This is a genomic window from Paracoccus sp. SJTW-4 (genome assembly GCF_047716885.1).
GTDB classification, from domain to species: Bacteria; Pseudomonadota; Alphaproteobacteria; order Rhodobacterales; family Rhodobacteraceae; genus Paracoccus; species Paracoccus solventivorans.
The window spans coordinates 2,005,104-2,061,646 of record NZ_CP136681.1 but is presented as its reverse complement, the minus strand read 5'-3'; the positions used below and the strand labels follow the sequence as shown (position 1 = coordinate 2,061,646).

The 56,543-nt window shown below is 69.3% G+C and carries 51 protein-coding genes (2 of these 51 cut by a window edge); 17 read left to right on the top strand and 34 right to left on the bottom strand.

Annotated features, from left to right (window positions below):
- On the top strand, positions 1-94 hold the 3' end of the coding sequence (locus tag RSP45_RS10045) for an efflux RND transporter periplasmic adaptor subunit (protein WP_415391825.1). 1,151 nt of this gene lie to the left of the window's left edge; 94 of the gene's 1,245 nt are visible here — the last part of the coding sequence; the start codon falls outside the window, past its left edge; its stop codon occupies positions 92-94.
- Entirely contained in the window at positions 94-3,222 is a 3,129-nt protein-coding gene (locus RSP45_RS10040) for an efflux RND transporter permease subunit (protein WP_415391824.1), read from the top strand. Before RSP45_RS10045 ends, RSP45_RS10040 begins: the two co-directional genes overlap by 1 nt.
- A 62-nt stretch (positions 3,223-3,284) precedes the next feature.
- Here RSP45_RS10040 and RSP45_RS10035 read toward each other — a convergent pair whose 3' ends face one another.
- Positions 3,285-4,307, bottom strand: a complete 1,023-nt coding sequence (locus tag RSP45_RS10035; protein ID WP_073065608.1) for an aspartate-semialdehyde dehydrogenase — start codon at positions 4,305-4,307, stop codon at positions 3,285-3,287.
- Between the two features lie 161 nt (positions 4,308-4,468).
- Here RSP45_RS10035 and RSP45_RS10030 point away from each other — a divergent pair, with 161 nt between their 5' ends.
- The 5 genes from RSP45_RS10030 (at position 4,469) to RSP45_RS10010 (ending at position 10,220) form a co-directional block, all read left to right on the top strand.
- On the top strand, positions 4,469-5,857 hold the full coding sequence (locus RSP45_RS10030; RefSeq protein WP_415391823.1) for a leucyl aminopeptidase family protein: 1,389 nt from the start codon (positions 4,469-4,471) through the stop codon (positions 5,855-5,857).
- Positions 5,857-6,684: a C40 family peptidase gene (locus RSP45_RS10025; protein ID WP_415391822.1), complete on the top strand. Its 828-nt coding sequence runs from the start codon at positions 5,857-5,859 to the stop codon at positions 6,682-6,684. Before RSP45_RS10030 ends, RSP45_RS10025 begins: the two co-directional genes overlap by 1 nt.
- Before the next feature lie 67 nt (positions 6,685-6,751).
- Positions 6,752-7,813 carry a saccharopine dehydrogenase gene (locus RSP45_RS10020; protein WP_415394043.1) on the top strand — a complete coding sequence of 354 codons (1,062 nt, stop codon included), beginning with the start codon at positions 6,752-6,754 and terminating at the stop codon, positions 7,811-7,813.
- Positions 7,810-8,949 carry a saccharopine dehydrogenase C-terminal domain-containing protein gene (locus RSP45_RS10015; protein WP_415391821.1) on the top strand — a complete coding sequence of 380 codons (1,140 nt, stop codon included), beginning with the start codon at positions 7,810-7,812 and terminating at the stop codon, positions 8,947-8,949. The genes RSP45_RS10020 and RSP45_RS10015 overlap by 4 nt, the downstream gene beginning before the upstream one ends.
- An 83-nt stretch (positions 8,950-9,032) precedes the next feature.
- The gene (locus RSP45_RS10010) at positions 9,033-10,220 is read left to right on the top strand and encodes a PQQ-dependent sugar dehydrogenase (protein ID WP_415391820.1); all 1,188 of its coding nucleotides are present in this window, start codon (positions 9,033-9,035) and stop codon (positions 10,218-10,220) included.
- A gap of 331 nt (positions 10,221-10,551) precedes the next feature.
- Here the strand turns inward: RSP45_RS10010 and RSP45_RS10005 are convergent, their stop codons facing one another.
- Together RSP45_RS10005 and mutL are read right to left on the bottom strand one after the other, a co-directional pair.
- Positions 10,552-10,899, bottom strand: coding sequence for a DUF3775 domain-containing protein (locus RSP45_RS10005; protein ID WP_073065394.1), 348 nt, complete (start codon positions 10,897-10,899; stop codon positions 10,552-10,554).
- Positions 10,900-10,945: 46 nt separating this feature from the next.
- A complete protein-coding gene (mutL, locus tag RSP45_RS10000; protein WP_415391819.1) occupies positions 10,946-12,778 on the bottom strand; it encodes a DNA mismatch repair endonuclease MutL in 1,833 nt (610 codons plus the stop codon).
- Positions 12,779-12,915: 137 nt separating this feature from the next.
- Between mutL and RSP45_RS09995 the strand changes: the two genes are divergently transcribed.
- Complete coding sequence (locus RSP45_RS09995; RefSeq protein WP_324327592.1) at positions 12,916-13,074, top strand: hypothetical protein; 159 nt, start codon at positions 12,916-12,918, stop codon at positions 13,072-13,074.
- A gap of 77 nt (positions 13,075-13,151) precedes the next feature.
- Here RSP45_RS09995 and RSP45_RS09990 read toward each other — a convergent pair whose 3' ends face one another.
- From RSP45_RS09990 to purH, 6 genes are all read right to left on the bottom strand, one after another.
- Positions 13,152-14,489: a M16 family metallopeptidase gene (locus tag RSP45_RS09990; RefSeq protein WP_415391818.1), complete on the bottom strand. Its 1,338-nt coding sequence runs from the start codon at positions 14,487-14,489 to the stop codon at positions 13,152-13,154.
- Positions 14,486-15,901: a M16 family metallopeptidase gene (locus tag RSP45_RS09985; RefSeq protein ID WP_415391817.1), complete on the bottom strand. Its 1,416-nt coding sequence runs from the start codon at positions 15,899-15,901 to the stop codon at positions 14,486-14,488. The genes RSP45_RS09990 and RSP45_RS09985 overlap by 4 nt, the downstream gene beginning before the upstream one ends.
- Before the next feature lie 244 nt (positions 15,902-16,145).
- Positions 16,146-16,772, bottom strand: a complete 627-nt coding sequence (locus RSP45_RS09980; RefSeq protein ID WP_415391816.1) for a YrbL family protein — start codon at positions 16,770-16,772, stop codon at positions 16,146-16,148.
- Positions 16,773-16,897: 125 nt separating this feature from the next.
- The gene (locus RSP45_RS09975) at positions 16,898-17,386 is read right to left on the bottom strand and encodes a DUF3035 domain-containing protein (protein ID WP_415391815.1); all 489 of its coding nucleotides are present in this window, start codon (positions 17,384-17,386) and stop codon (positions 16,898-16,900) included.
- Between the two features lie 57 nt (positions 17,387-17,443).
- Positions 17,444-18,211, bottom strand: coding sequence for a signal peptidase II (gene lspA, locus RSP45_RS09970; protein WP_415391814.1), 768 nt, complete (start codon positions 18,209-18,211; stop codon positions 17,444-17,446).
- Entirely contained in the window at positions 18,211-19,800 is a 1,590-nt protein-coding gene (gene purH, locus RSP45_RS09965; protein WP_415391813.1) for a bifunctional phosphoribosylaminoimidazolecarboxamide formyltransferase/IMP cyclohydrolase, read from the bottom strand. Before purH ends, lspA begins: the two co-directional genes overlap by 1 nt.
- 133 nt (positions 19,801-19,933) lie before the next feature.
- Here purH and RSP45_RS09960 point away from each other — a divergent pair, with 133 nt between their 5' ends.
- The 3 genes from RSP45_RS09960 to RSP45_RS09950 are packed head-to-tail and all read left to right on the top strand — an operon-like array spanning position 19,934 to position 21,819.
- The gene (locus RSP45_RS09960) at positions 19,934-20,557 is read left to right on the top strand and encodes a LysE family translocator (RefSeq protein ID WP_415391812.1); all 624 of its coding nucleotides are present in this window, start codon (positions 19,934-19,936) and stop codon (positions 20,555-20,557) included.
- A 10-nt stretch (positions 20,558-20,567) separates the two neighbouring features.
- On the top strand, positions 20,568-21,215 hold the full coding sequence (locus RSP45_RS09955) for a pseudouridine synthase (protein ID WP_415391811.1): 648 nt from the start codon (positions 20,568-20,570) through the stop codon (positions 21,213-21,215).
- Between the two features lie 58 nt (positions 21,216-21,273).
- The gene (locus RSP45_RS09950) at positions 21,274-21,819 is read left to right on the top strand and encodes a lipocalin family protein (protein WP_415391810.1); all 546 of its coding nucleotides are present in this window, start codon (positions 21,274-21,276) and stop codon (positions 21,817-21,819) included.
- 352 nt (positions 21,820-22,171) lie between these two features.
- Here the strand turns inward: RSP45_RS09950 and hslU are convergent, their stop codons facing one another.
- Positions 22,172-23,470, bottom strand: a complete 1,299-nt coding sequence (gene hslU / locus RSP45_RS09945) for an ATP-dependent protease ATPase subunit HslU (RefSeq protein WP_415391809.1) — start codon at positions 23,468-23,470, stop codon at positions 22,172-22,174.
- A 75-nt stretch (positions 23,471-23,545) separates the two neighbouring features.
- On the bottom strand, positions 23,546-24,106 hold the full coding sequence (gene hslV, locus RSP45_RS09940) for an ATP-dependent protease subunit HslV (protein WP_415391808.1): 561 nt from the start codon (positions 24,104-24,106) through the stop codon (positions 23,546-23,548).
- An 82-nt stretch (positions 24,107-24,188) separates the two neighbouring features.
- On the opposite strand from hslV, the gene RSP45_RS09935 reads away from it, so the two are divergent.
- The gene (locus RSP45_RS09935; protein WP_415391807.1) at positions 24,189-25,088 is read left to right on the top strand and encodes a hypothetical protein; all 900 of its coding nucleotides are present in this window, start codon (positions 24,189-24,191) and stop codon (positions 25,086-25,088) included.
- Positions 25,089-25,156: 68 nt separating this feature from the next.
- Entirely contained in the window at positions 25,157-26,374 is a 1,218-nt protein-coding gene (locus RSP45_RS09930) for an NAD(P)/FAD-dependent oxidoreductase (RefSeq protein WP_415391806.1), read from the top strand.
- Between the two features lie 27 nt (positions 26,375-26,401).
- Here the strand turns inward: RSP45_RS09930 and RSP45_RS09925 are convergent, their stop codons facing one another.
- From RSP45_RS09925 to RSP45_RS09875, 11 genes are all read right to left on the bottom strand, one after another.
- Positions 26,402-27,982, bottom strand: coding sequence for an acetolactate synthase large subunit (locus tag RSP45_RS09925; protein WP_415391805.1), 1,581 nt, complete (start codon positions 27,980-27,982; stop codon positions 26,402-26,404).
- Entirely contained in the window at positions 27,979-30,195 is a 2,217-nt protein-coding gene (locus RSP45_RS09920; protein WP_415391804.1) for an acetate--CoA ligase family protein, read from the bottom strand. The genes RSP45_RS09925 and RSP45_RS09920 overlap by 4 nt, the downstream gene beginning before the upstream one ends.
- A gap of 57 nt (positions 30,196-30,252) precedes the next feature.
- On the bottom strand, positions 30,253-30,903 hold the full coding sequence (locus RSP45_RS09915; protein WP_415391803.1) for a TetR/AcrR family transcriptional regulator: 651 nt from the start codon (positions 30,901-30,903) through the stop codon (positions 30,253-30,255).
- A gap of 65 nt (positions 30,904-30,968) precedes the next feature.
- Positions 30,969-32,129, bottom strand: a complete 1,161-nt coding sequence (locus RSP45_RS09910) for an acyl-CoA dehydrogenase family protein (protein WP_415391802.1) — start codon at positions 32,127-32,129, stop codon at positions 30,969-30,971.
- 9 nt (positions 32,130-32,138) lie between these two features.
- Entirely contained in the window at positions 32,139-32,939 is an 801-nt protein-coding gene (locus tag RSP45_RS09905; protein WP_415391801.1) for an enoyl-CoA hydratase/isomerase family protein, read from the bottom strand.
- 36 nt (positions 32,940-32,975) lie between these two features.
- Positions 32,976-33,797 carry an enoyl-CoA hydratase-related protein gene (locus RSP45_RS09900; protein ID WP_415391800.1) on the bottom strand — a complete coding sequence of 274 codons (822 nt, stop codon included), beginning with the start codon at positions 33,795-33,797 and terminating at the stop codon, positions 32,976-32,978.
- Positions 33,790-34,605, bottom strand: coding sequence for an ABC transporter permease (locus tag RSP45_RS09895; RefSeq protein WP_415391799.1), 816 nt, complete (start codon positions 34,603-34,605; stop codon positions 33,790-33,792). Before RSP45_RS09895 ends, RSP45_RS09900 begins: the two co-directional genes overlap by 8 nt.
- A 12-nt stretch (positions 34,606-34,617) precedes the next feature.
- Positions 34,618-35,526 carry an ABC transporter permease gene (locus RSP45_RS09890; RefSeq protein WP_415391798.1) on the bottom strand — a complete coding sequence of 303 codons (909 nt, stop codon included), beginning with the start codon at positions 35,524-35,526 and terminating at the stop codon, positions 34,618-34,620.
- Position 35,527: 1 nt separating this feature from the next.
- Positions 35,528-36,625, bottom strand: a complete 1,098-nt coding sequence (locus tag RSP45_RS09885) for an ABC transporter ATP-binding protein (protein WP_415391797.1) — start codon at positions 36,623-36,625, stop codon at positions 35,528-35,530.
- A 122-nt stretch (positions 36,626-36,747) separates the two neighbouring features.
- The gene (locus RSP45_RS09880; protein WP_415391796.1) at positions 36,748-37,776 is read right to left on the bottom strand and encodes an ABC transporter substrate-binding protein; all 1,029 of its coding nucleotides are present in this window, start codon (positions 37,774-37,776) and stop codon (positions 36,748-36,750) included.
- Between the two features lie 91 nt (positions 37,777-37,867).
- Positions 37,868-38,830 (bottom strand): NAD(P)H-dependent flavin oxidoreductase, encoded by a 963-nt coding sequence (locus RSP45_RS09875; RefSeq protein WP_415391795.1) that lies wholly within the window; start codon positions 38,828-38,830, stop codon positions 37,868-37,870.
- A gap of 255 nt (positions 38,831-39,085) precedes the next feature.
- Here RSP45_RS09875 and RSP45_RS09870 point away from each other — a divergent pair, with 255 nt between their 5' ends.
- Complete coding sequence (locus RSP45_RS09870; protein WP_415391794.1) at positions 39,086-40,036, top strand: DMT family transporter; 951 nt, start codon at positions 39,086-39,088, stop codon at positions 40,034-40,036.
- 228 nt (positions 40,037-40,264) lie between these two features.
- Here RSP45_RS09870 and RSP45_RS09865 read toward each other — a convergent pair whose 3' ends face one another.
- The 12 genes from RSP45_RS09865 to RSP45_RS09810 form a co-directional block, all read right to left on the bottom strand.
- Positions 40,265-43,693, bottom strand: a complete 3,429-nt coding sequence (locus RSP45_RS09865) for an AAA family ATPase (protein WP_415394042.1) — start codon at positions 43,691-43,693, stop codon at positions 40,265-40,267.
- Entirely contained in the window at positions 43,693-44,976 is a 1,284-nt protein-coding gene (locus tag RSP45_RS09860) for a metallophosphoesterase family protein (RefSeq protein ID WP_415391793.1), read from the bottom strand. Before RSP45_RS09860 ends, RSP45_RS09865 begins: the two co-directional genes overlap by 1 nt.
- A gap of 141 nt (positions 44,977-45,117) precedes the next feature.
- Positions 45,118-45,444, bottom strand: a complete 327-nt coding sequence (locus RSP45_RS09855; protein ID WP_324327605.1) for a DUF1491 family protein — start codon at positions 45,442-45,444, stop codon at positions 45,118-45,120.
- A complete protein-coding gene (gene era, locus RSP45_RS09850) occupies positions 45,444-46,385 on the bottom strand; it encodes a GTPase Era (RefSeq protein ID WP_415391792.1) in 942 nt (313 codons plus the stop codon). The genes RSP45_RS09855 and era overlap by 1 nt, the downstream gene beginning before the upstream one ends.
- On the bottom strand, positions 46,382-47,071 hold the full coding sequence (rnc, locus tag RSP45_RS09845) for a ribonuclease III (protein WP_415391791.1): 690 nt from the start codon (positions 47,069-47,071) through the stop codon (positions 46,382-46,384). The genes era and rnc overlap by 4 nt, the downstream gene beginning before the upstream one ends.
- Positions 47,072-47,080: 9 nt before the next feature.
- Positions 47,081-47,875: a signal peptidase I gene (gene lepB, locus RSP45_RS09840; RefSeq protein ID WP_415391790.1), complete on the bottom strand. Its 795-nt coding sequence runs from the start codon at positions 47,873-47,875 to the stop codon at positions 47,081-47,083.
- 55 nt (positions 47,876-47,930) lie between these two features.
- Complete coding sequence (gene acpS / locus RSP45_RS09835; protein ID WP_415391789.1) at positions 47,931-48,398, bottom strand: holo-ACP synthase; 468 nt, start codon at positions 48,396-48,398, stop codon at positions 47,931-47,933.
- The gene (locus RSP45_RS09830; RefSeq protein ID WP_415391788.1) at positions 48,395-49,168 is read right to left on the bottom strand and encodes a hypothetical protein; all 774 of its coding nucleotides are present in this window, start codon (positions 49,166-49,168) and stop codon (positions 48,395-48,397) included. The genes acpS and RSP45_RS09830 overlap by 4 nt, the downstream gene beginning before the upstream one ends.
- A 22-nt stretch (positions 49,169-49,190) precedes the next feature.
- Positions 49,191-49,934, bottom strand: coding sequence for a pyridoxine 5'-phosphate synthase (locus tag RSP45_RS09825; protein WP_415391787.1), 744 nt, complete (start codon positions 49,932-49,934; stop codon positions 49,191-49,193).
- A 34-nt stretch (positions 49,935-49,968) separates the two neighbouring features.
- Positions 49,969-50,811 (bottom strand): 4-(cytidine 5'-diphospho)-2-C-methyl-D-erythritol kinase, encoded by an 843-nt coding sequence (locus RSP45_RS09820; RefSeq protein ID WP_415391786.1) that lies wholly within the window; start codon positions 50,809-50,811, stop codon positions 49,969-49,971.
- Between the two features lie 20 nt (positions 50,812-50,831).
- A complete protein-coding gene (locus RSP45_RS09815; RefSeq protein ID WP_415391785.1) occupies positions 50,832-52,757 on the bottom strand; it encodes a tetratricopeptide repeat protein in 1,926 nt (641 codons plus the stop codon).
- Between the two features lie 102 nt (positions 52,758-52,859).
- Positions 52,860-54,515, bottom strand: a complete 1,656-nt coding sequence (locus RSP45_RS09810) for a 4Fe-4S dicluster domain-containing protein (RefSeq protein ID WP_415391784.1) — start codon at positions 54,513-54,515, stop codon at positions 52,860-52,862.
- Between the two features lie 245 nt (positions 54,516-54,760).
- On the opposite strand from RSP45_RS09810, the gene greA reads away from it, so the two are divergent.
- The 3 genes in view from greA to RSP45_RS09795 are tightly spaced (at most 53 nt apart) and all read left to right on the top strand, a layout consistent with a single transcriptional unit that may run on beyond the window.
- Entirely contained in the window at positions 54,761-55,231 is a 471-nt protein-coding gene (gene greA, locus RSP45_RS09805) for a transcription elongation factor GreA (RefSeq protein ID WP_415391783.1), read from the top strand.
- Positions 55,224-56,153 (top strand): hypothetical protein, encoded by a 930-nt coding sequence (locus tag RSP45_RS09800; RefSeq protein ID WP_415391782.1) that lies wholly within the window; start codon positions 55,224-55,226, stop codon positions 56,151-56,153. Before greA ends, RSP45_RS09800 begins: the two co-directional genes overlap by 8 nt.
- 53 nt (positions 56,154-56,206) lie before the next feature.
- On the top strand, positions 56,207-56,543 hold the beginning of the coding sequence (locus RSP45_RS09795) for an AzlC family ABC transporter permease (RefSeq protein WP_415394041.1). Its footprint extends 389 nt past the window's final position; the window shows 337 of its 726 coding nt (coding positions 1-337); it begins with the start codon at positions 56,207-56,209; its stop codon lies off the right edge, out of view.

The window sequence follows — 56,543 nt, the reverse complement described above, 5'->3', positions numbered from 1 at the left end:
CGTGACCATCGACGCCGAGGGCGTGGTGCGCGAGGTCGAGCCGGCCGAGACCGCGGCCGCCGCCGCGGCCACCCCCGCCGCCGCGGCGAACTGATGGCGCAGTTCTTCATCCATCGCCCGGTCTTCGCCTGGGTGCTGGCGATCGTGACGATGCTGGCCGGGCTGTGGGGGCTGCTGAACCTGCCGGTGTCGCAATATCCCGACATCGCGCCCACCACCGTGCGGATCAGCGCCAGCTATCCCGGCGCCACCGCCGCGGCGGTGCAGAACTCGGTCACCACCCAGATCGAGGATACGCTGACCGGGCTGGAAGGGCTGCTCTATTTCGAATCCTCGTCGTTCAACGGGCGCTCGTCGCTGACGCTGACCTTTGACGACAGCGTGGACCCGACCGACGCGCTGAACGACGTGCAGTCGCGGGTCCGCAGCGTGGAATCGCGCCTGCCCACTCCGGTGCAGACCCGCGGCGTGTCGGTGACGCGCTCGACCTCCTCGATCCTGATGGTGGGGGCGCTGGTGTCGCCCGACGGGCGCTATTCCACCGTCGAGCTGGGCAACCTGCTGGAAGAGGTGGTCGAGGGCCCGGTCAAGCGGGTGCCGGGCGTCGGCGGCATCGACATCTTCGGCTCGGGCTACGCGATGCGGATCTGGCTGGATCCGCTGCGGCTGGCGCAATACCAGCTGACGCCGGGCGACATCACCGGGGCGGTGGCGGAACAGAACTCGACCGTCTCGGTGGGCTCGCTGGGCAGCCAGCCGGTGGTCCCGGGCCAGCAGTTCACCGCCAACATGACCGCGCAAAGCCAGCTGACCTCGGTCGAGGATTTCGAGCGGATCCTGCTGCGCACCGGCGAGGATGGCGCCTCGGTCTGGCTGAACGACGTGGCCGACATCGAGATCGGGCAGGAAGCCTATGGCGCCAACAGCCGCTTCAACGGCGCTAATGCCTCGGGGTTCGGGGTGAACCTGGAAACCGGCGCCAACGCCGTGGACACCGCCGCCGCGGTGCGCGAGGTGCTGGCCTCGCTGCAGGTGGCGCTGCCCGAGGGGGTGGACCTGCGCGTCGCCTACGACACCTCGCCCTTTGTCGAGAAATCCATCGAAAAGGTCTATCACACCCTGTTCGAGGCGGTGGCGCTGGTCATCGCGGTGATCCTGATCTTCCTGCAGAAATGGCGCGCGACCATCATCCCGGTGGTGGTGGTGCCGGTGGTGCTGCTGGGCACCTTTGCGATGCTGTTCGCGCTGGGCTATTCGATCAACACGCTGACCATGTTCGCCATGGTGCTGGCGATCGGCCTGCTGGTCGACGACGCCATCGTCGTGGTCGAGAACGTCGAGCGATTGATGCACGACCAGGGGCTGGACCAGGTGCGCGCGACCGAGATCGGGATGCGCCAGATCACCGGGGCGCTGATCGGCATCGCGGTGGTGCTGTCGGCGGTGTTCCTGCCCATGGCCTTCATGGCCGGTTCGACCGGGGTGGTCTATCGGCAGTTCTCGGTCACCATCATCACCGCGATGATGCTGTCGCTGGCGGCGGCGATGATCCTGACGCCCTCGCAGACCGCCTCGCTGCTGCGCCCGCATTCGGGCGAGGCGGGGTTCGCCCCCGCCCGCTGGTTCAACCGCGGCTTCGACCGCGTCACCGACTGGTATGTCGCGGTGGTTGCGCGCAGCGTGCACCGGCCGTTCCTGGTCATCCTGTTCTTGGTGCTGATGACCGCCGGGGTCTGGCAGCTGTTCACCCGGATGAACTCGACCTTCCTGCCGACCGAGGATCAGGGCGTGCTGATGGCGCAGATCAACCTGTCCGAGGGCTCGACCACCCAGCAGACCCTGGCCGTGGTGCAGGAGATCGAGGATTACCTGCTGAACGAGGAACCGGCCGTCGCCTCGACCTTCGGGGCGCTGGGCTTCGGGTTCTCGGGGACCGGGCAGGGGCGGGCGACGCTGTTCGTGCGGCTCAAGGATTTCGCCGAGCGCCCCGACCCCGGCCAGTCCGCCGCCGCCATCGTCCAGCGCGCGACCGAGCGTTTCGGCAACCACCGCGCCGGGCGCATCAACATCGTGCAGCCGCCACCGATCCAGGGGCTGGGCAACACCGCCGGCTTTCAGATGTATCTGATCGACCAGTCGGCGCAGGGCATCGACGCGCTGCGCGCCGCCGCCACGCAGCTTGAGGAAACCGCCCAGGCCGACTCACGGCTGACCAACATCCGCAGCTCGGGCGATCAGGACGACGCGGCGCTGCGGCTGGATATCGACGCGCAGCGGGCCGAGGCGCTTGGCCTGTCGCTGGCCGATGTGAACGGGATGCTGTCCACCATCTTTGCCGGGCGCGAGGTCAACGACTTCGCCATGGGCGCGACGCTGCGCCCGGTGATCGTGCAGGCGGCGGCGCCGTTCCGGATGCAGCCCGACGACCTCAAATCCTGGTACGCCCGCAACAATCAGGGCGAGATGGTCCCGTTCAGCGCCTTCATGTCCACCCGCTGGGAACCGATCGCGCCCCGGCTGTCGCGGTTCGAGGGCACGGACGCGATCTCGATCACCGGCAGCGAGGCGCCCGGCACCACCTCGGGCCAGGCGATGGAGGCGATGGAGGAGCTGGTCGCCCAGATGCCAGGCGGCTACGGCGTCGCCTGGACCGGCATCAGCTATCAGGAAAAACAGGCCGGCAACCAGGCGCCCTATCTTTACGCGCTGTCGGCGCTGGTGGTGTTCCTGTGCCTCGCCGCGCTTTACGAAAGCTGGACGGTACCGTTCTCGGTGATGCTGGCGGTGCCGGTGGGGGTGCTGGGCGCGGTGGTGGCGGCGCTGCTGTTCGGGCAGGCGAACGACGTGTATTTCAAGGTCGGCATCCTGACCACCATCGGCCTGGCCGCCAAGAACGCCATCCTGATCGTCGAGTTCGCCCGCGACCTCGAGGTCGGTGGCCGCTCCACCACCGAGGCCGCGATCGAGGCCGCGCGCCTGCGGCTGCGCCCGATCCTGATGACCTCGCTGGCCTTCATCCTGGGGGTGACGCCGCTGGCCATCGCCACCGGCGCCGGGGCGGCGGCGCAGAACGCCATCGGCATCGGGGTGATGGGCGGGATGATCTCGGCCACCTTCCTGGGCATCTTCATGGTGCCGGGGTTCTACGTCGCGGTGCGCCGCCTGACCGGAGGCCGGCCGCTGGCCGCCACCCGCCGTAGCGGCGAGACCCCCGCCGCCTGAGAGCGCCCATGAAAAAAGCCGCCGCGAGGGGTCGCGGCGGCTGGCAGGTCATTCCGGCCGGATCAGCCCTTTTTCAGGCAGCGGTTGCCCAGCAGTTCCGCCACCTGCACCGCGTTCAGCGCCGCGCCCTTGCGCAGGTTGTCGCTGACGCACCACAGGTTCAGCCCGTTTTCCACCGTCGGGTCCTGGCGGATGCGGCTGACATAGGTCGCGTCCTCGCCCGCGGCCTCGACCGGGGTGACGTAGCCGCCCGGCTCGCGCTTGTCGACGACCAGCACCCCGGGGGATTCGCGCAGGATGTCGCGGGCCTCGTCCTCGTCCAGGAAATCCTCGAACTCGACGTTGATCGATTCGGAATGGCCGACGAACACCGGCACCCGCACGCAGGTCGCCGTCACCTTGATCGAGGGGTCGATGATCTTCTTCGTCTCGACCACCATTTTCCATTCCTCCTTGGTCTGGCCGTCTTCCATGAAGACGTCGATCTGGGGAATGGCGTTGAAGGCGATCTGGCGCTGGAACTTGGATGGCTCGACCTCTTGGCCGGGGACATACATCCCCTTGGTCTGGTTCCACAATTCGTCCATGCCGTCCTTGCCGGCGCCGGAAACCGACTGATAGGTGCTGACCACCACCCGCCTGATCCGCGCCCGGTCGTGCAGCGGCTTCAGCGCCACCACCATCTGCGCGGTCGAGCAGTTGGGGTTGGCGATGATCATCTTACGGCGATAGCCCTCGATCGCATCGGGGTTCACCTCGGGGACGATCAGCGGCACCTCGGGGTCGTAGCGGTAAAGCGAGCTGTTATCGATCACCACGCAGCCCTGGCTGGCCGCGATCGGGGCGTATTTTTTCGTGGCGTCCGAGCCGATGGCGAACAGCGCGATGTCATAGCCGGTAAAGTCGAACCCGTCGATATCCTTGGTTTTCAGGGTCTTGTCGCCATAGCTGACCTCGGTGCCAAGGCTCCGGCGCGACGCCAGAGCCACCACCTCATCGGCTGGAAACTGGCGCTCGGCCAGAATGTTCAGCATTTCGCGGCCCACGTTGCCCGTGGCGCCCGCAACGACAACCCTGTAGCCCATCGGCATCCCTTTCAAATCAAGACGGCGGGACATAGCCGAAATTGCGCACGAAGTGAAGGTGGCGCGGTCGCAATGGGTATTTGGACCAGAAAGAAGCCGCAGGGGTTTCTTTCTGGCCTAAATACCCACAAAACAGGGCCGAAAGAGCCCAGGGAGCCGCCATGACCGAACCTCAATTCGCGCCCGAAGGGATGGACAGCCGCCCGCTGTGGCTGGCGGCGCAAGGCGATACGGGGCCGGTCTGGCCCGAGGGGATCGACCCGGCGTTTCCGCTGGCCGCGGGGTTTGCGGGCAAGCCGGGGCAGCTGTGCCTGTTGCCGGGGCCGGGGGGTGTCGCGGGCGCGCTGTTCGGCATCGGTCGCCCCGCCACCCCTGCTGACCGCCCGGCGCGCGAGCGGTTCACCATGGCCCGCGCCGCCGAGGCGCTGCCCGAAGGCGCCTGGCGGCTGGAAGGCGCGCCCGCGGGCTATGACCTGACCCATGCCGCGCTGGGCTGGCTGTTCGCGCAATATCGTTTCAACCGATACAAACCGGCCGAGCCACCCAAGGCGCGGCTGGTCTGCCCCGAAGGCGTCGATGCGGGGCAGCTGCTGGCGATGGCGGCGGGCGAGTATCTGGCCCGCGACCTCATCAACACTCCGGCCTCGGACCTGGGACCGGCCGAGCTGGAGGCTGTGGCGCGCGATCTCGCCGCGCGCCACGGGGCCGAGGTGAATGTGATCACAGGCGCGGCGCTGGCCGAGGGCTTTCCGATGATCCACGCCGTCGGCCGCGCCGCTGCGCCCGGGCGCGAGCCACGGCTGATCGAGCTGCGCTTTCCGGGCGACGGCCCTGCGGTGGCGCTGGTCGGCAAGGGGGTCTGCTTCGACACCGGCGGGCTGGACATCAAGCCCTCATCCTCGATGCTGTTGATGAAAAAGGACATGGGCGGCGCCGCCAACGTGCTGGGGCTGGCCGAGACGCTGGCGCGGCTGGGCCGTGCCGGCGGGCTGCGGGTGCTGGTTCCGGCGGTGGAAAACGCCGTCGCCGGCGACAGTTTCCGCCCCGGCGACGTGCTGACCAGCCGCAAGGGCCTGACCGTCGAGGTCAACAACACCGACGCCGAGGGCCGCCTGATCCTCGCCGATGCGCTGGCCTATGCGGCCGAGGATGGCCCTGCGCTGATGATTTCCATGGCGACCCTGACCGGGGCGGCGCGGGTGGCGCTGGGCCCCGACCTGCCGCCGTTCTTCTGCGACGACGATGCGGCGGCCGAGGCGCTTTACCGCGCCGGCCGTGATCACGCCGATCCGATCTGGCGCCTGCCGTTCTGGGAGCCTTACGAGGCGATGATCGAGCCTGCCATCGCCGATCTGGACAACGCGCCCTCGGGCGGCTTTGCGGGCGCCATCACCGCCGCGCTGTTCCTGCGCCGCTTTGCCGAGGGCGCTGGCCGCTATGTGCATTTCGACATCTACGGCTGGCAGCCCACCGCCGCGCCGGGCCGCCCCAAAGGCGGGGTGGGGCAGGGGATGCGCGCGATCCTGCACGCGCTGCCCGAGTTGGTGTGATGGATCGCCGCCTGACTCCCGCCACCGATCGCGTGGCGCTGCGCGGTGCCGAGGTCGCGCGGGATGTGTTCACGGACGGAGAGCGGCGGCGGGTGGCGATGCCGTTGGTGGACCTGTGCCGTGCCCTCGACGGTCCCCGTGACCGGCAGCTGCTGTTCGGCGCCGATGTGCTGCTGATCGAGGCGCGCGACGGCTGGGGGTTCGTGCAGGCCGCTGCGGATGGGTATTGCGGCTGGGTGCCTCTGGCGGCGCTGGGGGATGCAGGTGATGTGATCACACACCGGGTCAGCGCACCGGCGACGCATGTCTATCCCGCCCCCGACTTCAAGCAGCGGGAAACCCTGTCGCTGTCGCTGGGCTCGCGGCTGGTGGTGACCGGGGTCGAGGGGCGCTTTGCCAGGCTGGCCGAGGGCGGGTTCTTACCATTGCAACATCTCTCGGACCAGCCCGGTGATGCGGCAGGAATTGCGGTTTCGTTGCTGGGCACCCCCTATCTGTGGGGTGGTAACAGCCGCTGGGGCATCGACTGTTCCGGCCTTGCGCAGGCGGCGCTGCATGGCGCGGGCATCGCTTGCCCCGGCGACAGCGACCTGCAGCGCGCCGCCTTTCCCGAAACCGACACGATCCGGCGCGGCGACCTGCTGTTCTGGCCGGGCCATGTGGCGCTGGCGCTGGATGCGACCACGATGATCCATGCCACCGCCTTTGCCATGGCTGTGATCACAGAGCCGATCCCTGACGCCATCGCCCGGATCGAGGCGGCCGGCGAGGGGCCGTTCCTGGGCGCAAGGCGGCCGCGGCTGGACGACCGCATCGGCTTTCCGTAACTGTCGGCCGGCGTTAACCCGTGCTTTACCGGGGGCTGCTAGCGTGACGCAGATGAGGGGGAATCGCATGGTGCATCTGTGGGTCCGGGCGGAGAGCCGCCCCAATGAGGACAGGGTCGGCATCACCCCCGACGGCGCGCGCGACCTGATCCGCCGCGGCTTCCGCGTCTCGGTCGAGGATAGTCCGCGCCGGGTGATCCCCACGGCGGAGTATCGCGCCGCCGGCGCCTCGATCGTGCCCGAGGGGTCCTGGCCCGAGGCGCCGCCCGATGCGATCATCTTTGGCCTCAAGGAACTGCCCGATGACAGTTCGGCCTTGCCGCATCGCCACATCATGTTCGGCCACGCCTTCAAGGGCCAGCCCGCCGGGCAGACGCTGCTGCGGCGGTTTCGCGCGGGCGGCGGGCGGCTTTACGACCTGGAATACCTGCTGGACGACCACGGGCGGCGGCTGGCGGCCTTTGGCTACTGGGCGGGCTATGCCGGCGCGGCGGTATCGCTGAAATCCTGGGCGGCGCAGCAGCGGGGCGGCATCTGCGGCCCGGTCGGCACCTACCCCGACAAGGACGCGCTGGCGGCCGAGCTGCGGGCCGAATTGGACGCCACCGGCCAGCCCCGCCCCCGCGCCATCGTCATCGGCGCCCGCGGCCGCGTCGGCTCTGGCGCCGCCGATCTTTGCGCGGAAATGGGCGTGCGGGTCACGAAATGGGACATGGAGGAGACCGCGCATGGCGGGCCTTTCCCGGAAATCCTGCTGCACGAGATCTTCCTGAACTGCATCCTGGCGCAGCCCGGCTGCCCGGTTTTCGTGCCGGAAACCGCGGTCAACCCGGGCCGCGCGCTGCGGGTGATCGGCGATATCGCCTGTGACCCGACCAGTGAATTCAACCCGGTGCGGGTCTATGACCGCACCACCAGCTGGGCGGCGCCGGCGCTGCGGGTGGCGGAAAATCCACCGCTGGACGTGATGGCCATCGACAACCTGCCCTCGATGCTGCCGCGCGAATCCAGCCTCGATTATGCCGCGCAGCTGTTGCCGGTGCTGCGCGAGCTCGACACCATCGACGCCGGTCCCTGGGGGCGGGCGGCGGCGATCTTTGACACGCATCTGAAAGGGCTTCAGCCATGACCATCCATTGGGTCGGAACCGGACTGTCCTCGATTCCCGGGCTGCGGCGGCTGCTGGGCGGCAAGACCCCGGTCACGGTCTGGAACCGCACCGTCGAAAAGGCGGAATCCGCAGTGGGCGAGCTGACCGACGACATCCGCGAGTTCTCGCCCGAGCGGCTGGCGGCCGAGGTCCGGCCCGGCGACGTGGTGGTTTCCATGCTGCCCGCCGACCGCCACCCGGCGCTGGCCCGCATGTGCATCGAGCGGCGGGCGCATTTCGTCAGCTCGTCCTATATCTCGCCCGAAATGGCCGGGCTGGAACAGGCGGCGATGGACGCCGGCGTCGCGCTGGTGAACGAGGTCGGGCTGGACCCCGGCATCGACCACCTGATGGCGCACGAGTTGGTGGCCGATTACCGCCAGATCGCGCGGCCGGGGGATGAGGTCAGCTTTACCAGCTATTGCGGCGGGATTCCGGCGCGTCCGAACCCGTTCCGCTACAAGTTTTCCTGGTCGCCGCTGGGGGTGCTGCGGGCGCTGCGCTCGCCCTCGCGCTCGCTGCGGGACGGGGCGGAACGCATCGTCCAGCGCCCCTGGCACGCGATCGAGCCATACGACGCGCCGCTGCCCCGGCCCGAGCGGTTCGAGGTCTATCCCAACCGCGATTCGGTCGAGTTCATCGGGCAATACGGTTTTGCCCCCGACTGGAAGATCCGCGATTTCGTGCGCGGCACCATCCGCCTGCAGGGCTGGGCCGACGCCTGGGCCGGGGTCTTTGCCGAGATCGAGACCCTGGACGGCCCCGCGGGCGAGGCGCGGCTGCGCGAGATGTCCGAGCAGTTCTGGGCCGAAAACGCCTATGCCGAGGGCGAGCCCGACCGGGTGGTGCTGTTCGTGCGCCTGACCGCGCGCCGCGACGGGCAGGCGGTGTTCGACCGGGAATGGGCGCTGGATGCGCGCGGCAACGCCGATGGCAGCGCCATGGCGCAGCTGGTCTCGATCCCGGTGGCGCTGGCGGTGGAAACCGTGCTGGCGGGCGGGTTTGCCCCCGGCGTCCACGCCGCCCCCGACGACGCGGCACTGGTGTCGGCGTGGCTGGCCGAAGTCGGCGGCATCGCCGACCACATGGAAAAGCTGGACCACCTGCAAGGCTGACTCCGGACTGGCGCCGCCCGGAACAATTCCGGGCGCGCGCGGTTTCCCCTGCTCGGACGAAAGAGTTTCAGGGGAAGATTGTCATGAGCCTGCTGCGTTCCGCCGCGGCCGCTGTGGCCAGCATCCTGCCGGCGCTGGCGGCCTCGGCCCAGGATTTCAACGCCACGCCGCCGAACGCGCCCGATCAGCGTCCGGCCTTCGAGGGCCAGACCCGCGCCCCGGTCCTGACCGACGAGATCGCGCTGAAAACCGATGTGATCACGGACGGGCTCGACCATCCCTGGGGGATGGAGCAGCTGCCCGACGGCGGCTGGCTGGTGACCGAACGCCCGGGAAAGATGCGGGTGATCGCGCCCGACGGCACGCTGTCCGACCCGATCTCGGGCCTGCCCGAGATCGACGTCACCGGACAGGGCGGGCTGCTGGACGTGCTGCTGGCCGAGGATTTCGAGCAATCCCGCCGGCTGTGGTTCAGTTATGCCGCCCCGGCCGAGGGCGGCAACCACACCGCCGTCGCCACCGCCACGCTGTCCGCCGACAATTCCGCGCTGGAGGGGGTCGAGCAGATCTTTGCGCAGGTGCCGGTCTATGACGGAAAGCTGCATTTCGGCAGCCGGCTGGTGCATGACGGCGAGGGCAATCTGTTCGTCACGCTGGGCGAGCGCTCGGACGTGCCGATCCGCGACACCGCGCAGCAGGACGACAACCATCTGGGCAAGCTGCTGCGCATCGACGCGATGACCGGCGCCCCGGCCGAGGGCAACCCGGGGCTGGGCCTGCCCGAGGTCTGGGCCAAGGGCTTCCGCAACGTGCAGGCCGCGGCGCGCGACGGGCAGGGGCGGCTGTGGACGGTCGAGCACGGTCCCAAGGGCGGGGACGAGCTGAACCGCCCCGAGGTCGGGCGCAATTACGGCTGGCCTGTGATCACATACGGGCTGGATTATTCCGGCGCCCCGATCAACGAAGGCATCACCGCAAAGGAGGGCATGGAGCAGCCGGTCTACTACTGGGACCCGGTGATCGCGCCCTCGGGGATGGTGTTCTACGCCGGCGAGATGTTCCCCGAATGGGAAGGCGATATCCTGATCGGCAATCTGCAGACCGACAAGGCCTTTACCCGGCTGCGGCTCGACGGCGATCTTGTGGCGGGAGAGGCGCGCTATCTGGACGGCGTGGGCCGGGTCCGCGACATTGCCGTTGCCGCCGACGGCGCGGTGATGCTGCTCACCGACGAGGATAACGGGGCCCTGCTGCGGGTCAGCCGGGAATGACCGTCTCTGCTGCGGGTGTGATCACATCCGCAGTAGCTCGTCGCCCTCGGCGCGGGGGGGCAGGCCAAACGCCTTCATCCCCAATTCCAGATGGTCGGCCGACTTCGACGCATTCAGCAGGTAAAATACTCGGTGGGATAGTATTTTTGCTTATTGGGGCGTCCGTGTGATCACATCTGCATAGCCGGCGAGGCGCGCTATCTGGACGGCGTGGGCGCGGTCCGCGACATTACATTGCCGTCGCCGTCGCCGTCGCCGTGATGCTTGCTGACCGACGAGGATAACGGCCCTGCTGCGGGTCAGCCGCGAATGACCGGTGCTGCGGGCGTGATCACATCCGCAGCAGTTCGTCCCCCTCGGCCCCGGGGGTCAGGCCAAGCGCTTCCATCCCCGATTCCAGATGGTCGGCCAGCTGCGGCTCTCCCAGCAGGTAGTCCTCGGTGGGGGTGGTCTTTTCGTTGCGGGCGGTGTCGATCGCTTCGGCCAGGTCCGAGGCGTCGAAAGTGCCGCGTCCGATCCACATCACCGCTGTCAGTTCGGCCTGTTCGTCCTCGGTCAGGCCGGCGATGAAATCACGCAGCTCATAGGCGCTGCGGCTGCCGCTGCCGTCGGTGCCGAAATCATACTCGCGCGCGCGGAGGATGACGAAGGCGATCTTGTCGGCGCTCAGTTCGAACATGGCTGTCCTCTCTTTCGGCGCATTGTTGCCCGGGGTCGCGCGCCGGTCAATCCTTGCGGCCGAACAGCCGCTCGATATCCGAGAGCTTCAGTTCCACCCAGGTCGGCCGGCCGTGGTTGCACTGGCCCGAGCGCGGCGTCCGCTCCATCTCGCGCAGAAGCGCGTTCATTTCCTGGGCATTCAGGCTGCGCCCGGACCGGACCGAGCCGTGGCAGGCCATCGAGGACAGCACCGCATCCAGCCGCCCCTGCAGGCGGTCCGAGGCGCCGGCGTCGGCCAGGTCGTCGGCGATGTCGCGCAGCAGCGCTGCGACATCAAGCCGCCCCAGCGCGGCGGGGATTTCCCGCACCACCAGGCAGCCGGGGCCGAACGCCTCGACCACCAGCCCCAGCCGGTCGAGCTCTGCCGCCATGGCCAGCAGCCGCTCGGCCCCCTCGCCAAGCTCGACGATCTCGGGGATCAGCAGCGCCTGGCTGGGGATGCGGGGGGCGGCGGCGGCCTGGGCCTTCAGCCGCTCATAGACCAGCCGCTCATGCGCGGCGTGCTGGTCGACGATCACGATGCCGTCGGCGGTCTGGGCGATGATCCAGTTTTCATGCAGCTGCGCGCGGGCAGCACCCAGCGGCGCGTCGGTCGGCGCGGCGGCGGGCTCTACCCGCGCGGCGGCGGGGAACACCGGCGCGGCCTCGGGCCAGGCCGGGGGCGCCTCGGCAAGCCCCGGCGCCGCGTCGGGCAAGGGGGCCAGCGGCGCCTGTGCCTGCCAGGCGGCCAGGCTGGCGGCGGGCGAGGGGTGCGGTTCCGGCCGGAACGCCGCCAGCGTTGCCGCGCCGCCGGTGGACGAGGATCGGTGCCCGGCCGCGGCCAGCGCATGGCGCAGGCTGGCCACCACCAGCCCGCGCGCCGCGTCGGGTTCGCGGAACCGCACCTCGGCCTTGGCGGGGTGCACGTTCACGTCGACCCCCTGCGGGTCGCAATCGACGAACAGCACCGCTGCCGGGTGCCGCCCCTGCGGCAGCACGTCGAAATACCCCGCCCGCAGCGCCCCGGTCAGCAGCTTGTCGCGCACCGGGCGCCCGTTGACGTAAAGATGCTGCGCCACCGCCGCGCCGCGCGAATAGGTGGGCAGCGCCGCCAGCCCGGTCAGGCGCAGCCCGTCGCGGCTTGCGTCGATGGGGATGGCGTTTTCGATGAACTCGCGCCCCATCACCCGGGCGATGCGGGCCGAGAGCGCGTCGAACAGCTCGCCCTGTTCGGCATCGGCGCGAAACAGGATGCGGGCGTCGTCCTCGTCGGTCAGGGTAAAGGCGACGGCGGGTTCGGCCATGGACAGCCGGCGCACCACCTCGGCGATGGCCTGGGTTTCGGCGCGGTCGCCGCGCAGGAACCGCAGCCGGGCGGGGGTGGCAAAGAACAGGTCGCGCAGCTCGACCACGGTGCCGCGGTTGCCGGCGGCCGGGCGCACCGGGCCGATCCGCCCGCCCTCGACGGTGATGCGCGCCGCATCCGTGCCCGCCGCGCGGCTGGTGATCGACAGCCGTGCCACCGCGCCGAGGCTGGGCAGCGCCTCGCCCCGGAAACCGAAGCTGCGGATGTCGAGCAGGTCCGAGCCGTCGATCTTCGAGGTCGCGTGCCGGGCCAGCGCCAGCGGCAGGTCCTCGGGCGCCATGCCGCAGCCGTCGTCGCTGACCCGGATCAGCCGCTTGCCGCCGCCCGCGATGGCGATGTCGATGCGCGTGGCCCCGGCGTCCAGCGCGTTCTCCACCAGCTCCTTGACGGCCGAGGCGGGGCGTTCGACCACCTCTCCGGCCGCGATGCGGTTGGCGGTGGCTTCGTCCAGCTGCCGGATCCGGGGCCGGATGTTGAGGTCGTGGCGGGTCATGCCCCCAGATATAGCAGGGGCACCGGGGCAGCGGAAATGATTCTGTTCATCGCGGCGGAAATGTGGAACAGGCGGCGGGGACGGGCGTTGAGCCCACAGCAAATGCAGGACTGGATCCCGCCATGAAGATCGCAAGCATGATTATCGTCGTTGCAACCCTGGCGCTGGCCGCCTGCGGTCCCAACGCCGCCACCCGCGCCACCACCGGCGCGGCGACCGGCGCGGTGGTCGCGGGCCCGGTCGGCGCGGTCGCCGGCGCCGCCATCGGCGGCAGCGGCGCGGTCAAGGTGCAATAGGACCCGTTGTCGTAACGAGTACGACCCCTAGCGGGGTTTCACGGACGCCGCCCCCGGCCGGGGCGGCGTTCTGCATTTCACTGCGCTGCTTGTGCGGTGCTGTCGATGCCAGAGGGGCGGCCGACCAGCACGAACTCCAGCGCCTTGGGGTCCAGCATCCGCTGCGCGACGCGGTGGACGTCCTCGGCGGTGACCGCGCGCACCCGGTCGTTGCGGGTGTTGATGTAATCCGGCGGCATGTCCATCAGCTGCATCCCGGTCAGGATCCCCGAAATGCGGCGGTTGCCGTCGAAGCGCAGCGGGTATTCGCCGGTCAGATAGGTCTTGGCGTCGGCCAGCTCCTGCTCGGTCACGCCGTCGCGGATCGTGCCCCAGATCTCGCGTACAAGCGCCACCGCCTCGGCGGTGCGGTCGTTGGCGGTGGCCATGCCGCCGCCCCAGCTGTCGCCCAGCACCTGGTTGGACAGGCTGGTGCCGACGCCATAGGTCAGCCCGCGCTTTTCCCGAATCTCGTCCATCAGCCGCGACGAAAACCCGCCGCCGCCGAGGATATGGTTCAGCACCACCGCCGCGAAGTAATCCGGGTCGTCCAGCGGCAGCCCGGCTTGAGCAAAGCGCACCACCGTCTGCGGGCTGTCCCAGTCGATCACCGTGGTGGCGCCGGTCAGCTGCAGCTGCGGGCGGGGCGGCAGGGGCGCGGTGGCCTGCGCCGGCAGCCCGCCCAGGATGCGGTCGAGCAGCAACCCCAGCGATTCCGCATCGATGTCGCCCGCGGCCGACACGATCACCCGGTCGCGCGCGATCACGCTGGCATGGGCTTGGGCCAGATCGTCGCGGGTCAGCGCCGAAACCGATTCGGCGGTGCCGGTCAGGGGCGAGCCATAGGGGTGGTCGCCCCACATACGCTTGGCCATCTCGATCGCGGCGATGCTGCCGGGGTCGCTGTCCTGCGAACGGATCACCGACAGCGCCTGCGCGCGCACCCGTTCCACCGCGTCGGCATCGAAACGGGGCCGGGCCAGCGCGTCGGCCAGCAGATCGGCGGCGGCATCGCGGTTTTCGGTCAGGGTGCGAAAGCCGACCATCACCGCATCGTCCGAGACGTCGAAGGCGGCCGAGGCCGCCAGCGCCTCCATCGCCTCGGCATAGGCTACGGCGTCGCGCTCGCCCGCGCCCTCTTCCAGCAGCGCGGTCATCAGGTGGACGGCGCCGCGCTTGCCCGGCGCATCAACCGAGGCACCGCCGCGGAAGGCGATCTCGATGGCGACGAAGGGAATCGAGTGGTCCTCGACCAGCCACGCCTTGATGCCCTGGGGCGAGGTGACCTGCTGGATGTCGATGGCGCGCGCGGGCAGCGCGGCCAGCAGCAGCACGGACAGCGACAGCGAAAGGGCGGCAAGGGCGCGGCGGATCATTGCAGCTGCTCCGGTTCGGCGGCGGTGTCGATCGGGTCGGCGGTGGTGGCCGGTGGGGTTTCGGCGGCGGCGGCCGCTGCGGTTTCAGAGGGTGCGGCGGGTTTCAGCAGGCTGGTCACCCCGGCGCGCTCGCCCAAGGCCAGCTCGGCGGCGGCGCGCACGTCGTCGGCGGTGACCGCGGCCAGCAGCTCGGGCCAGTCGTTCACGTCCTCGATGCCCAAGCCGATCGCCAGCCCCTGCCCGTAGTCATAGGCGCGCCCATGCGCCGAATCGCGCTGATAGATGCGGGCGGCGCGCAGCTGCGTCTTGACCCGCTCCAGCTGCGCCGGGTCCGGGCCGTCGCGCCGGAAATCTTCCAGCGCCTGCATCAGTGCGGATTCCGCCGCGGCATCGTCGCTGCCGGGGGGATAGGCCATGCTGACGCTGAAGGTGGTCGGATCCACGCTCAGCCCGTCATAGCTGGCGCCCACCCACAGCGCCTTGCCGGTCAGTACCAGCCGCTGCCCCAGGTACGAGGTCTGCGGAGAGCCCGCCAGCAGCTCGGCCAGCACGCTCAGCGCCGCGGCGGTGGTCTGGTCGCCGGGGTTTCGTTCGGGCACGATGACGCTGCGCGACAGCACCGGCTGCGGCACGCGCGGGTCGCTCATCTCCATCCGCCGCTCGGCGCGCTGGACGGGTTCCTGCGGGCGGGCGGCGCGGACTGCACCCTCCTTGGGCGGGATCGGGCCGTAATGGGTCTGCGCCAGTTGCCGCACCTGGTCGGCGGTCACGTCGCCCGCGACCACCAGCACCGCCGCATTCGGGGCGTAGTGGCGGTCATACCAGTCCAGCGCATCCTCGCGCGTCAGGTCCACCATCTCTTGCCGCCAGCCGATCACCGGGCGGCCGTAGGGGTGGTTGTAGAACTGCACGGCCGAGCGCTCCTCGCCGAACAGCGCGCGCGGGTCGCTGTCGGTGCGCTGGGCGCGTTCTTCCAGCACCACCTGCCGTTCCGCCTGCCAGTCATCCTCGCCGATGCGCAGGTTCTCCATGCGGTCGGCCTCCATCCCCATCACCAGGTCGAGCCGGTCCGAGGCGATGCGCTGGAAATAGGCGGTGTAGTCATAGCTGGTGAAGGCGTTGTCCATGCCGCCGTTGGCGGTGACGGTGCGCGACAGCTCGCCCGCGGCCAGCCTGTCGGTGCCCTTGAACATCAGATGTTCCAGATAATGCGCCAGCCCCGACTTGCCCGGCTGCTCGTCGGCCGAGCCGATGCGGTACCAGAGCATCTGCACCACCACCGGGGCGCGGTGATCCTCGATCACCACCGCCTGCATGCCGTTGTTGAGGGTGAAATGAGAGATGCCCGGCGGCATCTCGGCCAGCGCAGGACTGGCGGCGGTGGCAAGCAAAACGGCAAGGGTGCGGCGCATCGAAGGGCTCCGGTCTTTCGCGGGGTGGCGAGAGGTTGGCCGCTGGACGCCCCGGGCGCAAGCCGCCCGCGGTCAAGCCGTGGTGAGCGGACGGGGCGTCTTTGGTGCGAAAATATCCCGGGGGTGCGGGGGCAGCGCCCCCGTTGCGGCGCATCCATCCTGCGTCGCCGCCGGAACGGGGGGCTTTCCGCCCCCCGCACCCCCCGGAGGATATTTTCACACCAAAGACAGAGAGCCGGGCGCGCTATGGAAGCGGAATATCCAGCGCCTCGACAATGCGCGCCTGAACCTTGCGGACATGGCGGGCGCTGATCCTGGATGACATCGCTCGTACCGGAATCAGAAGCTTTTCGCCGATTCCGTCCACCAGGACGAATTCGGGGCGATCGTTGCGGGATTCCGTATACATCAGCCCGGCTGCATTCACTTCGCCGAACACGACATGCAGCCGAACGCAATCGTCGAAGAACCTGACAAGCGCCTGCAGATGTTTCTCCTCGAGCCCGGGGCCCGTTGCCAGATTATGCAGGGTCCAGCACTTCCCATCCGGCGCAATCACCTTTTCCGTGATCAGCCCAAGGCCTTCGGTGGTGCCGATCAAGCCCGAGGGGGTTTCGATGGGAAAGCTGAACTGCCCGGATCCGCGCGTCGATTTGCAGAGCTGGAGATATTGCAGCAGGTGACGGCGGAACTGGCGGTACGCACCCTGAAACAGGGCGCGCCGCCGTGGTCCTTGACTGGCAAAGCCTCCGTCATCTGCGACAAGCTCGGGGCGGATTGTCTTGATGACCTTATGCGGGTCATGCGGGTGCTGATAGACGTTCTTGATGGTCCCTTGACCAATGCGCACACAGCTTTCCAAAGAAAGCACTCCCGCCTCGAAACGTAATTCCGTGATAGTCTTAGTTCCTTACCAAGGCGGAAGCACAGTCGGACTTATCTGCGATAGAGGACGCTGCCACGGCACCTTCTACGCAGCCCAGGCGGCAAGCCGCGTCAGCGGGTCGAGCCGGGCGGAGGGGCGCTGGGGGTCTGGGCGCCGCTGCGGCGCCAGCGTTCGTTTTCGGCCCAGCTGTCCAGCGACTGCCGGTCGTAGACGCGGTAATAGGCGTTGGCGCCGGCGATGGCTTCCATCACGCGGCGGCGGTTGCGGCCGCGGAAGGCCTCGTCCTCGGCGGCGGTGACCTCGCGGATGTCGGGCTGGATGCCGGCGCGCCCGGCATGGGCGATCAGCGCCGCGTCGGCGGCGCCGATTCCCTGCGCGGCCAGATGGCCCGGGTTGCCGCCAAGCGCGGCGATGGCGTCGCCCTTGGGGTTGGGGTCGGTGATGTTGCTGCCGCCGGGGGTCGGCGTCGGCAGCTCGGCCAGATCGGGGGGCATTTCCAGCGATCTTGTCGGGACGATGGCGAATTCCTCGGGGCCGTCGCCGGATTTGCCCAGATGCATCAGCCGGCCGTCGCCGCCACAGGCGGCCAGTGTCAGCATGGAAAGAGTCAACAGAACAGCCCGCATCGCACCACCAGTCAGAGCGTTGCCCCGCTTCTAGCGCGTCTTGCGGGCGCCGTCACGGGTCTTGTCGTTCTTGGGTTTCGCCGCGGCGGTGCGGGGCTTTCCGGCCTTGCCGGCCGGCTTGCCCTTGCCACCCGCCGCGCCGGAGGATGGCCCGGGCTGCAGCACCAGCCCGATCGCCCCTGCGAAGATCGCGATATCGGCGATGTTGAAGCTGTAGGGGTTGCGCCAGTCGGGCAGCGACATGTTCAGGAAATCCGCGACCGCCCCATAGACCATGCGGTCGATCACGTTCCCCAGCGCGCCGCCGATCAGCAGTCCGGCGGCGATCTGCGCCAGCCGCCCCGGCCGCACCCGCACAAGCCACACCGCCACCCAGACGCAGATCACCAGCGCCACCGCGATCAGCACCAGCCGCATCACCTCGACGTCCGAGCTGAACAGCCCGAAGTTCACCCCCTGGTTCCACGCCATGCGCAGGTTCAGCCACGGGTCGAGGACGTCGATCGCCTGCACCTGCTTGAGGTTGAGCAGCTGCACCACGATCCATTTGCTCAGCTGGTCCAGCGCCAGCACCGCCACCGCGACCCAGGCCGCCCAGCCCAGCCCCGGTTTCGGCGGCGGCGGGGCAGGCTTGCGGCGGCGCTTGGGCGCCGCGGGCTTGCCGTCCGCCGGGGCCGCGGGCTTGCGCGGCGCGGGGGCAGCAGCACCGGGGGCCGGGGCCGCGGCCTTTGCCGGGGCGGGCGCCGGGTCGGACCCGGGGGTGGGCCCAGAGCTGGGGATGTCGTCGCTGTGGCTCATCAGTGGCGGAAGTGGCGCTGTCCGGTAAACACCATGGCAAGGCCCAGCCGGTCGGCCGCCGCGATCACCTCGTCATCGCGCATCGAGCCTCCGGGCTGGATCACCGCACGGGCACCGGCGGCGGCCAGCGCCTCGATCCCGTCGGCAAAGGGGAAGAATGCGTCCGAGGCCACTGCCGCGCCCTCGGTCAGCGGTGCCGAAAGGCCAAGCGCCTCGGCCATGTCCTCGGACTTGCGCCGGCCGATGCGGGTGGAATCGACCCGGCTCATCTGCCCGGCGCCGATGCCGACGGTGGCAAGGTCGCGGGCATAGACGATGGCGTTGGATTTCACATGCTTGGCGACGGTCCAGGCGAACATCAGGTCGGCCAGTTCCGCCTCGGTCGGCTGGCGCTGGGTCACCACCCGCAGGTCGGCGCGGGCCACATGGCCGTTGTCGCGGTTCTGCACCAGAAAACCGCCGGCCACCTGCCGGAAGGTCAGCCCGCCGGCGCGCGCATCGGGCAGGCCGCCGGTGGTCAGCAGGCGCAGGTTCTTCTTGGCGGCAAAGACGGCGCGGGCGGCGTCGTCCGCGTCGGGGGCGATCACCACCTCGGTGAAGATCTCGGTGATGGCGCGGGCGGTGGCTTCGTCCAGGTTCCGGTTCAGCGCGATGATCCCGCCAAAGGCCGAGGTCCGGTCGCAGTCGAAGGCGCGGCGATAGGCCGATTCGAGCGTTTCGGCGCGGGCCACGCCGCAGGGGTTGGCGTGCTTGATGATCGCGACCGCCGGGCCCTCGGCCGGGTCGAACTCGGCCACCAGTTCGAAGGCGGCGTCGGTGTCGTTGATGTTGTTGTAGGACAGCTCCTTGCCCTGCCACTGCCGGGCGGTTGCGACGCCGGGGCGGTTCGAGCCGTCGGTATAGAAGGCCGCCGACTGGTGCGGGTTCTCGCCATAGCGCAGCGGTTGCGCCAGTGTGCCGGCAAAGGCGCGGCGGCGGGGCGTGGTCTCGCCGATGGCGCCGGCCATCCAGCTGCTGACCGCGGCGTCATAGGCGGCGGTGCGGGCATAGGCCGCCTGCGCCATGCGCTGGCGGAATTGCAGCGAGGTGGCGCCGTCGTTTGCGTCCAGTTCCGCCAGCAGCGCGGCGTAGTCCTGCACGTCGACGATGGTGGTCACATAGGCGTGGTTCTTGGCAGCGGCGCGGATCATCGCCGGGCCGCCGATGTCGATATTCTCGATGCAGTCGTCATAGGCGGCGCCCTTGGCCACCGTTGCCTCGAACGGATAGAGGTTCACCGCCAGCAGGTCGATGGCGCCGATGCCGTGCGTCTCCATCGCGGCGCGGTGCTCGGGGTTGTCGCGCAGCGCCAGCAGACCGCCGTGCACCGCCGGGTGCAGGGTCTTGACGCGGCCGTCCATCATCTCGGGGAAACCGGTGACCTCGGCCACGTCGCGCACCGCCAACCCGGCCTCGCGCAGGGCCTTGGCGGTCCCGCCGGTGGACAGAAGCTCGACCCCGCGGGCGGCCAGGGCGCGGGCGAAATCGACCAGCCCTTCCTTGTCCGAAACGGAAATCAATGCGCGGCGCAGCGGGATGCGGTCGGTCATGGCGGGCCTTCGGATGGCAACGGGGTTGCGCCGTTTCCTAGCCGCTGCACCGCCGACAGTCCAGCGCGCGCACTTTCCCTTGCGCGCCGGGCAGGTCAGATTGCGCGGGCAACCGCAGCCAAAGGATGCGCGCATGATCTGGGACACGCTGGCCAATATTCCCGCGCCGCAGCTGGCGGCCTTTGTCACCGGCGGGCTGGTGCTGAATGCCGCGCCGGGGCAGGATGTGATGTTCGCCACCGCTGCCGGGATCCAGGGCGGGCCGCGCGACGGGGCGCTGGCGGGCTTGGGCGTGGGGCTGGGGGTACTGGTCCATGTCGGGCTGAGCGTGCTGGGACTGGGCGCACTGATCGCCGCCCATCCCGAGGCGCTGGCGGCGATCCGCTGGGCGGGGGCGGGGTATCTGCTGCTGCTGGCCTGGCGGGCCTGGAATGCGCCGCCGCCCGACCCGGGGCGCAAGCCCCTCCGCCGCGGCGACGTGGTGCGGCGGGGGTTCCTGTCCAACCTGCTCAACCCCAAGCCGGTGCTGTTCCTGCTGGCCTTCCTGCCGCAGTTCACCAGCCCGGCCTATGGCCCGGTCTGGCAGCAGCTGGCCGGGCTGGGCGCGATCTTTGCCGCCACCGGCACGCTGGTCACCATGGGCTATGGCGCGGCGGCGGGCTGGCTGGGGCTGCGGCTGGCCGGGCGGCTGGGGCTGCTCAACCGCATCGCGGCGGTGATGTTCGCGGGGCTGGCGGTGCGGCTGGTGGCCCGGTAATCCGGCTGGCATGAGCTTTGTCTATCAGCCCACCCCGGAACAGCCGCGCCTGATCCACCACGATGACCAGATCCTGGTGGTGGAGAAACCCGCCGGCCTGCTGTCGGTGCCGGGGCGCGGAGAGGACCGCGCCGACTGCCTGATCGCGCGGCTGCGGGTGGCGTTCCCGACCGTGCTGCTGGTGCATCGGCTGGACCTGGACACCTCGGGGGTGATGGTGTTCGCGCTGACGCCCCACGCGCAGAAGCACCTGGGCCAGCAGTTCGAGCGGCGGCAGGTCAAGAAGGCCTATGTCGCCCGGGTCTGGGGGCGGCTGCAGCCCGCGACCGGGCGGGTGGACCTGCCGCTGATCGTGGACTGGCCGAACCGCCCGCGGCAAAAGGTCGATCACGAACAAGGCCGCCCGGCGCAGACCGACTGGCGGGTGATCCGCGCCGGTGACGATGAAACCCGTGTGCGGCTGTTCCCGCTGACCGGGCGCAGCCACCAGCTGCGGGTGCATATGGCCAGCCTCGGCCACCCGATCCTGGGCGATCCGCTGTATGCGACCGGCGCTGCCGCCGATCACCCGCGGCTGATGCTGCACGCTGAATCGCTGCGCCTGCGCCACCCCGACAGCAATGTGACGCACAGCTTTACCGCCAGGCCGCCGTTCTAGGCACCTGCAGGGATCGTTTCGGCGCCGCGCACGTTGGGCCGGCGTCAAGGAGATCACCATGCGTATCCGCCATCTTGCGGCCGGTCTGGCCGCTGTTGCCGCGCTGTCCGCCTGCGCCCGCGCCGTCATGACCCGCGTTCCCCGCGGCATCACCCCGGTCGAGGGCTTCGAGGTCGAGCGCTACATGGGCCGCTGGTACGAGATCGCCCGGCTGGACCACCGTTTCGAGCGCGGCATGACCGACGTCACCGCCGATTACCGGCTGCAGCAGGACGGCACCGTGCAGGTGGTCAACAGCGGGATGCGCGCGGGCCAGCGCCGCTCTGCCCGCGCCACGGCGCGGTTCCGGGGCGATCCCTCGGTCGCCAGCCTCGCGGTTACGTTCTTCCCCGGATTTCCCGGTGGCTACCACGTCTTTGCGCTGGACGAGGATTACCGCTGGGCGCTGGTGTCGGGGCCGGACCGCGGCTATCTGTGGATCCTCGCCCGCCGCCCGAGGATCGAGCCCGGGCTTTACCGGCAACTGGTCGGGATCGCCCGGGACCGCGGCTTTCCGGTGGACCGGCTGATCCGGGTCCGGCACGGCGACGCGCTGGCACCCTGAGCGGCCCCCTAAACCTGGACAGGGGGCGGGGCAGGAGCTCCCCCTGAATCCGGAAAAGATTCCTCTGAAATGCGGCGTTTCAGGCCGGCGTGTCGCGGATTTCTCCAGCTCTGCCTCGGGATCGAGCCGGGGCTTTACCGGCAGTTGGTCGGGATCGCGCGGAATCGCGGCTTCCCGGCTGATCCGGGTCAGGGGCGCCCCGTCGCCTGAGCGCCGCTAAACCTGGACAGCGGTCGGGGGCAGGAAACGTCCTGAATCCGGCAAGGCCCCTTGAATATGCGGCGTTTCAAGCCGGTACGCGGCAACCTTCCCGGCTCCCCCACCCCACCATCCCGCGCCGCTTTCCAGCCCCCTAAAGCACGTAGCGCGACAGGTCGGCCGAGCGCGCCAGGTCGCCCAGCTGCGATTCGACGAAAGCGGCGTCCACCAGCACCCGCTCGCCCCGGCGGTCGGGGGCGGTGAAGGACAGGTCCTCGAATACCCGCTCGATCACCGTGTAAAGCCGGCGCGCGCCGATGTTTTCCACGCTGCCGTTCACCTCGGCGGCAATGCGGGCCAGGGCGGCGATGCCGTCTTCGGTAAAGCTGACCTCGACGCCCTCGGTTCGCATCAGCTCGGCATATTGCAGGGTCAGGGCGTTGTCGGTCTCGGTCAGGATGCGGATGAAATCTGCCTCGGTCAGCGCCCGCAGCTCGACCCGGATCGGCAGCCGCCCCTGCAGTTCCGGCAGCAGGTCGCTGGGTTTGGCGATGTGGAACGCGCCCGAGGCGATGAACAGGATGTGGTCGGTACGCACCGGCCCGTATTTCGTGGACACGGTGGTGCCCTCGATCAGCGGCAGCAGGTCGCGCTGCACGCCCTCGCGCGAGATCTCGCCGCCGCGGGCGTCGCTGCGGGCGCAGACCTTGTCGATCTCGTCGATGAAGACGATGCCGGATTGCTGCACCGAGTCCAGCGCCGCGGCCTTGATCTGCTCGTCGTCCAGCAGCTTGTCGGCCTCTTCCGCGATCAGCAGCTCGTAGGATTGCGCGACGGTGACCTTGCGCCGCACCCGGCGGCCGCCGAACGCCTTCATCAGCGCCGACAGGTCCATCATCTGGCCCATGCCGGGCTGGCCCGGAATCTCCATCCCCAGGGGGGAGGAGGTGTCGTTCAGCTCCAGCTCGATCACCGTGTCGTCCAGCTCGCCGCGCTTGAGCTTGCCGCGGAACAGCTCGCGCGTCTGCTCGCGCGCGCCCTCGCCTGCCAAAGCGGCGATCACCCGGTCCTCGGCGGCGGCGCGGGCGCGCGCGGTCACCTCCTCGCGCATCCGCTGGCGGGTCTCGACCATGGCGGCGTCGGCCAGGTCGCGGATGATCTGTTCCACGTCGCGGCCGACATAGCCGACCTCGGTGAACTTGGTGGCCTCGACCTTGACAAAGGGGGCGTGCGCCAGTTTCGCCAGCCGCCGGCTGATCTCGGTCTTGCCGACGCCGGTGGGGCCGATCATCAGGATGTTCTTGGGATACACCTCGTCGCGCAGGTCGGCGGACAGCTGCTGGCGCCGCCAGCGGTTGCGCATCGCCACCGCGACGGCGCGCTTGGCGTCAGCCTGCCCGATGATGAAGCGGTCAAGCTCGGCGGTGATCTGGCGGGGGGTCAGGTCGGTCATGGCCGCAGGCTCCGTTCGTTCTTCATCATGAAAATATCCCGGGGTCCGGGGCAGCGCCCCGGTCCGGCGGCGCCATCACGAGGCGCTGATCCGTTCCACGGTCAGGTTGCCGTTGGTATAGACACAGATCTCGGCGGCGATCGCCATGGCGCGGCGGGCGATCGCCTCGGCGTCGATGTCGCCGTCGCTCAGCGCCCGCGCCGCCGCCAGCGCGTAATTTCCGCCCGAGCCGATCGCGGCGACGTCATGTTCGGGTTCCAGCACGTCGCCGGCGCCGGTGACCACATAAAGCTGGGCGCCGTCGGTGACGATCAGCATCGCCTCCAGGTTGCGCAGGTATTTGTCGGTGCGCCAGTCCTTGGCCAGCTCGACACAGGCACGCTGCAACTGCCCGGGCGCGGATTCCAGTTTTTTTTCAAGCCGTTCCAGCAGGGTAAAGGCGTCGGCGGTCGATCCGGCAAAGCCCACCACCACGTCGCGCCCGCCGGGGGACAGGCGGCGGACCTTGCGGGCGGTCCCCTTCATCACGGTCTGGCCGACACTGACCTGCCCGTCGCCGGCCATCACCACCTCGGCCCCGCGGCGCACCGCCAGGATCGTGGTGCCGTGCCAGCCGGGGAAACGCTCGTCGCTCATCTCGTCCTCGTCCGTTGCCGCGGCATCAGATATGGGCGCGGTGCCGCTTTCGCAACGCGGCTGCGCGGATTATGGCTGGGGCATGGAAACCGCCCCGACCCTGCGCGTCCACCTGCATGGGCAGATGCTGGCCTCGGCCCGCGCCGGCAGTTTTCCGGCGATGGCGGTGCTGGCGGATACGGTGCGCGCGCAGGGCTGGCGGGTGGCGTTCGAGCCCGCCTCGGCCGCCCCCGACCCCGAGCCGCCCCTCGGCGATTATGCGCTGCTCTACATGAAGCGGCCGCTGCACCCGCGCTGCCTGACGCTGCGCCGCGCCTATCACTATCCGTTCTGGTGGATCGAGCCGGTGGCCGAGCGCTGGCGCTTTGCCGTCGCCCGCACCGCGTTCGACCCGGAGACCGTGGACCCGGCCCGCGCTGCCGCCTTTGTCCAGCGCCTGCGCCAGCGGGTGCTGCCCGGGCCGCCGCCGCAGCGGGGCGACCACGTGCTGGTGCCGCTGCAAGGCCAGATCCGCCGCACCCGCTCGTTCCAGACCGCCAGCCCCGTCGAGATGGTCGAGGCCGCCTGCCGCAGCGGCCGCCCGGTGGTGGCGACGCTGCATCCCTCCGAACTCTACGACGAGGCCGATCACCGGGCCCTGGCGCAGCTGCAGCGCCATTACCCCAAGCTGACCATCGGCGGCGACACCATGGCGCTGCTGCGCGACTGCGCCTTCGTGGTGGCGCAGAACAGCGCGGTGGCCTTTGACGGGCTGATTCTGGACAAGCCGGTGGTGCTGTTCGCGCAGATCGACTTTCACCACCCCTGCCTGAACGTGGCGGAACTGGGCGCCCAGACCGCGATCGCGGCCGCCGCCACCGCCCGGCCGGACCACGCCCCCTATCTGTGGTGGTTCCTCAAGCACCGCGCCATCGACGCGCGGGCGCCGGATGCGGGGGCGCGGATGCTGGCGGCGATGCGGCGCGGCGGCTGGCCGATCTGAGCCGCCGGGGGTTGCGCCCGCCCGCCCGCTTGCCGCAGTTTCGGCCGGAATCGGGCAAGGGGCGGGTCATGTCGGAACATGTGGTCATCATCGGCGCGGGGCAGGGCGGCTTGCAGGTCGCGGCCAGCCTGCGCCAGGACGGGTTTAAAGGACGCATCACCCTGATCGGGGACGAGCCCGGCCTGCCCTATCAGCGCCCACCGCTGAGCAAGGGCTACATGGCCGACGGCGACGCCAGCCGGCTGGCGCTCAAGCCGCAGGGGTTCTTCGATACCGAGGGCGTGGACTACCGCCCCGAGACCCCGGTCGCCCGGATCGACCTTGCCGCCGGCCGGGTGCAGCTGGCGGGGAGCGAGGCGCTGCCCTTCGACCGGCTGGTGCTGGCCACCGGCGCGCGCAACATCCTGCCGCCGCTGCCGGGGATCGAGCTGCCGGGGGTGCATCTGCTGCGCGGGCTGGCGGACGCGGCGGCGCTGCGCGCGGCCATGGCGGGCGCGCGGCGGGCGGTGGTGATCGGCGGCGGCTTCATCGGGCTGGAGTTCGCGGCCGTGGCCGCCGCGGCCGGCGTCGAGGTCACGGTGATCGAGGCCGCCGACCGGCTGATGTCGCGCGCGGTGACCCCGCCGACCTCGGCGCGCTTCCTCGATTTCCACCGCGGCGCCGGGGTCGAGGTGCGGCTGGGCGCGCTGGGTGCTGCAATTCTTGGTGACGAAAGTGCGACGGGCGTGGCGCTGGCCGACGGCAGCACCATCCCCGCCGATCTGGTGCTGGTCGCCGTGGGGGTGCGCCCGAATGTCGAGCTTGCGCAGGACGCCGGGCTTGCGGTCGCCGACGGCATCACCGTGGACGGGCATCTGCGCAGCAGCGATCCGCGGGTCTTCGCCATCGGCGACTGCGCGAATTTCCCGCTCGACGGCAGGCACGTGCGGCTGGAATCCGTACAGGCCGCGGCCGACCACGCCCGCCATGTCGCGCGCAGCATCGCCGGGCAGGAACAGCCCCCCTATGACGCGCTGCCGTGGTTCTGGTCCGACCAGGGGCCGCTGAAACTGCAGATCGCCGGGCTGTCCGCCGGCTGGGACGCGACCCACGCGCTGCAGGACGCCACCGGCGCCACCGACACGGTGCTGGCTTTCCGCGAGGACCGGCTGATCGCCGTCGAGACCATCAACCAGGCCGGCCGCCACATGGCCGCACGCCGCCTGCTGGCGCAGCCGGCCGGCATCAGCCGCGACACGCTGGCCGCCCACGACTACGACCTGCGCGCGGCGCTGTCGGCGCGTTAGAGCGGCAGCCTGCCGGGCGCGCGCGCCTTAATCGAAGCGCAGGTCAAGCAGCGTCGGACCGCTTGCGGAAAGCGAGCGGCTAAAGGCAGCGGAAAGCTCTTCCGCCGTGGTCACCCCCTCGGCGCGGACCCCGAAACCCTGCGCGATGGAAACCCAGTCCAGAGCAGGGCGGTCCAGGCTCATCATGTCGCGGGCGGTGGGGCCGGGCTGCGCGCCGACCTTGGCATATTCGTCCAGCAGGATCGCATAAGAGCGGTTGTTGAGCAGCAGTGTGGTGACCGGCAGCCCCTCGCGTGCCTGCGTCCACAGCGCCTGCACGGTATAGGCCGCAGATCCGTCCGCCTGCAGCGTGACGACGCGCCGGTCCGGGCGGCCGATCGCTTGCGCGCCGATTGCCGCCCCGGTGGCCAGAGGCATACCGCCTCCGATCGCGCCGCCGGTCACGGTCAGCCAGTCGCAGGGCGCCGCAAAAGGCATTGCCGCCTCGAACCCGCCGCCCAAGGTTAGGGCTTCGTTCACCACGATTGCATCGTCAGGCAGCAGCCGCGCTACCGTCGCAGCCAGGGTTTCGGGGGTGATCGGCCCTGTCGCCGGGGGAATATCAACGCTTTGAACAGGAATGCCGGCGGGGCTGGCGTCCAGCGCGGCGGCCAGCGCCTGCAGGGCGGCTGCGGCGTCCTGATCCTCGCGCGACAGGGTGACGATTTCGGCATCGGAGCGCTGCATGTAGCTGGGCCGGCCGGGATACAGGAAAAACCCCACCGGCGGCGGGCAGTTCACCAGTATCAGCACGTCATATGGCGCGAGTTCCCGGATCGCCTGATCGACCGAGTAGGGAACCGGGGGCAGCGCCAGCCGGCCCCGGCCGCGCGGCAGGGCGGAAATCGTGGGACTGGCCATCAGCGTCGCATCCGTGGCCCGCGCGATGCCGGCAAGCAGCGGATGCAGATCTACCTGCACGGCCGGCGTGCCCAACAGGATCAGCGCCTTGCGCCCGGACCGCAGCGCATGCGCCGCCTTGGCGATCGCACTCGGGTCGGGGCGGCCGGGGGCGGCGGGGTCCAGAGGTTCGGCGGCGACGCCGCCCCTGTTCCATGACACGTCGGCCGGCAGGACCAGGCTTGCGACCCGCCCGTGGGCCGATGCCGCCTGCGCAAGGCCGCGCGCGGCATCCGCGCCGATCCGCGCCGGATCGGTGCCGAATGCATGCCATTCAGAGGTGGCGCGCACCAGCGCATCGACGTCAGAGGTCAGTGGGCTGTCGCAAGACACATGCGCAATCGCATGGTCGCCCACGATGTTCAGCATGCCGCTGCCGGCCCGGCGTGCGTTGTGCAGGTTGGCGATGCCGTTGGCATAGCCCGGGCCGCAATGCAGCAAGGTAGCGGCCGGCCGCCGCGCGATGCGGAAATATCCGTCCGCCATTCCGGTGACGGTGTTCTCCTGCAACCCGAGAACGCAGCGGATGCCCGGAATGCGGTCCAGGGCGGCGACGAAATGCATCTCGCTGGTGCCTGGATTGGCGAAACAGGTGTCCACGCCGCCCGCGATCAAGGTGCGTACCAGGGCTTCGGCCCCGGTCTGGCTGGAAAGGGCTTCGTCCTTCATCTCGCCTCCTCACAAGCAAGGTCGCACGGGGCGTTGCCCATCTGCGCGGCCGCCGCCGTGCCGGGCGCTGCCTCGACGATCAGCGCATCCACGGCGACCGCGGCATCTTCGAAAACCATCAGCGGGTTGACGTCCAGTTCGGACAGGGTGTCGAGATGTGTGCAGGCGTAGTCCGCGACCGCCATGATTGCGTCGATGACGGGGTCCAGCTGCGCGGCGGAACGGCCGCGGAACCCGTCGAGCAGCGGGAACACCTTCAGCCCGCGTAGCGCCGTCTCGACATCCGAGCGGGTGACCGGCAACAGCAGCGGGGTCGCCTCTTTCAGCAGTTCGACGAAGATGCCGCCCGCCCCGATCACCAGAACCATGCCGAACAGCGGGTCGCGTTTCACGCCTACGATCAGCTCGGCCAGTGGTTGCGGCTGCATGGGTTCAAGCAGAAAGCGCTCCAGCCGCAGGTCGGGGCGATGCCGCGCAACGGCGGCAGCCATGCGGTTTGCCGCCTCCAGCGTATCGGCCCGCGTTGCCAGGTTCAGCGCCACGCCGCCGACCTCGGTCTTGTGGGGCAGCTCGTCGTGCAGGACCTTCAGTACCATGGGGGCTGCGAAGGTCTCGGGCAGATCGGCGATCTGCGGCAGGGTGATCATCTGCCCTTGCGGGATGTCCAGCCCATGCGCGGCGAGGCGGTGCTTGGAGTCCGCCTCGTTCACGCTGCGCAGAGCGTCGGGAATCGCCCCCACCGCGTGGGGAATCCGTACGGCAAGCCCGCCGGAGCCGGCAACCGCGTCCTCTCGCAGTCGGGCGCAATGCGCCGCCCACCGGGAAATCACCTCGGCCGCGTCATGCAGCCCCTGAAGCGGCACGATCCCCTGCGCGATCATCGCGCGGCTGGCCTCTTCGGTGATGCCGCCGCTGTTGACCGACGCGTGAAAGACCGGCTTGCCGGCCGCCCTGGCTGCGGCGGCCAGGGCGCGGTCCATCGCCGCGTGGGCCTCGCCCGCCTTGTAGGGCGATCCATGCGGGGGGTAATCCACGACGAGCATCCCGGCATCGACCTCGCCCGCAAGCAGGCTGGTGAACATCGGCGTCAGAAGCTCTTCGTTTCCCCAGTATCCGGCGGTGAAATCCAGCGGGTTCGACACATGGCCAAAGGCGGGCAGAAGCGGCCGGATCACGTCGATCGCCTGCTGCCCGGGCTGGGGCAGCTCCAGGCCGGCCAGCGAACAGTAATCGGCCGCCAGCCCGTTGTCGCCGCCCGAGCTGGAAAACACCGCGATCCTGCGGCCAGTGACGGGGCCGGCCAGCGAGGCGAGCTTCAGCATTTCCAGGAATTGCGGAACGTTATCGGTCTCGATCACCCCAAGCCGCTGGAACAGCGCCTGATAATATTCGTTCCTGCCGGCCAGCGAGCTGGTATGGCTGGCCGCCATCGCCGCGCCCAGTTCTGATCGCCCCGAGCGGCAGACGATCACCGGCATTCCCTTGGACCGCGCCCGCAGGCAGGCCCGTGAAAAGGCGGGAACGTCGCGGATGCCCTCCATGAACAAGCCGAGGCAGGTCACGTGGGGGTCGTCGACCAGAAAGTCGATATAGTCCTCGAACCCCAGCACCGCCTGGTTGCCCGCGCTGATAAGATAAGAGAATGGCACCGACCGCCCGTTCGCGACGATATGCCCGGTCACGTTGCCGCTTTGCGAGATCACGGCCGCGCCGCGGGTGGTGGGCAGCTGCGGATAGGCCGAGGGCCAGATGCTGGCATGGGTGACATAGTTCACCATCCCGTAGCAGTTCGGCCCGACCACGGCCATGTCGCCGGCCGCGCGGACGAAGTCGCGGTCGCGCGCTGCGCCCGCCCCGCCGATCTCGGCAAAGCCCGAGGCATAGCAGACTGCCCCGCCCGCACCCATCTCGCGCAGCTGGTCCAGCGCCGCGATGGTCGCATCCGCGTTGACCGCCAGGAACACGGCGTCCGGCGGTTCGGGCAGATCCGAGATGCGTCGCAGGCAACGAAAGCCGGCCATCTCGCTGCGGGTGGGGTGGACGACGTCCACCGTCCCTGCAAAAGGCTGAAGTCGCAGGGTCTCCAGCGTGCGCGCGGCCTGCCCGCCGCCGATGAAGGCCATGCGGCGCGGCGCAAGCAGCCGTTGCAGGTTGCGGCGGCGCGTTTCGGAAAGGCGGGGTTTGGTGACATCGTCTGCGGTTTGGAACGGCATTCGTGCCCTCTTGCATTCGGAAGATCGGGTTGGCCGCGCCAGGCAAGGCGCTGCGGGTCAATCGCGATAGGGCGGCAGCGGCGCCCTGGTCTCGTAGTTCTCGAGATCGATGGGCGGATCTATCGGGTAGTCCTCGGGGTTTTCCCCGAATTGGTCGCAAAGCCATTTCCGGAGGATCAGCCGGCATTCTTCGCGGGTATAGGCTTCTTCCATCACCAGCCCCAGCCACAGCCCGTCCGCCAGCTGCGTCAGGGTGATGGCCTCCATGCGGGCGTCGATCTCCATCCCGCGTTCGCGCGCGACCGAGGCGATGCGCCGGGTGATATTCGTGCGATAGCGACCCCAGAGATTGCGATGCATGGCCAGCACCTCGGGCAGGACCCAAGCGGCGCTGAAGTAATGCATCAGCATCTGTTCATAGCCCATGTTGCGCAGGAACGGGACGCACACGGCATAGTATAGCTTTCCGAAATGCCCGCTGTCCGTCGAGATCACGACATGCCGGAAGAAATCGTCCACATTCTGAAGATAATATTTGTGGGCGTAGATCAGCAAGTCGTCCTTGTTGTCGAAATAATGGCTGATCAGGCCCCGGGACAGGCCCGATTCCTCGCTGATGGTGCTGATCGTGGAATTGAGATAGCCGTGCTTGCGAAGCGACCGCAGGGTCGCGATGATCAGCTCGGCCTTTCGGGCCTCGCTCGTCAATCGCGGCTTGGGTACGCGTTTCTCGCGCGGCTGCCTTAACTGTCCCGGGTTTTGCGACACTGGAATTACTGCCTGTAGGGTCTGAGGATATCGCGGGCGATGACATCCTGATGAACTTCGGATGTTCCTTCCCAGATGCGTTCGATTCTGGCGTCGCGCCAGAAACGCTGGATGGGAAAATCCTCCATCAGGCCCATGCCGCCGAAAATCTGCACCGCGTCGTCGGCCACCCGGAACACCATTTCGGAACACCAGTAATTGACCATCGAGGCTTCGGTGCGGTTCATCAACCCCTCGTCCATCTTCCAGGCGGCTTCCTTGACCATCAGGTCGCCCAGCTTGATGTCCACGGCCATGTTCGCCACCTTGAAACCGACGCCCTGGAACTCGCCGATGGTCCGGTCGAAAGCCTTGCGCGACGCGGCCCATTCCTTGGTCATCTCGAATATGCGCTCGGCCCGGCCCACACAATGCGCCGCCAGCGCCACCCTGCCATCGTAAAGCCATTCGTTGGCGGTGTCGAAGCCGCTGCCCTCGTCGCCCAGGATCTTGCTGTCGGGCACCCGGACCTTGTCCAGATAGATCATGTTGGGGTTATAGCCGCGGGTCACGATGGATTTCATCGGCTCGACCCGCAGGCCGGGCGTGTCCTTGTCCACCAGGAACGAGGTAAAGCGCTTGCGCGGCCCGCGTTCGGTCTGCTCCACCCCGGTGACCGCGATCAGGATGATGAAATCGGCGATATCTGCGGCCGAGATGAATTGCTTCACCCCGTCGATGACCCAATCGTCGCCGTCTCGCACCGCGCGGGTGGTGATGGCACGGGCGTCGGACCCGGCGCCGGGTTCGGTCAGGGCGAAAGCGTCCTTTCGTTCGCCCCGGATGCAGGGCAACAGATATTCCTCGATCTGCTCGCCCCGGCATTTGAACAGGATGCCGGTGACGCCGCGGTTCATGCACATGCCTAGCGGGGAATGCGGCTTGCCCATCACGCGCTCGGCCTGCATCTTCGTCTGCTTGTCCAGCCCGGCCCCGCCCCATTCCTCGGGCACATACATGTTGGTGAACCCGGCTTCGGCGGCCTTCTGCCGTATGTCCTGCCGGATCTCGTCGGGGACATAGCGCAATTCCTCGACCAGGGCTTCATGGGGATAGAGCTCGCGCTTGCAGAACTCTTCCAGCGAGTCGACGAGCGATTGCTGCTCGAAGCTGAGTGCGAAATCCATGCCCGTCTCCTATGCGCCGACAAAGCGGGGGGCGCGGCGCTCATTGGCGGCGGCTAGCCCTTCGGCGTGATCCTGCGTCGGCGCACACAGCTTGCCCGCGGCGACCTCTTCCAGCTGTTGGTCCGAAAGGCTGCGGCTGAAGGCGCTGTTCAGCAGGCGCTTGGTCTGGGCGATGGCCACCGTCGGCCCCGAGGCCAGCCGCTGCGCGAACTCCAGCGTGTTGTCCCACAGCCGGTCGGGGTCCGAGACGTGGCTGACCAGCCGGTTCTCAAGCGCGACATCGGCTGTCCACAGCTCTCCGGTAAAAGCCAGCCGCTTGGCGGCCTCGAGCCCGATCACGCGCGGCATCAGCCAGGTGCCGCCGCAGTCGGGGTTATAGCCGACGTTGGTGTAAGAACAGATGAACTTGGCCCGGTCGGACGCATAGCGGAAATCGCAGGCCAGTGCCATGTCAAGCCCCGCCCCCACCGCCGCGCCGTCGATCATGGCGATGGTCGGCTTGGGCATGTCATGGACCTGCTGGATCAGCTTCAGCGATTCCTCGACCCAGTTCATGTCGGGCCAGGGGTTGTCGCCTTCGGACTTGCTGGCCCATTCCTTGACATCGGCGCCCGCGGAAAACGCGCCGCCCCGGCCGGTCAGGATCAGCGCCCGCATCGTCCTGTCTTCTGCCGCTTCGCGCAGGGCGCGCCGCAGCTCGATGGTGATCCCCATGGCAAGCGCGTTGCGCGACTTGGGACGGTTGAGCGCGATCACCCCGACGGCATCGTGGCGCTCGATCTCGATAAACTCGTACATTGGTTCCTCCATTCGATTTTGTGCAATCCGGGGCGCCAGGGCCTTCGATCAGCGCCCAGTCCAGCGAGGTGGGCGGCGTTCCAGAAAGGCGCGCTGGCCTTCGATCATGTCGCTGGACGACAGCATCTGCCGGTAGCAGGACAGGTCGCCCTGCGTGTCTGCGCGCAGCTCCATCGCCTCGCGGTCGGGCAGCCCGTCGACGGCGCGCAGGGTTTCCTTCAGCGCCTGCGCGGCCAGCGGCGCGCCCCGGGACACCCGCTGTGCGATGCTGCGGGCCAGATCCATCAACTGCGCGCGCGGTGCGGTGCGGTAGACCAGCCCCCAGCGAAGCGCCTCGGCCGCTGACATCGGCTCTCCGGTCCAGATCATCGCGGTTGCCACATGCCAGGGAATGCGGCGCGGCAAGCGTTGCAGCCCGCCGCCGTCCGGCAGCAACCCGCGCTGAAGCTCGGGCAGTTGCAGCCAGGCCTCGTCCGCCATCAGCAGGATGTCGCAGGACAGCGCCAGTTCCAGCCCGCCCCCGATCGCCGGCGCATTGATCGCCGCGATCAGGGGTTTCTTCAGCGACCACAGGGTGGTGATGCCGCCGAAGCCGCCCTCTTCCGCCTTGACGCCCCGGTCCCTTTCGTCGGTTTCGGTCGCTTCCCGGAAATCCAGCCCGGCCGAGAACGCCTTGTCGTTGCCGCTGGACAGAATGCCCACGCGTAGCTCGGGATCGTTCTGCAGATGCAGCGCCGCGCGTTCCATGGCCCGGCTGAAGCGGCGGCAGATCGCGTTCACCTTGGGTTTTACCATGCGGATTTCCAGCACCGCGCCGTCGCGATGCAGCTCGACGAAACCGTCGAGCTCGCGTTCAGGGTCGTCACGCATCGCGGCCTCCCTTTCGTTTGGCGCGGCTGGTCAGCAGGAACAGCAGCAGCGGCGGGATGCTGGTCACCAGCAGCATCAGGGTCGAGACCGCGGCCAGCGTCGGGTCCACGTCGTCGCGCAAGGTGGCAAAAGTGACGCGGGGCAGTGTGGACATCGGCCCCGACGATATCAGCAGCGAGATGATCAGCTCGTCGAAGGACACCAGAAACGACAGCAGCATCGACGTTGCGACCGAGAACTTCAGCTGCGGCAGCGTAATGGTCATGAAGGCGGTGAAACGGTTGGCCCCCAGGCTGCGGGCCACCATTTCCTGGTTCATGTCATAGGATTCAAAGCCGGCCATCATGGTCAGCACGACAAAAGGCATCGCCACGACGCTGTGCCCGAGGATCAGCCCGTGCCGCGTGTTCAGCATTCCGCCCAGCATCGCATAGACGAAGAAGATGCCGACCGCGATCAGGATCGAGGGCACCGCCAGCGGCGACACCAGGATCGCCCGCACCGTGTTGCGGAACGGAAAGTTCCCGACATGCAGCGCATAGGATGCCGCAATCCCGGTCGTCGTGGCCACGATCATCGTGCCAAGGGCGACCTGCAGCGACAGCCACAATGAACCCAGCCATTTCTGCTGGCTGAAGAACTCCTCGTACCAGCGCAGCGACCAGCCGGTGGGCGGAAAGGACAGCGAGGTGGTCGAGCTGAACGAGACCGGCACCACCACAAGCGTGGGCGCGACAAGGAAAAAGACCACGAACCCGACAAGGACATAAAGCCAGATCCGGGCGCGGTGGGACACATGGGATTCCATCTGCTTTCCCCCTTATCGGCCTGCCGAGATCCGCCGCACCAGCAGCAGGCTGGCGAACAGGCAGATTGCGGTCATCGCCAGCAGCAGCACGGCAAGCGCGGCCGCCGGACCCCAGGTAGGATAAAGCGCCAGCGATTCCTCGATCCGCTGCGCGATCATCTTGACACGCCCGCCGCCCAGCAGGGCCGGCGTGATGTAGAACCCCAGGCTCATCACGAAGATCATGATCGTCCCGGCGACCAGCCCGGGCATCGACAGCGGCAGGAACACCCGGAAGAACGCATGGGCCGGGTTCGAGCCCAGATTGGCCGCGGCCCGCATCAGGTTGCCGTCGATCGCCTTCATCGAGGCGTAAAGGGGCAGGATCAGGAAGGGCACCATGATATGCACCATGCCGATGATGGTGCCGGTCATGTTGTGGACCAGCGGGATCGGCCGGTCGATCATTCCCAGCCACAGCAGCGCCTTGTTCACCAGCCCGTTGCGCTGAAGGATGATCAGCCAGGCAAAGGTCCGCACCAGCGCCGAAGTCCAGAACGGCACCAGCACCAGCACCATCAGCACCCCCGCCCACGGCGAGGGCAGGATCGCCATCAGATAGGCGACCGGATAGGCCAGCAGCACGCAGACGACGGTGACGATGAAGGCGATCCAGAAGGTGTTGAGAAACATCTGGACATAGACCGATTCCGAAAAGAACAGCCGGTAGTTCTCGAACCCGATACGCCCGTCCTGGCCGACCGCCGACATCGACAGCAGCCACAGGATCGGCAGTACCATCAGCACCGTGACGATCCCCAGCGCCGGCAGAGCCAGCCGGCCAAGGGCGCGCCGTTCGACCCTGGCCTCGCGTTGCAGCGCCAGCGAGGTCTGTCCCAGATCAGGGGCCGTCGCATCGGGCAGGGGGGACGTGGCTGCCATGCTAGTCCTCCGCCCGCACGATGCGCGCATCAGCGCTTTCCAAGCGCAGGGTGACGCGCTCGCCCACCCTGGGCAGAAGCCGGGTATTCTCCGACCGGTTCGCCATTCGGGAATAGACCTTGTGGCCGCCGTCCAGCATCGCCTCGAACAGCAGGCTTTCGCCCTGGAAGACCACGGCCTGCACCTGGCCTTCAAAGAAGTTCGCGCCATCCGGGGGGATCTGCGCATCGGCGGGCAGTAGCCGCAGGCGCTCGGGGCGCAGCATCAGCATCCCATCCGCGGGGACCGCCTCGGGGGCATGGGCAAAGCGGATGGGCTGATTGCCGTAGGCCAGACCCTGCGGCGTGTGGCTAAGCGGCAGAAAGCTGGATTCACCGATGAACTCGGCGACAAAGCGGCTTTCCGGCTTTTCGTACAGATCCGCAGGGGTCGCGACCTGGGCAAGTTTTCCGTTGGAAAACACTGCGATACGGTCCGACATGGTCAGCGCTTCGCGCTGGTCGTGCGTGACCGAAATGGTGGTCATCCCCAGCCTGTCGTGCAGCTTGCGAATCTCGATCTGCATGGTTTCGCGCAGCTGCTTGTCCAGCGCCGACAGCGGCTCGTCCATCAGCAGGATGCGGGGCTCGAACACGATGGCGCGGGCGATGGCGATCCGCTGCCGCTGCCCGCCCGACAATTCGCTGATGCGGCGCTCGGCATAGCCGCCCAGCTGCACCAGATCCAGCACCTGGCGGACGCGGTCCTCGGCCGCGGCGCGGGACATTTTGCGCAGCCGCAGCGGATAGGCGATGTTCTCGCCCACCGACATATGCGGAAACAGCGCATAATTCTGGAACACCATGCCGATATTGCGCTTGTGCGGCGGCAGGTGGATGATTTCCTGCCCGGCGATGCGGATCGACCCCCGTGTCGGCCGGGTGAAGCCTGCGATCATCATCAGCAGCGTTGTCTTGCCCGAACCCGAAGGGCCAAGCAGGGTCAGGAACTCTCCGGCGCGGATATCGAACGACACGTCCTCGACCGCCCGCACTGTCCCGAAATACTTGCAAAGCGACTGCACCTGAACGGGCAAAGCCGTGGCGTGAGCCTGGGTCATGTCCACATCCCATGTTTCTGTGTGCGTCGGGTGAAGGCCCCGGTTCCCCGGGGCCGGCTTATGCGACAATCGTCGGAACTGGGCGGGCGGAGCGGTAAGATCCTGTCCGGCCGCCCTCGGCGTCACTGCATGGTGCTGTCCCAGCGGGCCTGGGCTTCCGTGGTGTGCTGGGCCCACCAGCCCATGTCAGTGATCAGCTGCTTGGCGAGGTTTTCCGTGCTGGTCACGATCCGTTCGGCCTTTTCGGGCGGGATCAGCCCGCTCTTGAATGCGTCCTGGTTCATCGGGCCATACGGAATGTAATCGGGTAGGTTCGCCTGATATTTCGGGTCGAGCAGGTGATTGATCAGCCGCATCGCGCCTTCGCGGTTGGGCGAGTTCTTGGGCACCACCAGGCATTCCACGTCCATGACCGCGTCATTCAGCGTATAGGCATAAGGAGCGCCTTCCTCGATCGCGGCCTCGATCCGCGCGGCCCACAGCGCCAGCATGTCGACTTCCTGCGACGTCGCCAGCTGCGTGGCCTGGGCGCCCGTCATCCAGCCGACGGTGATATTCGGCTTGAACTCGGCCCATTTGGCAAAGGCGCGGTCCATGTCGATCGGATAGATCTCGTCCTTGGGAACGCCATCTGCCAACAGCGCCATTTCAAGGTTGGTCTGGGGCGTCGAAAAGCCCGTCGCCCTGGTGCCGGGGAACTTCTCGACATCGAAGAAATCCGCCCAGGATTGCGGGGGATTATCCCCATAGACATCGGTGTTCCAGGCCAGGACGGTGGTATAGGCGGTAAAGCCGACCCAGTGTTCCTTGCGCAGATGTTCTGGAATGCCCGCAGCATTCGGGATCAGGGAATAATCCAGCGGCTCGATCAGGTCTTCCTGAACGGCCATGTCGCAAAGCCCGCCGTAAAGTTCGGCGACGTCGATATCCACCGCATTCGCCTTGACCTTGGTCCGCAGGTCGCGAATGCCGCCGGCAAGGACATAATCCACCACCGTCATGCCGTGGTCGGCCGGCAGGTGGTCCAGAATGGCCTTGCGAACGCCTTCCTGATAAGCGCCCCCATAGGATGCGTAGCTGACCGTTTCCTCGGCCATGGCAGGAATTGCCAAGGCACAAGTGGTCATGGTCAGAACCGCCCGTATCTTCATCTTCTCCTCCCCGTTGTTCGGCAAGCCGCGCTTGCCGTGACGGCGCGCCCGTTCGCGGCGCGCAACTCCTATGGACGCATGACTCCTCCAATCACGCGTCGAAGGTCTTCAGCCCCTCCACCATCGCCTCACGGCATTCCCGGACCATCTGCTCCAGCAACTCGGCGCAGGTGGGAATATGGTCGATCAGCCCCACCGCTTGGCTGGCCCAGATCAGCCCGCCGTCGACCTCGCCGCTCATCAGCGCCTCGCGCCCGCGTGCGCCTGCGACCAGGGGCCGGATGTCCTCGAACGTCGCGCCGCCCTCGCGGGTCTCCAGTCCGACCACTTCCGCCGAGACCCGGTTGCGCAACACTCGCCCGGTGTTACGCAAGCTGCGGAAGATCAGATCCGTTTCGCGCTCGGACGCTGTCAGCAACGCGCGCTTGATATTGTCGTGGATCGGCGCTTCACGGGTGGCGCAAAAGCGTGTGCCCATGTTGACGCCTTCGGCGCCCAGCATCATCGCGGCGGCCATTCCCCGCCCATTGCCGATCCCGCCCGAGGCCACGAGCGGAATTTTCACCGCCTTGGCGGCCGCCGCAAACAGCACCAGCCCGCCGACGTCATCCTCGCCGGGGTGACCCGCAGCCTCGAAGCCATCGATCGAGATTGCGTCGACGCCCGCACGTTCCGCGGAGAGCGCGTGGCGGACTGCCGTGCATTTGTGAATGATGATCGCCCCGTGGTCCTTGGCCTTGGCGATGAATTCCTTGGGGCTTCTGCCCGCCGTCTCGATGATCCGCACGCCCGAATCGAGGGCGGCGTCCAGGTATTCCTCATAGGGGGGCGGGGTGGTGGCCGGCAGGATGGTCAGATTGACCCCGAATGGCTTGTCCGTCAGGCCGCGGCAGCGGGAAATCTCGGCGCGCAGGGCTTCGGGGGTGGGCTGCGTCAGTGCGGTCAGAATGCCCAGCCCACCAGCATTGGATACCGCCGAGGCCAATTCGGCCCGCCCCACCCACTGCATTCCGCCCTGAATGATCGGGTAGCGCACCCCGAGCAGTTCGGTCACGCGAGTCTTCACCCGTCGCCTCCCCCTACTGTTTCAAAAGCAACTTACCGCCTCGCAAATATCTGGCAAGTAAAATTATACGGACGTCCAGTATTTTTTCTGGACGCCCTGCGAGTATTGAACGTCCGTCCAATCCGGTGTTTGGTTCCCCCTATGGCAGATCGGGCAAAAGGGCTGCTACGTGTCGCGCGCGGTGCTTGAAGAGAGGCGATTCCCCATAAGTCCCCGCGACTGCGGCGGCGCGGAGGCCACGCAGTGACGCGCATCACGGACAACTGCGAATCGCCGGCTGTGCGCGATGGCAAGGTCCGGGCCGCAATCCTGATGGTCTGTCTGGCATCCCTGTGCTTTACCCTGAACGACACGATCACCAAGTTCCTGATCGTTCGCTACGATGTCACCATCATCATCTTCATCCGCAGCATGGTGGCGCTGCCGCTGCTGGTCGTGATGGCCATCGTGCTGGGTCGCAGTCGTGTGCGCTGGTCAACTGCCGGGTTGCTTCATGCGATCCGGGGCGCGCTCGGGCTGCTGGCAGCATGGCTGTATATTCGCGGGCTTGAGACCCTCAGCGTGGCAGAGGCGGCGGTGATCGTCTTTGCCTCGCCCTTCATCATCACCGGTGCCTCTGTGCTGATCTTCAAGGAAAAAGTGGGGTGGAAGACCTGGATCGGCGTGCTGGTGAGCTTTACGGGGGTGGTCATCGCCATGCAGCCCGGCGCCATGGAGTTCAAGCCGGCCTCGCTGCTGATTCTGGCGGCAGCCTTCCTCTATGCCACGATTTCGCTGACCGCGCGCTGGTTGCCCCCACAGGACAATCTGTGGACCGTCAGCTTCTATGGCGCGGCCTTTGCGGCCATCCTGATCGCCCCCGTCACGGTCGGGCGCTGGACGCCCCTGCAGCCCGGAGATCTGCTGCTTTTCATCGGTGCGGCCTTGTGTTCCAGCTTTGGCATCGGCCTGGGATCGCTGGCCTATCGCCAGGCTCCGGCCGCCTCACTGGCGCCGTTCACCTATACGGGGCTGATCTGGTCGACCGCCGCCACCTGGATCGTCGTCGGAAGCATCCCGGGGCTGTGGACCCTGGTCGGGGCTGCCGTCGTTGCCAGCAGCAGCCTGTTCCAGACACTCGGCCGCAGGCCGCCGCCAATGCCGCTGCACAGCCCCGCCTGCCGGACCGGCCCCGGCCCGCCGCTCGAGCGATAGGCGGAACTAGCCTCCGACATCCCCGTCATGTCGGGTCCCGTATCAGCGCCGCGGTCCGAAGTGGCATTTGGGATCACTCCCGTGGACAGCGCCACGCGGTTGACCAGCGCCCTCAGTCTCGGTTCTGAAATCGTCACCACGTCACCACGTCACCACGTCACCACGTCACCGCGTCACCACGTCACCGGGGTGGCGGGTGAGCCCTGGCCGCGCGGCGCTGTCGGCGGGTTAGAGTGGCAGGATCCGCGCCCCGGGGCAGTGTTCGCGCGCAAGGTCGCAGATATGGCGGTGGTGGGTCAGATAGATGACCTGACAGTGGCGCGAGACCTCGGCCAGTGCCATCAGCGCGCGGGCGCTGCGGGCGTCGTCGAAGGTTTCCATGATGTCGTCGGCGATCACCGGCACTGGTCCGTGCGCTGTGGTCCATTCGTGGAACCCGGCGATGCGCAGCGCCAGGTACAGCTGGAACCGGGTGCCCTTGGACATCATCGCCGGCTCTTTCGAGCCGCCCTGGGCGGTCAGCGCGATCAGCCGCTCGGTGCCGTTGCCGGGCTGGGCGGTCAGGCCGGAATAGGCGCCGCCGGTGATCGCGGCGAACACGTCCGAGGCGCGGGCCAGCATCCCGCTGCGGTGGCGGTCGCGATAGCTGCGCAGCGCGTGATCGGTGGCGATCACGCCGGCGCGGCCGCGCAGCCAGCGGCGCGATTCATCCTCGATCTGCAGCAGCAGGGCGCGGCGGCGGGCCTCGATCAGCGCCACGCGGTCGTCGCCGGGCACATCGTCCAGCGCCGCCTGCGCGCGGTAGAGCGCCTGCCGGGCGGGTTCCAGCCGCGCCTCGGCCTCGGCGCAGTCGCTTTCGGCGCGGGCCATTGCCTCGCGCAGGCTGTCGGTCGAGGCGGGTTCCAGCTGCGCGGCGGCGTCCTCGACGCTGGCGGTGCCGAGCGCGGTGCGGATCTGCGCCGACAGCCACGCGGCCCGCTGGCGCAGCTCGTCGCGGCGGGCGATGCGGGCCAGCGCTGCCTGTGCCTGCGCCAGATCGGCGGCGCCCAGATGCGGCAGGATCGTCGCCGCCTCGACCTTTAGCCGAGCGCGGCGCTGGCGCAGCGCGTCACTGGTGGCCTCGGCGGCGAGGCGGTCCTTGTCCAGCCGGGCGCGGGAGGCCGCGATGCGGCGCGCCTCGGCCAGCCGGGTAACTGCGGCGGCATGGCGGGGCAGCGGCTCGCCCGGAGGCAGCGACAGCGCGTCGCCCAGCCGGTCGACGGCGGCTGCGAACGCGGCCTGGTCTGCCTGCATGGCGCCGGTGCGGTGGCGCAGTTCCTCGGCGCGCGACAGCGCCGCGCCAAGCTCGCGCAGCAGCGGGATCAGCGCCCGCAGCCGTCCGGCATCGGGCAGCGCGTCCGCCAGGAAACTGCCGCCGCAGGCCCGCGCCAGCGCCTGTTCCCAATCGTCCAGGGTGCGCTGTCGCGCAGCCTCGGCCCGCCGGCGGGCGGCAAGTTCACGGGTCAGGCGCAGGCGTTCGGCCCGGCGCGCGCTTTCTGCGCCGGCGCGGTCCAGCAGGCGCTCGGCCGCACCGGCCAGCTGGCGCAGGTCGCCGGTGGCTGGCTGGGTCAAGCTTTGCAGCGCCGCTGCCAGCGCCGCCTGCGCCTGAGCGGCCTCGGTCTCGGCGCGGTCGGACTGGCGGCGGGCGGTGTCGGCCTCATCCGCCAGGTCCAGCGCGCGGTCGCGGCGCGACAGCCAGCCGGGCAGCTCGGCCAGCGGCTCCAAGGGGTCGCTGCCGGGCAGGATCGCACCCACCTGCGCGGCCAGATCGGCGCGCAGATCGGTCAGGGCGGAGTCCGCCGCCGCCAGCGCCTCGGCCGCCGCCTTGGCCAGCCGCTCGGCCGCGCCCGCATCGGCGCGTGCGGCGTAAAGCCGGCCGATCTCGGCGGCGCGGTCGATCTGGGCCGTCAGCGCGAGGTCATGCGCCTGCATCGCGGCGTGGAAGGCGTCAGCCGAGTCGCGGTCCAGCGCTGCCAGATGCCGGGTCCAGGCCGCATCGCGTTCCGCGCGCAGCGCCTCGGCGCGGGCCGGGTCGGCGGGGCCGATGCTGTCGGCCAGCGCATCGCGTTCGGCGCGGCGGCGGCGCAGATCGTCCGCGCGCTCGGCTGCGATGCGGGCGGCGGTGTCGCGGGCGGCGGTGGCTGCCTCCAGCCGCGCCTGCCACCCGGCCAGCCGCTCGGCCGAGGGAACGGCGAGCGCGCGCAAGCCATCCGCATCGCCCTGCCACGGCGTCAGCCGCGCCAGCGCGGCATCGCGGCGCGCGACCGCGTCGGCCAGCGCGGCGGCGGCCTGATCGCGGCGCAGCGCCAGGTCGGCGCGGTGCAGCGGCGCCATGGCGGCGCGCAGATCGGCGATGGCGCGGTCCTCGGCGCCCTCGTCCTCCAGCGGCCCGCCGGCAGCGGCGAGTTCATCAGCCCGCGCCTCGACCTCGGCCCGCGCCGAGGCGAGATGCGCGGCCAGCCCCTCATGCGCGGTCGCCAGTTCCGCCAAGCGTTCCAGCGCCGCCGGCTCGATCCGCAGCGTCGCGGGGTCGGCGCCCTCGGCGATGCGGGCGGCGAGGGCGGCGGCGGCGGCCTCGGCCTGCGCCAGCTCGGCCAGCCGCCGCGGCAGGTCGTCGCGCGCGGCAAGGAAACGGGCGCGCAATTCCTCGTCGAACGCGGGGTCGTCGGCCAGCGCCAGCGCGGTGGGGTCGGGGGTCAGCGCCGCCAGTTCATCGGCGATCCTTGCCAGCGCCTGCGCATTGACCGCAGCCTCGGTGCGCAGGCGCAGCTCTTCCTCGATCAGCCGCGGCACCGCCTGATCCCAGCCCGGCACCGCATCGGGCAGCCCATCCAGCGGCGCCAGCTCGGTCGTGACCGCCCCCCATTCCGCCAGCCAGGGCCGCGCATCCAGCGCCGCCTTGGCGGCATCGCGGGCGGCGGCGGCGCGGGACAATGTCCCGGTGGCCTCGTCATGCGCGGCGCGCGCCAGCCCCAGCGCCTCTCGCCGCGCCCGATAATCCGAGGCGAGCACGTCCAGCCCCCGGCGCTCTGCCGTCAGCGCCTCGAGCGCGGCCAGATGCTCGCGCAGCACGGTCTTGCGCCCGCCCTTGCGGTGGAAACCGTCCGCGCCCTCGCGCAGCCGCTCCAGCTGCTGGCCCAGCTCGGCCAGTCCGGCGCTGGCGGAAAACAGCAGCTGCCCCAGATCGCCCTGGCTGGACAGGATCGAATCGCCGCCCCGTTCCATGGTCACCGCGTCCAGCGCGAACATGTCGGCGCAGGCGCTGCGGTCGATGCCGCCCATGGCGCCGTGCAGCAGGGTTTCCGGAACCGGGCGGCCGTCTGCATCGCAAAGCGAATCGCGGTCCTTCTTGACCCGGCGCAGCTCTCGCGCCCCGCCCGGCAGGTCCAGCAGCGCCCCGATCTGCAAGGCCGGATAGGGGTGCAGGAAATTGAAGCTGGTGGTGCGCCCGATCCCGAACAGCAGGTCCAGCCAGGCGTTCAGCAGGGTGGATTTGCCGGCCTCGTTGGGGCCGTGGACGATATGCAGGTCGGGTTCACCGGGGGCAGAGGGGCCAAACTCCAGCACCCGGTCGGTAAAGCCGCCATAGCGGGTCAGGTCCAGCCGCATCAGCCGCATCACGCCGCCCCGTCGCCGTGGCCGGAACCTGCAAGACGCGCCAGCACATCCTCGGCCCCCTCGCGCGCCAGTTCGGCCAAAGTGTCGTCCAGCGCGGCGGGGTCCGCGCCGAAACTGCCGCGCAGTTCTGCGGGCAGCAGGCGCAGCAGATCCTCGGCGGCGGTGCGCAACTCGGCGGTGAAGTCCGCGCTGCCCAGAACCTCGGCCGCGATCAGCCGCCCCAGTTCGGGCAGCGGCGCGCCGTCGGGCGCAGCCTCGTCCGCGCTGTCGAGCGTGCACAGGCTGGAAAGCTTCTCGATCCAGACCTGCCCGGTGGCCTCGGCCGCCGCCTCGGCCTCGGCCCGCAGCAGGTCGAGGTCGCGCCGGATCCGCCAGGCCAGCGGCGTCGCCCCCACCAGCACCACCCGCGCCACCAGATGCGGCGAGCGGGCGGCTGCGCGCGCATCCTCCAGTGCCGCGCGCAGCCGGGCGACCAGAGCGGGCCATTCCGTCACCCCCGAGGCATCGACGCGCAGTTCGGCGAACTCGGCGACGCTGGTCAGCCGGTCCTCGACCACCATGCCACCGCGGGGCGAGATCGTCACCAGCACCACCCCGCGCGGCCCGGCTTCGCCGATGTCGCGGCCCTGCGGGATGCCGGGCATGACGATCTGCGCCCGCCCGGCCAGCTGCCGCGAGGGCTTGTGGATATGCCCCAGCGCCCAGTAATCGAACCCCCAGCGCCCCAGATCGACGGGCGAAACCGGCGCATAGGGATCATGCCCGGCCGCGCCGCCGAGGCTGGTGTGCATCAGCCCGATATTCACCGCATCCGGGGCCGGGGGGTGATAATCCCCCAGCCGCGAGACCTCGGCCCGGTGGTCGCGAAAGCTCAGCCCGTGCAGGATCACCGGAACAGCGCCTTGCGGACGGGGCAGGGCAATCGCCTCGGGCCGGTCGCCATAGACATGCACGAGCTCGGGCAGCACCAGCTCGCGCGTGATCCGCGACAGCGCGTCGTGATTGCCGCGGATGATGTGGACCGCGATGCCGGCCTGATCCAGCCGCCCCAGCTGCGCGGCCAGGAACCGCGCCGTGGTCATCGAGGTCTGGTCGCCGTCGTAAAGATCGCCGGCCAGCAGCAGCGCATCCACCCGCTCGGCCAGGCACAGGTCGATGATGTTGACGAAAGCCTGCCGCGTGGCGGTGCCGATCAGCTCGGCCACCTGCGGCGCCCGCAGCGCCAGCGAGCGCAGCGGGCTGTCCAGATGGATGTCGGCGGCATGGACGAAGCGAAAACTCATTTGCGCGGGACTGTTCCCCGGACCGACGGCAAGTGCAAGCGTCGCGGGAATCATGGGTATTTGGATCAGGAAGAAATTCGCGCTTCTTCCTGGCTGAAATACCCTGGGGGAGCGCGCAGCGCGGGGGCGAAGCCCCTTCCTTCAGTCGGCCAGCCCGGCGACGGCCTCGCCCTCGGGCAGTTCCAGTTCGATCACCCACAGGTCGGGGTCGGTGGCGCGGCGGCGGGCGGCGGCGGCGTCGATGTCGCGGGGGGTGCCTTCGGCCTGCAATGCCCAGACGCGGGCGTCGGTCATCGGGTCGTAATCCTGCCCCCACAGCTCGGCGCGGCCATCGGGGCGCAGCACGGTCAGGCAGATCGCGCCCGCGGTATCGTCGCCGCGGTGGACCACATAGGCGCCGCGTCCCGCCAGGTCCATCCGCCGCAAGAGCGCCGCCACCCGCAGCCCCGCCGCCAGCCGCGGCTGCATCAGCCGTCGCCGTCGCGGAAGTCGAGGCCCATCTCGCGGAAGCGTTCCGCCTCGTCCAGCCAGTTCTCGCGCAGGGCCACGCGCAGGAACAGATGCACGGGGCGGCCCATGAACTCGGCGATTTCCTCGCGCGCGGCGCGGCTGACGCCCTTGATCGTCTCGCCGCCCTTGCCCAGCACGATGCCCTTGTGGCCGGGGCGGCTGACATAGATCACCTGGTCGATGCGGGCGCTGCCGTCGTCGCGTTCCTGCCAGTGCTCGGTTTCCACGGTCAGCTGATAGGGGATTTCCTCGTGCAGGCGCAGGGTCAGTTTTTCGCGGGTGATCTCGGCCGCGATCATCCGCATCGGCAGGTCGGCGATCTGGTCCTCGGGGTAGAGCCACGGCCCCTCGGGTAGGGTCTGCGCCAGCCAGTCCATCAGGTCGCCCGTGCCGTGCCCGCGTTCGGCCGAGATCATGAAGGTGCGCTCGAACGGGAACGCCTCGTTCATGCGCTGCGACAGCGCCAGCAGGGTTTCGGCCTTGACCCGGTCGATCTTGTTGATCGCCAACGCCACTGGCCGGCCCGAGGATCTTTCCCGCAGGTTGTCGAGGATTTCCTGCACGCCGTCGGTCAGCCCGCGATGCGCCTCGATCAGCAGCACGATGATGTCGGCGTCGGCGGCGCCGCCCCAGGCCGCCGCGACCATGCTGCGGTCCAGCCGCCGGCGGGGGCGGAAAATGCCGGGCGTGTCCACGAACACCACCTGCGCGGGCCCGTGCATGGCGATGCCGCGGATGCGGGCGCGGGTAGTCTGGACCTTGTGGGTCACGATCGAGACCCGCGCCCCCACCATCCGGTTCAGCAGCGTCGATTTCCCGGCGTTGGGTTCCCCGATCAGCGCTACGAAGCCGGCGCGGGTGGGGATCTCGGGCTGGGTGTCGGTCGGAATATCGGTCATGGGATTTCCCCGATCTGGGCCAGCATCGCGCTTGCGGCGGCCTGTTCGATGTTGCGCTTGGTGCCGGTGCCGCTGGCCTCGGCCTCGCGCCCGTCGTCCAGCCGCACCACGATGCGGAAGCTGGGCGCGTGGTCGGGCCCCGAGCGTTCCGCGACGCGGTAGCCGGGCGGCCCCATCCCCTGCGCCTGCGCCCATTCCTGCAGCGCGGTCTTGGGGTTGAAGGCCGCGGCCTCGGCCGAGTCCAGCCGCTTGCCCCACAGGCGCAGGATCACCGCGCGCGCGGCCTCGAACCCCGCGTCCAGATAGACGGCGGCGATCACCGCCTCCATCGCGTCGCCCAGCAGCGCCTCCTTGCGGCGGCCGCCGGTCATCATCTCGGACCGGCCCAGCTTCATCACCTCGCCCAGCCCGATCTCGCGCGCGATCTGGGCGCAGGTCTCGCCGCGCACCAGCGCGTTCAGGCGCGGGGCCAGCTGCCCTTCGGTCGCGTGGCGGTCATGGGCCAGCAGCGCGTCGGCGATGGTCAGCCCCAGCACCCGGTCGCCCAGGAACTCCAGCCGCTGGTTGTCGGGACGGGTGGCCGAGGACAGGCTGCCGTGGGTCAGCGCCCGCACCAGCAGCGAGGGGTCCGCGAAATCATGCCCCAGCCGGGCGGAAAACGCGGCAAGCTCGGCCGAGAGCTTCACCCCGCCACCTCAGCGCACCGCATGGAAGAAGCGGTCGGGCCGCCACGTCCAGAAATACAGCAGCGACGTCCCGGCGGCCGAGAACATCACCCGGTCGGCGCGGCCGATCAGGTATTCCGCGGGCACGAAGCCGAGGCCGCCGGCGATGGCGGGCACGCGGCTGTCCTCGGAGTTGTCGCGGTTGTCGCCCATGAAGAAATAGGTGCCCTCGGGGACGGTGAACACCGGCGTGTCGTCCAGCGGCCAGTTGTCGAGGATGTTCAGTACGTCGTGGCTGCGCCCGCCGGGCAGTTCCTCGGTGAAGCGGGGCTTTTCGCAGGCGCCGCCTTCGGCCACGGGTTCGTTGGCGCAGCGCGGCATGGATCGCGCCGGGCCCTGCGGCAGCTTGGGTTCCGTGAACACGCCGTTCGGGGTCTGCGGCACCGGCTGCCCGTTCAGGATCAGCTGGCCGCCCTGCATCTGCACGGTGTCGCCCGGCAGCCCGATCACCCGCTTGATGAAATCGACGTCGCGGGTGGGGTGGCGGAACACCACCACGTCGCCGCGTTCGGGTTCGGACCCCATGATCCGCCCCGGAATCGGGCACAGCGCAAAGGGGCAGGAATAGCGCGAATAGCCATAGGCCATCTTGTTGACGAACAGGAAGTCGCCGATCAGCAGCGTGTCCTTCATCGAGCCGGAGGGGATCCAGAACGGCTGGAAGAACAGGGTGCGGAAGATGCCCGCGATGACCAGCGCCCAGAACACGGTCTTGACCGTTTCCCAGATGCCGCCGTCCTTCTGCGCGGTTTTCATGCGGGCCATGGTATCTCTCGTCAAAGGCAGGATGCGGGTTCTTGGGGGCGGGACAGGGGCGAAGTCAAGCGCCACCGCGCCCCGACCCTGCCCGTTCGGCCAGCAATGTCGGCAATGCCGGCGGCAGGGGGGCGGATTCCGGCACCGCCTCGATCACCACGAAGGCCTGCGCCCAGGGGTGGTCGTCGGTCAGGGTGACGTGGATATGGGCGCGATGGCCGGGGGGCGTCATCGCCGCCAGCCGCTCGGCCGCCCAGCCGGTCAGGCTCATCACCGGCTGGCCCGAGCGCAGGTTCGCCACCGCCATGTCGCGCCAGGCGATGCCCATGGAAAGCCCGGTCCCCAGAGCCTTGCTGCACGCCTCTTTCGCGGCCCAGCGTTTCGCCAGCGTGGCGGGCTCATGCGGGCGGCGGGCGGCGCGGGAAAGCTCGGTTTCGGTAAAGACGCGGTTGCGGAAGCGGTCGCCGTGGCGGTCCAGCACTCCGGCAATGCGGTCGATGTTGCACAGGTCGGTGCCGATGCCGAGGATCATGGCAGCGCCTCGGCCGGGTCGGGGTCGTCGCCGAACACCGCGTCCCAGCGGCCGGCGAGATAGGCGACGGTGCTGGCGTAGGTCCCCGAGAACGAGACCTCGGGCAGGCTGTCGTACATCCCCCGCGCCGTGTCCCAGGCGGCGCCGGGGCTGGCCTTGATGCTGGCCCAAAGTTCGGCCCTTGTCGGAGGCTTCATCCCGCAGATCTCGTCGTCGGTCACCGGATCGTTCGGGTTGAAGGCGGCGTCCAACTCTCGCATCTCGCCCATCAGCGCGCAGGCGTCCGACAGCTCCCACGCGGTGGCGGCGACGATCACGCCGACGCCGATCATCGGCAGCGCCTCTCCGGCCATGCTGGCGAGGTTGCGTGAGGTGGCAAAGGTGGTGCGCCGCGCCACCCGCTCGGCGGTGTCCTTGACGGCCTCGCGCGCGGCGATGCGTTTCCCGCGATAGGTGACGGGGCTGTCGCGCAATTCGCGGGCCAGCCGGGCCTGTGCGGCGCGGCTGTCGGCAAGCTCGCCCGAAAGCCGGGCGGCGCGGCGTTCCAGCCGGGCCAGGTCGTCGGCCTGCCGGGTCGCGAGCGAGCGCACCCCGGTGACCGATTCCACCACCCCCGCGACGGCCGAGAATACCGCCGGGACCATGGTCATCGCCACGCTCAGCGCCAGAGATCCCGCCATCAGCAGCATCATCAGGACGGACCAGATGCCGCCCAGCAGCCCCAGCACCACCGCCGCCGTCCGGCGCAGGCGACGCAGCAGCCTCAGCACGGTCGGCCCTGCCGGGGCGCGGTCACCCCGCCACCCCGCGCGCCGCGTCCATCCGCGCCCGCATCTTGCGGATCACGGGGCCAAGCCCGGTAAAGATCGCCTCGGAGATCAGGAAATGCCCGATGTTCAGTTCCCGCAGCTCGGGCAGCGCGGCGATCGGGCCGACGGTGTCATAGGTCAGTCCGTGGCCCGCGTGTACCTCGAGCCCCAGCGAGGCCGCCAGCCGCGCGCCCGCCGCCAGCCCGGCCAGTTCGGTGTCGCGCTCGGCGGTGCGGCCCTCGGTGTCGAGATCGCAATAGGCGCCGGTGTGCAGTTCCACCACGGCCGCGCCGATGCGGGCGGCGGCTTCGATCTGGCGGGGGTCGTGGCCGATGAACATCGACACCCGGCAACCGGCGTCCACCAGCGGCGCGATGAAGTCGCGCAGCCGCGATTCGTCGGCCAGGATATCCAGCCCGCCCTCGGTCGTGCGCTCTTCGCGCTTTTCGGGGACGATGCAGACGGCGTGGGGGCGGTGGCGCAGGGCGATGGCCTGCATTTCCGCGGTCGCCGCCATCTCGAAGTTCAGCGGCACCCGCAGGGTCTCGGCCAGCCGGGCGATGTCGTCGTCGGTGATGTGGCGGCGATCCTCGCGCAGATGGGCGGTGATGCCGTCGGCGCCAGCGTCCTGCGCGATCTCTGCTGCCCGCAGCGGGTCGGGCCAGGGGGTGCCGCGCGCATTGCGCACCGTAGCCACATGGTCGATGTTCACGCCAAGCCGCAGCATGGTTCCCCCCGGATCAAGGACATTGCGCGCAAGTCTATCCGGCGGCGTCGGCGGGGGATAGTCCCGGCAGGGTGGCGGTCGCCTGCACCCACCAGCCGGGGCTGGCGGCACGGATCGCCCGCGCCGCCGCCTGCGCTGCCGATACGTCCGGGAACACCCCGAAACAGGTCGCGCCAGAGCCGGACATGCGCGCGAACTGCGCCCCCTGTGCCGCCAGCGCCGCCAGGCAGTCGCCGATCACCGGGCGCAGCGCCAGCGCCGGGGGCTGCAAGTCGTTGCGGGTGTGGGCCAGCCAGCGCAGCAGCGCAGGCGCATCGGCGGCAGGCACAGGCTCGGGCAGCGGGCTGCCGTCGCGGCGGTCCAGCGCGGCGAACACCGCCGGGGTCGGGGTTTCCACGCGGGGATTGACCAACACCAGATGCAGCACGGGCAGCGCCAGCGGCTGGATCAGCTCGCCCACGCCGCGCATCCGCAGCGGACGCGACAGCAGGCAGGCGGGCAGGTCGGCGCCAAGCGCCTCGGGGCGGGCAGGGCTGCGGCCAAGCGCGCGCAGCACCGCCGCCGCATCCGCCGTGCCGCCGCCGATGCCGGAGGCCGGGGGCAGCTGCTTATCCAGCACCACAAGCGCCCGCGCGCCCACCGCATCCAGCGCGCGCAGGCACAAATTGTCGGCCCCGGGCGGCACCGCATCGGCAAACGGGCCAGTCACGGTCAACGAGGTCTCCACCGCCGGCGTGACCTGCACGCGATCCCCCAGCGCGGTGAACACGACCAGCGAATCAAGCAGGTGATAGCCGTCCGCCCGCCGCCCGGTGACATGCAGCGCCAGGTTGATCTTGGCGGGGGCCAGCACGGGGGCGGAGTCCTGCCGCGTCACGTCATCGCAGGCCGGGGGCGTCAGGGCTGGGCCTCGTCCTCGGCCGCGTCGCCGTTCTCGCTCTCCGGCTGCGGTGCGGGTTCGGGCGGCAGGCCGAAGCCCTCGGGCAGGGTGCCGCCGTTCTCGGCCTCGGCCTTCAGCACCGCGTCCAGCCCGACATGCAGCTTGGCGCGGATGCGGGGCAGATCGGTGTCGGTGTCCTCGGGCTTGTAGAGGCTTTGCGCCCGGTGCCACTGGATCTCGGCCTCGCGCTTGCGGCCGACCATCCAGTAGATGTCGCCCATGTGGTCGTTGACCAGGCTGTCCTCGGACATCACGGTGACCGCGCGCTCCATCGGCGCCACCGCGTCGGCATAACGGCCCAGCCGATAATAGGCCCAGGCCAGCGAATCGAGGATATAGCCGTCGTCCGGGCGCAGCTCGACCGCGCGCTCGATCAGCCGCAGCGCCTCGTCCAGCCGGATGTTGCGGTCGACCCACGAATAGCCGAGGTAGTTCAGGATCGGCGCCTGGTCGGGCTGCAGCTGCAGCGCCGCCTGGAAATCGGCGTCGGCGCCGTCGTAATCGCCCGAGCGTTCCCTGGAGATGCCGCGCGCGTAAAGCGCGAACCAGCTGGCCTGCGGGTCCTCCTGCGCCTGCAGGATCTCCAGCGCGCGGTCATAGACGGGCACGGCCTCGGCAAAGCGGTCGCGCTGGCGCAGCACGTCGCCCAGCGAGACCCAGCCCTGCGCCAGCTGCGGGTAATCGGCAGTCAGCGCGCGGGCGGCGGCCTCGGCGGCCTCCAGCCGGTCGGCGCGGGCCAGCGTGTCGATACGCGCCAGCTCCGACACCGGGCGCATCTGCCCGGCGGCGCGCAGCGCCTCGTAATCGCGCTCGGCCAGGTCGAACTGTCCGGCGTTCATCAGAAGCTGCGCCGACAGCAGCCGCGCGTCGGGCTCGTCGGGGTCCAGATACTGCGCCAGCCGCGCATACAGCAGCGCCAGCGGATCGGTTTCCTGCCCGCCCATCAGCGCGCCGCCAAAGGTGACCAGCACCTGCGCCAGCCCCTCGCGCGCATTGGTCACCACGTCGAAGGGCACGCGGTCCCCGGCCGCCAGCCGGTCGCGCAGCGCCGCCAGCTGCGGTTCGTCCTCGATCCGGTCCAGCGGCTCGAACAGCGCCAGCGCCTGGTCGTTGTGTTCCAGCTGCGACAGCACCTGCACCCGCGCGGTCAGTCCCTGCAGATGGGTCGAGGCCACCGGGTCTTCCAGCAGCAGGGCCGCGCCCTCGTAATCGCCGACGCTGGCCTTGGCGAGCGCCAGCTGGAAATGCGCCATGCCGCCGGCGCCGGGTTCGTTGCCCATCTTTTCCAGCAGCGCAAAGGCATCGCTGGCGCGGCCCGCGCCCATCAGCGCCCAGGCGCGGAACAGCCCGTCGAGCAGTGGTCCCCCCGCGCTGGGGTCCGAGGGCATGCTGTCCAGCATCTGCAGCACCGCGGGCCAGTCCTCGGCCCGGGCGCGATCGACGCGGCGCAGCAGCGCCGACAGCTCGGTGCCGCCGCCCGCGGCTTCGATGCGGTCGGCCAGCGCCACCGCCTGATCGACCATCCCGGCCGAGACCAGCGACACGATGGCGCCGTCCTGCAGGAACTCGTCGGCCGGGTCGGCTTCGACTGCCTGGCTGAAATATTGCGCGGCGGCGGCAAAATCGTTTTCGGCGGCGGCCTGGCGCGCGGCCAGATAGGCGCCGGCCTGGCCGGGAACCGGCGCCGGTTCGGTGACCATGCGCAGGTCGAGCCCCGGATAGGTGCCGTCGGTCGCCTGCGAGACCCGCTGCCCCAGCACCGGGAACGGCGGCGTCGCACTCTCTGCCGTCACGGCCTGAGCCTGCAACCGATGCGCGCCGGCAGCCGTCGGAAGGGCCGGGCCAAGCGCGGCGACAAGCGCCAGGATCAGGGATGGATTCATCGAACGGCAACGCCCCGCATCAAGAGATGACCTGCGGCGCGACCCTAAACGCGGATGCGCCCGGCGGCAACGCCGCGCGGGCGCGGGCGGCGATCTGCCGCCTCACATGTTCGGGTAGTTGGGGCCGTCGCCGCCCTGCGGCGTGGTCCAGACGATGTTCTGCGTCGGGTCCTTGATGTCGCAGGTCTTGCAGTGCACGCAGTTCTGGAAGTTGATGACGAAGCGCGCGCCCTCGGGGACGCTGGCGTCCTCGACCACCTCGTAGACCCCGGCCGGGCAGTAGCGCTGCGCCGGTTCCGCATATTCGGGCAGGTTCACCCGGATCGGGACCGAGGGATCTTTCAGCTTCAGGTGCGAAGGCTGGCTTTCCTCGTGGTTGGTAAAGGAAAACGCGACGTTGGTCAGCCGGTCGAAGGACAGTTTCCCGTCCGGGCGCGGATAGTCGATCGGCTTGAACTTGGCGGCCTTGCCGGTGGCGGCGGCGTCGGTCTTGCCGTGTTTCCAGCTGCCCAGGATGTTACCGCCGAACAGGCTGGCCCCCCACATGTCGATGCCGCCCAGCATCAGCGAGCCGATCATGCCGGTGCGCGACCACGCCGGCTTGACGTTGCGCACCCGCTTGAGGTCGCGGGCGATGGGGCCCGAGCGCACATCGGCCTCGTATTCCACCAGCTCGTCGCCCTCGCGCCCGGCGGCGATGGCGGCAGCGGCCGCCTCGGCCGCGGCAATGCCCGACAGCATGGCGTTGTGGTTGCCCTTGATGCGCGGCACGTTGACCAGCCCGGCCGAACAGCCCAGCAGCACCGCCCCCGGCACGGTCAGTTTCGGGATCGACTGCCAGCCGCCCTCGGAAATCGCCCGCGCCCCATAGGCCACGCGCTTGCCGCCCTCGAGCAGCTCGGCCACCATCGGGTGATGCTTGAAGCGCTGGAACTCCATATAGGGGTAGAGATGCGGGTTTTCGTAGTTCAGATGAACCACGAAGCCGATCAGCACCTGGTTGTTCTCGGCGTGATAGATGAAGGAACCGCCGCCCGCGTTCTTGCCCAGCGGCCAGCCCATCGTGTGGATGACGGTGCCTTCCTTGTGCTTGGCCGGGTCGATGTCCCAGATTTCCTTCATGCCGATGCCGAATTTCTGCGGCTCGTGGCCCTGGGACAGGCCGCGGCCCTCGATCAGCTGGCGGGCGAGGCTGCCGCGCACCCCTTCGGCGATGAAGACGTATTTGCCGCGCAGCTCCATCCCCGGCTCATAGTTCGGGCCGGGGGTGCCGTCGGCTTCCTTGCCCATCTCGCCGGCGACGACGCCGGCCACGCGGTCGCCGTCCATCACCAGTTCCGAGGCGGCCATGCCGGGGAAGATTTCCACGCCCAGCGCCTCGGCCTGCTCGGCCAGCCAGCGGCAGACATTGCCCATGCTGACGATGTAGTTGCCGTGGTTCGACATCAGCTTCGGCATCGGCCAGTTCGGGATGCGGATCGACCCCGCCGGCCCCAGCATGACGAAGCTGTCGGATTTCACCTCGGTGCGGATCGGGGCGCCGCGTTCCTTCCAGTCGGGAAGCAGCGCGTTCAGCCCGCAGGGGTCCAGCACCGCGCCCGACAGGATATGGGCGCCGACCTCGGATCCCTTTTCCAGCACCACCACGTTCAGATCGGGGTCGATCTGCTTCAGCCGGATCGCGGCCGACAGGCCGGCGGGCCCCGCACCGACGATCACGACATCGAATTCCATCGATTCGCGTTCGATCGTGGTCATGGTTTCGTCCTCCTGTGGCGTCTTTCGGCTGGGAATCGGTTCCGACATAGGGGGGATCGTCGGTCGAGACAATTGATATTGCACAGGCAGGAAGCAGCCAATGCGTGCTGTTGGGCGCTTGCGTTGGCCCGGTGGCTGCGCCACGATGCTGCAAAACGCGGCTTCGCCACGATGCCGCGAAACGACGACGCCCCCAGCCTGACGCCCCTTGCCCAAGGCCGGGGGCGTTTCTACACGAGGACCGGATGGAAAAGATACCGATGACCCGCGCGGGGTTCGACCAGCTCGACGCCGAGCTGCGCGCGCTCAAGACCGAGGACCGGCCCGCGGTGATCCGCGCCATCGCCGAGGCGCGCGAGCACGGCGACCTGTCGGAGAACGCCGAATACCACTCGGCCCGCGAAAAGCAGTCCTTCATCGAGGGCCGGATCAAGGAGCTGGAGATGATCATCTCTCGCGCCGAGGTGATCGACACCGCGAAACTGTCGGGCAGCGTCAAGTTCGGCGCCAAGGTCACGCTGGTGGACGAGGACACCGACGAGGAAAAGACCTATATGCTGGTCGGCGAGCAAGAGGCCGACCTGGAACGCGGGCTGCTGAACGTGCGCTCGCCGCTGGCCCGGGCGCTGATCGGCAAGGACGAGGGCGACAGCGTCGATGTCGTCACCCCCGGCGGGCAGAAAAGCTACGAGATCCTGTCGATCCGTTATGAATGAGCTGAGCGGATGGCTGCACCGGCTGACCGCCGGCCGCGACCGCGCCGTGGTCGTGGGCGCGGCCGTCACGGCGGCATGGCTGCTGCTGGTGGCGCTGTTCTGGCTGTTCGGCCCCGAGGGCGCGCCATTGTCCGGGCTGGCGCGGCTGCTGTCGCTGGCGGGGGTGCTGCTGCCGTTGGCGCTGATCTGGCTGGCGGTGGCGCTGGCCGGGGCCGTTGCCGAGCTGAAGCGCGAATCGGTGCTGCTGCGCGCGCAGTTGGACCTGATGCGCGGCGCCCCGGGCGACGGGGGCGGCGATTCGGCCCAGACCGCGCGCGCGGCGATGCCGCCCGGGCGTGATCCGGGCGCCCCGCCGCCGCCGCCCCGCACTCCCTCGGCCGTAACCCCGCGCCCCGCGCGGGCGCAGCCCGAGACGCGGCAGGGCGACCTGCCGCTCGAGCAGCCCGCCCCGGTCGAGGTCGCGCCTGAAGAACTGATCGCGGCCCTGAACTTTCCCGACGGGCCCGACGACCATCGCGCCATCGCGGCGCTGCGGGCCTCGCTGGCCGACCCCGAGGCCGCCCGCACCATCCGCGCCGCGCAGGATGTGGTGACGCTGCTTGCGCAGCACGGGATCTATGCCGACGACCTGGACCGCGCCGCGCTGTCGGCGCCGCTGTGGCGGCGGTTCCTCGAGGGTGAGCGCGGGTCGGCGCTGGCGGCGCTGGCCAGCGGCGACGACACCGCCGCCGAGATCGCCGCCGGGCTGATGCGCACGGACGAGGTGTTCCGCGACGCCGCCCACCATTTCCTGCGGCAATATGACCGCACCCTGACAAGGATCGCCGCCGAGCTGTCCGACGAGGCGCTGGTGGCGCTGTCCGACACCCGCTCGGGCCGCGGTTTCGCGCTGCTGGCGCAGGTGACGGGGATGTTCGGCTGATGGCGGGGAGCGGACCGGCGGAACCGGGTCCGGCGCCGGACGGCGACGCCGCGATGTGGCGGGCGGCGCGGATGGGGTTCCTGCACGCCTTTCCGTTCCTGCTGGTGCTGGCGCCGTTCGCGATCCTGTTCGGGGTGGTGGCGACGGCGGCGGGGCTGGATATCCTGCAGGTGATGGGGTTTTCCGTGCTGGTGCTGGCCGGGGCCTCGCAGTTCAGCGCCGTGCAGCTGATGAGCGAGCACGCCCCGGTGATCGTGGTGTTGCTGTCGTCGCTGGCGATCAACCTGCGGATGGCGATGTATTCCGCCTCGCTCACCCCATGGCTGGGGCGGGCGCCGGGCTGGCAGCGGGCGGTGATCGCCTTTGTGCTGATCGACCAGAGCTACGGCA

Bases quoted from the DNA above. Each gene is read 5' to 3' on its own strand.
- RSP45_RS10040 (WP_415391824.1), top strand. From the start codon at position 94: ATGGCGCAGTTCTTCATCCATCGCCCGGTCTTCGCCTGGGTGCTGGCG.
- RSP45_RS10035 (WP_073065608.1), bottom strand. From the start codon at position 4,307: ATGGGCTACAGGGTTGTCGTTGCGGGCGCCACGGGCAACGTGGGCCGC.
- RSP45_RS10030 (WP_415391823.1), top strand. From the start codon at position 4,469: ATGACCGAACCTCAATTCGCGCCCGAAGGGATGGACAGCCGCCCGCTG.
- RSP45_RS10025 (WP_415391822.1), top strand. From the start codon at position 5,857: ATGGATCGCCGCCTGACTCCCGCCACCGATCGCGTGGCGCTGCGCGGT.
- RSP45_RS10020 (WP_415394043.1), top strand. From the start codon at position 6,752: ATGGTGCATCTGTGGGTCCGGGCGGAGAGCCGCCCCAATGAGGACAGG.
- RSP45_RS10015 (WP_415391821.1), top strand. From the start codon at position 7,810: ATGACCATCCATTGGGTCGGAACCGGACTGTCCTCGATTCCCGGGCTG.
- RSP45_RS10010 (WP_415391820.1), top strand. From the start codon at position 9,033: ATGAGCCTGCTGCGTTCCGCCGCGGCCGCTGTGGCCAGCATCCTGCCG.
- RSP45_RS10005 (WP_073065394.1), bottom strand. From the start codon at position 10,899: ATGTTCGAACTGAGCGCCGACAAGATCGCCTTCGTCATCCTCCGCGCG.
- mutL (WP_415391819.1), bottom strand. From the start codon at position 12,778: ATGACCCGCCACGACCTCAACATCCGGCCCCGGATCCGGCAGCTGGAC.
- RSP45_RS09995 (WP_324327592.1), top strand. From the start codon at position 12,916: ATGATTATCGTCGTTGCAACCCTGGCGCTGGCCGCCTGCGGTCCCAAC.
- RSP45_RS09990 (WP_415391818.1), bottom strand. From the start codon at position 14,489: ATGATCCGCCGCGCCCTTGCCGCCCTTTCGCTGTCGCTGTCCGTGCTG.
- RSP45_RS09985 (WP_415391817.1), bottom strand. From the start codon at position 15,901: ATGCGCCGCACCCTTGCCGTTTTGCTTGCCACCGCCGCCAGTCCTGCG.
- RSP45_RS09975 (WP_415391815.1), bottom strand. From the start codon at position 17,386: ATGCTGACACTGGCCGCCTGTGGCGGCGACGGCCGGCTGATGCATCTG.
- lspA (WP_415391814.1), bottom strand. From the start codon at position 18,211: ATGAGCCACAGCGACGACATCCCCAGCTCTGGGCCCACCCCCGGGTCC.
- purH (WP_415391813.1), bottom strand. From the start codon at position 19,800: ATGACCGACCGCATCCCGCTGCGCCGCGCATTGATTTCCGTTTCGGAC.
- RSP45_RS09960 (WP_415391812.1), top strand. From the start codon at position 19,934: ATGATCTGGGACACGCTGGCCAATATTCCCGCGCCGCAGCTGGCGGCC.
- RSP45_RS09955 (WP_415391811.1), top strand. From the start codon at position 20,568: ATGAGCTTTGTCTATCAGCCCACCCCGGAACAGCCGCGCCTGATCCAC.
- RSP45_RS09950 (WP_415391810.1), top strand. From the start codon at position 21,274: ATGCGTATCCGCCATCTTGCGGCCGGTCTGGCCGCTGTTGCCGCGCTG.
- hslU (WP_415391809.1), bottom strand. From the start codon at position 23,470: ATGACCGACCTGACCCCCCGCCAGATCACCGCCGAGCTTGACCGCTTC.
- hslV (WP_415391808.1), bottom strand. From the start codon at position 24,106: ATGAGCGACGAGCGTTTCCCCGGCTGGCACGGCACCACGATCCTGGCG.
- RSP45_RS09935 (WP_415391807.1), top strand. From the start codon at position 24,189: ATGGAAACCGCCCCGACCCTGCGCGTCCACCTGCATGGGCAGATGCTG.
- RSP45_RS09930 (WP_415391806.1), top strand. From the start codon at position 25,157: ATGTCGGAACATGTGGTCATCATCGGCGCGGGGCAGGGCGGCTTGCAG.
- RSP45_RS09925 (WP_415391805.1), bottom strand. From the start codon at position 27,982: ATGAAGGACGAAGCCCTTTCCAGCCAGACCGGGGCCGAAGCCCTGGTA.
- RSP45_RS09920 (WP_415391804.1), bottom strand. From the start codon at position 30,195: ATGCCGTTCCAAACCGCAGACGATGTCACCAAACCCCGCCTTTCCGAA.
- RSP45_RS09910 (WP_415391802.1), bottom strand. From the start codon at position 32,129: ATGGATTTCGCACTCAGCTTCGAGCAGCAATCGCTCGTCGACTCGCTG.
- RSP45_RS09905 (WP_415391801.1), bottom strand. From the start codon at position 32,939: ATGGAGGAACCAATGTACGAGTTTATCGAGATCGAGCGCCACGATGCC.
- RSP45_RS09900 (WP_415391800.1), bottom strand. From the start codon at position 33,797: ATGCGTGACGACCCTGAACGCGAGCTCGACGGTTTCGTCGAGCTGCAT.
- RSP45_RS09895 (WP_415391799.1), bottom strand. From the start codon at position 34,605: ATGGAATCCCATGTGTCCCACCGCGCCCGGATCTGGCTTTATGTCCTT.
- RSP45_RS09890 (WP_415391798.1), bottom strand. From the start codon at position 35,526: ATGGCAGCCACGTCCCCCCTGCCCGATGCGACGGCCCCTGATCTGGGA.
- RSP45_RS09885 (WP_415391797.1), bottom strand. From the start codon at position 36,625: ATGACCCAGGCTCACGCCACGGCTTTGCCCGTTCAGGTGCAGTCGCTT.
- RSP45_RS09880 (WP_415391796.1), bottom strand. From the start codon at position 37,776: ATGAAGATACGGGCGGTTCTGACCATGACCACTTGTGCCTTGGCAATT.
- RSP45_RS09865 (WP_415394042.1), bottom strand. From the start codon at position 43,693: ATGCGGCTGATGCGGCTGGACCTGACCCGCTATGGCGGCTTTACCGAC.
- RSP45_RS09860 (WP_415391793.1), bottom strand. From the start codon at position 44,976: ATGAGTTTTCGCTTCGTCCATGCCGCCGACATCCATCTGGACAGCCCG.
- RSP45_RS09855 (WP_324327605.1), bottom strand. From the start codon at position 45,444: ATGCAGCCGCGGCTGGCGGCGGGGCTGCGGGTGGCGGCGCTCTTGCGG.
- era (WP_415391792.1), bottom strand. From the start codon at position 46,385: ATGACCGATATTCCGACCGACACCCAGCCCGAGATCCCCACCCGCGCC.
- lepB (WP_415391790.1), bottom strand. From the start codon at position 47,875: ATGGCCCGCATGAAAACCGCGCAGAAGGACGGCGGCATCTGGGAAACG.
- acpS (WP_415391789.1), bottom strand. From the start codon at position 48,398: ATGATCCTCGGCATCGGCACCGACCTGTGCAACATCGACCGCATTGCC.
- RSP45_RS09825 (WP_415391787.1), bottom strand. From the start codon at position 49,934: ATGCTGCGGCTTGGCGTGAACATCGACCATGTGGCTACGGTGCGCAAT.
- RSP45_RS09815 (WP_415391785.1), bottom strand. From the start codon at position 52,757: ATGAATCCATCCCTGATCCTGGCGCTTGTCGCCGCGCTTGGCCCGGCC.
- RSP45_RS09810 (WP_415391784.1), bottom strand. From the start codon at position 54,515: ATGACCACGATCGAACGCGAATCGATGGAATTCGATGTCGTGATCGTC.
- greA (WP_415391783.1), top strand. From the start codon at position 54,761: ATGGAAAAGATACCGATGACCCGCGCGGGGTTCGACCAGCTCGACGCC.
- RSP45_RS09800 (WP_415391782.1), top strand. From the start codon at position 55,224: ATGAATGAGCTGAGCGGATGGCTGCACCGGCTGACCGCCGGCCGCGAC.